33 protein-coding genes and 1 pseudogene are annotated in these 46,755 nt (G+C 71.1%); 21 read left to right on the top strand and 13 right to left on the bottom strand.

Annotated elements, in window-relative coordinates; all coding sequences use genetic code 11:
• Positions 1–855: 855 nt before the first annotated feature.
• Both ACZ7KF_RS18490 and ACZ7KF_RS18485 read left to right on the top strand, forming a co-directional pair.
• Positions 856–2,835 (top strand): annotated as a pseudogene (locus ACZ7KF_RS18490) (hypothetical protein); the annotation flags it as partial.
• A gap of 195 nt (positions 2,836–3,030) precedes the next feature.
• A complete protein-coding gene (locus ACZ7KF_RS18485; RefSeq protein ID WP_471075564.1) occupies positions 3,031–3,978 on the top strand; it encodes a bifunctional riboflavin kinase/FAD synthetase in 948 nt (315 codons plus the stop codon).
• Between the two features lie 80 nt (positions 3,979–4,058).
• On the opposite strand, the gene ACZ7KF_RS18480 is transcribed toward ACZ7KF_RS18485, so the two are convergent.
• The 3 genes from ACZ7KF_RS18480 to eccE all read right to left on the bottom strand — a co-directional run bounded on the left by ACZ7KF_RS18480 (position 4,059) and on the right by eccE (position 10,473).
• The gene (locus tag ACZ7KF_RS18480) at positions 4,059–8,048 is read right to left on the bottom strand and encodes an SCO5717 family growth-regulating ATPase (protein ID WP_471075561.1); all 3,990 of its coding nucleotides are present in this window, start codon (positions 8,046–8,048) and stop codon (positions 4,059–4,061) included.
• A 302-nt stretch (positions 8,049–8,350) separates the two neighbouring features.
• Positions 8,351–9,115: a hypothetical protein gene (locus ACZ7KF_RS18475; protein ID WP_471076311.1), complete on the bottom strand. Its 765-nt coding sequence runs from the start codon at positions 9,113–9,115 to the stop codon at positions 8,351–8,353.
• 20 nt (positions 9,116–9,135) lie between these two features.
• On the bottom strand, positions 9,136–10,473 hold the full coding sequence (eccE, locus tag ACZ7KF_RS18470; RefSeq protein WP_471075558.1) for a type VII secretion protein EccE: 1,338 nt from the start codon (positions 10,471–10,473) through the stop codon (positions 9,136–9,138).
• A gap of 197 nt (positions 10,474–10,670) precedes the next feature.
• Here eccE and eccB point away from each other — a divergent pair, with 197 nt between their 5' ends.
• The gene (eccB, locus tag ACZ7KF_RS18465; protein WP_471075556.1) at positions 10,671–12,200 is read left to right on the top strand and encodes a type VII secretion protein EccB; all 1,530 of its coding nucleotides are present in this window, start codon (positions 10,671–10,673) and stop codon (positions 12,198–12,200) included.
• A gap of 11 nt (positions 12,201–12,211) precedes the next feature.
• On the top strand, positions 12,212–13,474 hold the full coding sequence (gene mycP, locus ACZ7KF_RS18460) for a type VII secretion-associated serine protease mycosin (RefSeq protein WP_471075554.1): 1,263 nt from the start codon (positions 12,212–12,214) through the stop codon (positions 13,472–13,474).
• 96 nt (positions 13,475–13,570) lie between these two features.
• On the opposite strand, the gene ACZ7KF_RS18455 is transcribed toward mycP, so the two are convergent.
• The 4 genes from ACZ7KF_RS18455 to ACZ7KF_RS18440 all read right to left on the bottom strand — a co-directional run bounded on the left by ACZ7KF_RS18455 (position 13,571) and on the right by ACZ7KF_RS18440 (position 17,646).
• Positions 13,571–14,218, bottom strand: a complete 648-nt coding sequence (locus ACZ7KF_RS18455; protein WP_471075551.1) for a hypothetical protein — start codon at positions 14,216–14,218, stop codon at positions 13,571–13,573.
• Positions 14,205–14,723 (bottom strand): hypothetical protein, encoded by a 519-nt coding sequence (locus ACZ7KF_RS18450; protein ID WP_471075549.1) that lies wholly within the window; start codon positions 14,721–14,723, stop codon positions 14,205–14,207. Before ACZ7KF_RS18450 ends, ACZ7KF_RS18455 begins: the two co-directional genes overlap by 14 nt.
• Positions 14,724–14,761: 38 nt before the next feature.
• Positions 14,762–17,056 (bottom strand): hypothetical protein, encoded by a 2,295-nt coding sequence (locus ACZ7KF_RS18445; protein WP_471075546.1) that lies wholly within the window; start codon positions 17,054–17,056, stop codon positions 14,762–14,764.
• 68 nt (positions 17,057–17,124) lie between these two features.
• On the bottom strand, positions 17,125–17,646 hold the full coding sequence (locus tag ACZ7KF_RS18440) for a hypothetical protein (RefSeq protein ID WP_471075543.1): 522 nt from the start codon (positions 17,644–17,646) through the stop codon (positions 17,125–17,127).
• Between the two features lie 508 nt (positions 17,647–18,154).
• Here ACZ7KF_RS18440 and ACZ7KF_RS18435 point away from each other — a divergent pair.
• From ACZ7KF_RS18435 to ACZ7KF_RS18400, 8 genes are all read left to right on the top strand, one after another.
• Positions 18,155–18,622 carry a hypothetical protein gene (locus tag ACZ7KF_RS18435; RefSeq protein WP_471075540.1) on the top strand — a complete coding sequence of 156 codons (468 nt, stop codon included), beginning with the start codon at positions 18,155–18,157 and terminating at the stop codon, positions 18,620–18,622.
• Positions 18,615–20,444: a WXG100 family type VII secretion target gene (locus tag ACZ7KF_RS18430; protein ID WP_471075537.1), complete on the top strand. Its 1,830-nt coding sequence runs from the start codon at positions 18,615–18,617 to the stop codon at positions 20,442–20,444. Before ACZ7KF_RS18435 ends, ACZ7KF_RS18430 begins: the two co-directional genes overlap by 8 nt.
• 201 nt (positions 20,445–20,645) lie before the next feature.
• On the top strand, positions 20,646–21,764 hold the full coding sequence (locus ACZ7KF_RS18425) for a S8 family serine peptidase (protein WP_471075534.1): 1,119 nt from the start codon (positions 20,646–20,648) through the stop codon (positions 21,762–21,764).
• Between the two features lie 118 nt (positions 21,765–21,882).
• Positions 21,883–22,224, top strand: a complete 342-nt coding sequence (locus ACZ7KF_RS18420; protein WP_225823241.1) for a WXG100 family type VII secretion target — start codon at positions 21,883–21,885, stop codon at positions 22,222–22,224.
• A gap of 39 nt (positions 22,225–22,263) precedes the next feature.
• Entirely contained in the window at positions 22,264–22,566 is a 303-nt protein-coding gene (locus ACZ7KF_RS18415) for a WXG100 family type VII secretion target (protein ID WP_225823242.1), read from the top strand.
• 109 nt (positions 22,567–22,675) lie between these two features.
• Positions 22,676–23,608 carry a protein kinase family protein gene (locus tag ACZ7KF_RS18410; protein WP_471075529.1) on the top strand — a complete coding sequence of 311 codons (933 nt, stop codon included), beginning with the start codon at positions 22,676–22,678 and terminating at the stop codon, positions 23,606–23,608.
• An 8-nt stretch (positions 23,609–23,616) separates the two neighbouring features.
• Entirely contained in the window at positions 23,617–25,833 is a 2,217-nt protein-coding gene (locus ACZ7KF_RS18405) for a protein kinase domain-containing protein (protein WP_471075526.1), read from the top strand.
• Between the two features lie 79 nt (positions 25,834–25,912).
• Positions 25,913–28,039, top strand: coding sequence for a protein kinase domain-containing protein (locus ACZ7KF_RS18400; RefSeq protein ID WP_471075524.1), 2,127 nt, complete (start codon positions 25,913–25,915; stop codon positions 28,037–28,039).
• A gap of 112 nt (positions 28,040–28,151) precedes the next feature.
• Here the strand turns inward: ACZ7KF_RS18400 and ACZ7KF_RS18395 are convergent, their stop codons facing one another.
• The 3 genes from ACZ7KF_RS18395 to eccCa form a co-directional block, all read right to left on the bottom strand.
• Positions 28,152–28,832, bottom strand: a complete 681-nt coding sequence (locus tag ACZ7KF_RS18395; RefSeq protein ID WP_471075521.1) for a hypothetical protein — start codon at positions 28,830–28,832, stop codon at positions 28,152–28,154.
• Between the two features lie 105 nt (positions 28,833–28,937).
• Positions 28,938–29,192: a hypothetical protein gene (locus ACZ7KF_RS18390; protein ID WP_471075518.1), complete on the bottom strand. Its 255-nt coding sequence runs from the start codon at positions 29,190–29,192 to the stop codon at positions 28,938–28,940.
• A 428-nt stretch (positions 29,193–29,620) separates the two neighbouring features.
• Positions 29,621–33,586 carry a type VII secretion protein EccCa gene (eccCa, locus tag ACZ7KF_RS18385; protein WP_471075516.1) on the bottom strand — a complete coding sequence of 1,322 codons (3,966 nt, stop codon included), beginning with the start codon at positions 33,584–33,586 and terminating at the stop codon, positions 29,621–29,623.
• Between the two features lie 300 nt (positions 33,587–33,886).
• Here eccCa and eccD point away from each other — a divergent pair, with 300 nt between their 5' ends.
• Complete coding sequence (gene eccD, locus ACZ7KF_RS18380) at positions 33,887–35,386, top strand: type VII secretion integral membrane protein EccD (RefSeq protein ID WP_471076308.1); 1,500 nt, start codon at positions 33,887–33,889, stop codon at positions 35,384–35,386.
• 114 nt (positions 35,387–35,500) lie between these two features.
• On the opposite strand, the gene ACZ7KF_RS18375 is transcribed toward eccD, so the two are convergent.
• Positions 35,501–35,794, bottom strand: coding sequence for a DUF397 domain-containing protein (locus tag ACZ7KF_RS18375; protein WP_225829300.1), 294 nt, complete (start codon positions 35,792–35,794; stop codon positions 35,501–35,503).
• A gap of 274 nt (positions 35,795–36,068) precedes the next feature.
• On the opposite strand from ACZ7KF_RS18375, the gene rpsO reads away from it, so the two are divergent.
• The 5 genes from rpsO (at position 36,069) to ACZ7KF_RS18350 (ending at position 41,538) form a co-directional block, all read left to right on the top strand.
• The gene (gene rpsO, locus ACZ7KF_RS18370) at positions 36,069–36,356 is read left to right on the top strand and encodes a 30S ribosomal protein S15 (RefSeq protein ID WP_208034749.1); all 288 of its coding nucleotides are present in this window, start codon (positions 36,069–36,071) and stop codon (positions 36,354–36,356) included.
• Positions 36,357–36,699: 343 nt separating this feature from the next.
• Positions 36,700–38,919 carry a polyribonucleotide nucleotidyltransferase gene (locus ACZ7KF_RS18365; RefSeq protein ID WP_471075511.1) on the top strand — a complete coding sequence of 740 codons (2,220 nt, stop codon included), beginning with the start codon at positions 36,700–36,702 and terminating at the stop codon, positions 38,917–38,919.
• Entirely contained in the window at positions 38,916–40,295 is a 1,380-nt protein-coding gene (locus ACZ7KF_RS18360; RefSeq protein ID WP_471075508.1) for a M16 family metallopeptidase, read from the top strand. The genes ACZ7KF_RS18365 and ACZ7KF_RS18360 overlap by 4 nt, the downstream gene beginning before the upstream one ends.
• Before the next feature lie 26 nt (positions 40,296–40,321).
• Positions 40,322–41,074: a 4-hydroxy-tetrahydrodipicolinate reductase gene (gene dapB / locus ACZ7KF_RS18355; protein WP_471075505.1), complete on the top strand. Its 753-nt coding sequence runs from the start codon at positions 40,322–40,324 to the stop codon at positions 41,072–41,074.
• A gap of 11 nt (positions 41,075–41,085) precedes the next feature.
• Positions 41,086–41,538 carry a hypothetical protein gene (locus ACZ7KF_RS18350; protein WP_471075502.1) on the top strand — a complete coding sequence of 151 codons (453 nt, stop codon included), beginning with the start codon at positions 41,086–41,088 and terminating at the stop codon, positions 41,536–41,538.
• A gap of 115 nt (positions 41,539–41,653) precedes the next feature.
• On the opposite strand, the gene ACZ7KF_RS18345 is transcribed toward ACZ7KF_RS18350, so the two are convergent.
• Entirely contained in the window at positions 41,654–42,208 is a 555-nt protein-coding gene (locus ACZ7KF_RS18345) for a hypothetical protein (protein ID WP_471075499.1), read from the bottom strand.
• A gap of 104 nt (positions 42,209–42,312) precedes the next feature.
• Positions 42,313–42,573: a hypothetical protein gene (locus ACZ7KF_RS18340; protein ID WP_471075496.1), complete on the bottom strand. Its 261-nt coding sequence runs from the start codon at positions 42,571–42,573 to the stop codon at positions 42,313–42,315.
• A gap of 194 nt (positions 42,574–42,767) precedes the next feature.
• On the opposite strand from ACZ7KF_RS18340, the gene thyX reads away from it, so the two are divergent.
• The 3 genes from thyX to ACZ7KF_RS18325 all read left to right on the top strand — a co-directional run bounded on the left by thyX (position 42,768) and on the right by ACZ7KF_RS18325 (position 46,451).
• On the top strand, positions 42,768–43,496 hold the full coding sequence (gene thyX / locus ACZ7KF_RS18335; protein WP_471075493.1) for an FAD-dependent thymidylate synthase: 729 nt from the start codon (positions 42,768–42,770) through the stop codon (positions 43,494–43,496).
• A 211-nt stretch (positions 43,497–43,707) separates the two neighbouring features.
• Positions 43,708–44,607 carry a 4-hydroxy-tetrahydrodipicolinate synthase gene (dapA, locus tag ACZ7KF_RS18330; protein WP_471075491.1) on the top strand — a complete coding sequence of 300 codons (900 nt, stop codon included), beginning with the start codon at positions 43,708–43,710 and terminating at the stop codon, positions 44,605–44,607.
• A 158-nt stretch (positions 44,608–44,765) separates the two neighbouring features.
• Entirely contained in the window at positions 44,766–46,451 is a 1,686-nt protein-coding gene (locus ACZ7KF_RS18325; RefSeq protein ID WP_471075488.1) for a ribonuclease J, read from the top strand.
• Positions 46,452–46,755 lie beyond the last annotated feature (304 nt).

The following is a 46,755-nucleotide window of genomic DNA, read 5'->3' as shown; positions in this document are numbered from 1 at the left end:
GTGACGGACGGGGGTGAGCCGTTCCGTGTCCCGGAGGACCTCGCGGTCCCCGGCCGGGCTGTGGCCGGCGGACGCGAGACGTTTCGGGCGTCGGACGGGCCGGTGTCCGTGGCCGGGGCCGGCGAGTTGTCACCAAGCCGGGCCGACCGCGCCGCCCCGGCCGGCGGGGCCTGTTCCCTCCCCTCCCCGGCCACCCCCGCGACCTCCCCGGCCACCCCCGCGACCTCCCCGGCCACCCCCGCGACCTCCCCGGCCGCCACCCCCGCGACCTCCTCGGCCGCCACCCTCGTGACCGCCCGGGCCACCCCGGCCGTCCCCTCGACCGCCCCGGCCGCCCCCGCGGCCGTCTCCGCAATCCCCGCGGCCGTCCCCGTGGCCCCCGCGACCGTGCCACTCATCCGCGCGGTCGGCTCGCCCCCCGTCCCCATCGCTCCGGTGGCCGATCACGCGCAGCCCGGCGACGCCCCCGCCGCCACCGGTGATCCGCTCACTCCCTCGGGCCGCCCTGGCGAAGCCCCCCGCACTACCGGCGAAGCCCCCCGCACCCCCGTCGATCCGCTTCCGCCCTGCCTGCGGCTCGGTGACTTCGGTGTCGAGGAGGGACGGCGGGCGCGGGAACGGCACGGGATTCCGGACGGCTTCCTCGTCGAACGGGACGCGCGGCATCCGCTCACCATCCGGTTGGCGTCCGAGGTCACGGCCGCGGTCCCGGAGGTCACGGCCGCCGGGCCCGTCGACCGGCACGACGTCTTCGCCGCCCACCTCGACCTGATGTGCCTGCGCGTGGCGGTCCGGCTCGCCGCCGCCGGCGGCCTGCGCGGTACGGCCGTACGACGGCTCGCGGCGCGGGTCGCCGGGCAGGTGCACGAGGCGGCCCGGCGCAGCCTCGGCCCGGGACAGGGGGAGCTGGACCGGGAGGCGTTCGAGGCGGTGTTCCCCTGGGGCCCCGCCCCCGCGCGGCTCGGCGGTGGCACCGGCTGGGCCTCCGCCGTCCTCGCCGAGGGCCTCCTCGTGCCGGCCGGCGGCGGCTACCGCTTCGCCCACGAGGAACTGGCCGACTGGATCCAGGGCATGCACCTGGATCTGGACGAGGCTCTCCGCGCCTTGGTGCACCGCTCCGCCGAGCCGCCCGACACCTGCCTCGTCCCGGTCCCGCACCACCGCGTCGGCCCCGTCGTACAGGCCCTGCTGCTCCTCGCCCGCCAGCACGGCCCCCGACAACTCGCCTTCAAGTTGCGGGAGTTGGCGGACGCCCTGGAACGCGACCCGGATTCCTGGTGGGCCGCCCGGCTGCTCGCCCGTACCCTGCTCCAGGTCCCGGACGCGACGCCGTACACCGAGGTGCTGCGGCTGCTCGCCGACCGGGTCGTCGCCTGGCGCCGGGACCGGCGGCCCGTACCGGCCGAGTTCGGTCCCGCCTTCTGGACCGACCTGCCCGTCCGTGACGCCGAGCGCCTCGACCTGCTGCGCCGGCTCGTGTTGGCGGACCCCGCGCCGCCGACGGCGGGAGAACGCTACCTGGACGCCGTCGCCGCACTGCTGGCCGCCGCCCCGGGCGTCGTACAGCCCCTCCTCACCTGCTGGTTCGCCGACGAGCGGCCGTTGCCCGCGACCCCGCACGCCACCGTGGCCACCGCCGCGCAGGCGCTGCTGCACACCCACCGGCACGGCGCCGTGGACGACCTCGCCGAAGTGCTGGTGGCCTGCGCGCACCAGCGCGCCGACGAACTGCTCACCGTGCTCGCCGAGGAGGAGCCGTCCGCCGTCTGCCGGGCGGTCGACCGCTGGGCGCACGACGAACGCCCCGCCCGGCGGGTGGCGGCGATGGCCTTCGGCCTCCGCGCGGCCCCGTACATCCGCTCGGACACGGACCGCGAACTGCTGCGCTACGCCGCTCTCGCCCTGCTCGCCCGCCCCGCCGACTGCACCCTGCACGGCGGCGCCCTGGCCCTGCTGGTGCACGACCCGCAGACCCGTGACCGGCATCTGCCCGCGGCCCTGCGCCACTTCACCGACGGCGACCCGCAGCTCCCGCCGAGCGCCCTGGTCCCGGCCCTGACCACGCACCCGGAACCGGTCCTGGAGGCGTTCCGCGCCCGGCTGAGCGCCCCGGACGCCGGCGTCCCGGAGACCGGCGCGGCCCTGCGCACCCTCGCCGAGGTCACCACCCCGGCCCTCGCCCGCCGGGTCGCCGCGCTGGTCCAGGAGGTGGTCCGGCTGCGCCCGGACACCGCCGGACACGTCGCCGGTTACGTCGACCGCCGCCTGGACCAGGGCCCCACCGCCCGCCCGGTCCTGCTGCCCCTGGTCACGGGTCTGCTCGACGGCGGCCCGGAACCGGTGCGGGCGGCTCTCGCCACCGTCCTCGCCGCCCCCGGCACCCCCGCCTCCCGCCCGTTCCGCCGCGAGCTGCTGGAGCACCTGCTCGCCCGTGAGCAGGACCCGGCCGTCCTGGACGCCGTGCTGCACGCGGCGGCGCAGACGGAGGCGTCGGGGCGAGGGGCGGCCGGGAGGGACGGGGACGGCGACGAGGGCGGCGACAAGGGCGGCGACGAGGGCGGGGCCCGTCGGGAGGAGGCCCGCCGGGAGGAAGAGGTCCGCCGGGAGGAAGAGGTCCGCGGTCTCGTCCACCGCACCGGGCTGCTGCTGGTCCGCACGCCCGAGGGCGCCACCCGCTTCGACCGCGGACTGGTCGACCTCGGCCGCCATGTGCCCGGCTTCGCCGCCCGCATGGCCCGCTGGCTGAGCGACGACCCGGGTGACTGGGCCGCCGTGGTGGGCCCCAGCACCCGCCGCATGATCGAGAGCCTGGCGGGTGTCCGCGTACCGGCCTGAGCGGGGCCGGGCGTCACCCGCACCGGCCCTGAGCGGGGCCGGGACGCTCCCGCTAGCGGCCCGAGCGGCACCGAGGAACGTGCGCCCCGTCACAGCCCCCATGCCGATGCTGGCGCGGAGCACCCGGCATGGCACCCTTAGACCTGCACCACGAGGTCAAGGTAGACACGGACAAGGGTTCGAGGAGCGGTCACAGTGCAGCGCTGGCGTGGCTTGGAGGACATCCCCCAGGACTGGGGGCGCAGCGTCGTCACCATCGGTTCCTACGACGGCGTCCACCGAGGCCACCAGCTGATCATCAAGCACGCCGTGGACCGCGCCCGCGAACTGGGCGTCCCGGCCGTCGTGGTCACCTTCGACCCGCACCCCAGCGAGGTGGTCCGCCCCGGCAGCCACCCGCCGCTGCTCGCCCCGCACCACCGCCGCGCCGAGCTGATGGCCGAGCTGGGTGTCGACGCGGTCCTCATCCTGCCCTTCACCACCGAGTTCTCGAAGCTCTCGCCCGGCGATTTCGTGGTGAAGGTCCTGGTGGACAAGCTGCACGCCAAGGCGGTGGTGGAAGGCCCCAACTTCCGCTTCGGCCACAAGGCCGCCGGCAACGTCGAGTTCCTGGTCGAGCAGGGCAAGACCTACGACTTCGACGTCGAGATCGTCGACCTGTACGTCACCGGTGAGGCGGGCGGTGGCGAGCCGTTCTCGTCCACGCTGACCCGCCGCCTGGTCGCCGAGGGCGATGTCGCGGGCGCCCGGGAGATTCTCGGCCGCCCGCACCGGGTGGAGGGCGTCGTCGTCCGCGGTGCCCAGCGCGGCCGGGAGATGGGCTTCCCGACGGCCAACGTCGAGACGCTCCCGCACACCGCGATTCCCGCCGACGGCGTGTACGCCGGCTATCTGCACGCCCAGGGCGAGATCATGCCGGCTGCGATCTCCGTCGGCACGAACCCGCAGTTCGACGGCACCGAGCGCACGGTGGAGGCGTACGCCATCGACCGCGTCGGCCTCGATCTGTACGGCCTGCACGTCGCCGTCGACTTCCTCGCCTACGTGCGCGGCCAGGCGAAGTTCGAGTCGCTGGAGGCGCTGCTGGAGCAGATCGCCGCCGATGTGAAGCGCTGCCGGGAGATCGTGGCCGCGGAGGACTGACCGTTCCTCTCAGCCGTAGTTTTCAGCGCGAAGGGCGGCCGGTGCGATGAGCACCGGTCGCCCTTCCGCTTCTCGCTGTTCTACTGCTGGGGCGGATCCTGCGGGTCCTGCGGCTGCTGCTGCCCGTACAACTGCGGCTGCGGCTGGCCGGGCTGGGGCTGGCCGGGCTGCGGGTAGCCGGGCTGTGCCGGATACGGCTGCTGGCCCGGCTGGCCCGGCTGGCTCTGCTGCGGCGGGTACGGCTGCTGCGGCGGTGCGTACGGCTGGCCCTGGGTCTGCGGATACCCCTGACCGCCCTGTCCTGGAGCCTGCGGGTAACCCTGAGGCTGGGCCTGCGGGTACCCCGGACCCCCCTGACCCGGCACCTGCGGGTACGGCTGACCGGGGGCGTACGGCTGGCCCGGCATGGGCTGACCCGGCATGGGCTGACCGGGCATGGGCTGGCCCGGCATCGGCGGGGCGGCCACCGGCGGCGGGTTGCCGTCGCTCGTCCACAGGCCGTGCGCCTGCTGGTGGCGGGTGAAGTCCTCGGCGATCAACGCGGCGAGGTTGAAGTACGCCTCGCGCGTCTTCGGCCGCATCATGTCGAGATCGACCTCGGCACCGGCGGCCAGATGCTCGTCGAAGGGCACCACCACGACCCCGCGGGTCCGGGTCTCGAAGTGCGACACGATGTCCTCGACCTTGATCATCTTGCCCGTCTCGCGGACCCCGGAGATCACGGTGAGGGACCGGGAGACCAGGTCGGCGTACCCGTGCGCGGAGAGCCAGTCCAGCGTCGTGCTCGCGCTGCTCGCTCCGTCCACGGACGGCGTCGAGATGATGATGAGCTGGTCGGCCAGGTCGAGCACCCCGCGCATGGCGCTGTACAGCAGACCGGTGCCGGAGTCGGTCAGGATGACCGGGTACTGCCGGCCGAGGACGTCTATCGCCCGCCGGTAGTCCTCGTCGTTGAACGTGGTCGAGACGGCCGGGTCCACGTCGTTGGCGATGATCTCCAGCCCGGACGGCGCCTGGGAGGTGAACCGCCGGATGTCCATGTACGAGTTGAGGTACGGGATCGCCTGGACGAGGTCACGGATGGTGGCCCCGGTCTCCCGGCGCACCCGCCGCCCGAGCGTACCGGCGTCCGGGTTGGCGTCGATGGCGAGGATCTTGTCCTGCCGCTCGGTGGCGAGGGTCGAGCCGAGCGCGGTCGTCGTGGTCGTCTTGCCGACCCCGCCCTTGAGGCTGATGACCGCGATCCGGTAGCAGGAGAGCACCGGCGTACGGATCAGCTCCAGCTTGCGCTGCCGCTCGGCCTCCTCCTTCTTGCCACCGAGCTTGAACCGGCCGGCCGCCGCCGCGGGCCGCCCGCTCTTCGCCTTCTGCCGCTTGTTGTTGAGCAGCCGGTCCGAGGACAGTTCCACGGCGGCGGTGTAACCGAGCGGCGCGGCACCGGGGTTGACCGGCTGTCGCTGGTCGTGCTGCACCGGCTGCGGCCACGCGGCACCGGAGCGCGGGTCGACCGGGGCCTGCGCCGCCTCGGGGGCGTGGGCGGCCGGGTCGGGGTTCTGCGGCGGCTGGGGGAAGCCGTAACCGCTCGGCGGGGTGGGGGCGTTGGGGTGCGGCTGGGGTGCCGGGGGCTGCGGGAAGCCGTAACCGCCGGGCTGGGCCGGGGGAGTGGGCACGCCGGGCTGGGGGAAGCCGTAACCGCTCGGCGGGGTGGGGGCGTTGGGGTGCGGCTGGGGTGCCGGGGGCTGTGGGAAGCCGTAACCGCCGGGCTGGGCCGGGGGAGTGGGCACACCGGGCTGGGGGAAGCCGTAACCGCCGGGCGCAGTCGGGCCGTTGGGAGTCGGCTGCGGTCCTGCCACGGGCTGGCCGGGCTGACCGGGCTGGCCGGGCTGGCCGGGCTGGTTCGGCTGGTTCCACGCGGCGGGTGCGGGCTGCGGCGCCTGCGGCTGGAAAGGCGGCTGCTGGCCGGGCACGCCGACGGGGCCCTGGCCGGGCACGCCGACGGGGTCCTGGCCGGGCGTGCCGACGGGACCCTGGCCGGCCGGCGGCTGCGGCTGCTGGCCGGGCATCGGGCCGGGCTGCTGCGGGACCCCCTGCTGCTGCGCGGGCCACTGGGCCGCGGGAGCCGGTGCGGCGGGCTGGTACGAGGGCGGCAGCGGAGGCAGCCCGCCCTGCGGCGCGGCCGGCGGAGTCCAACCGGGCTGCGCGCCCTGAGGGGCCGGGGGAGCGGGCGGCACGGCGGCGTGCGGGGCACCGGGCCCAGCCTGCGGCGCGCCGGTGTGCTGGGCGCCGGGCTGCGGGAATCCGTGGCCGCCGGGCTGAGCGGCGGCGGGGTGAGCCGCCGCGGGCTGGGGTGCGCCGGTGTCCGAGGTGCCGGGCTGCCGGGTTCCCGGCTGGGGGAATCCGTGGCCGCCGGGGTGGGCCGCTCCGGGCTGGGGTGCGCCGGTGGGCTGGGCCGCTCCCGGCAGCGGCCCGCCGGGCTGTGGGGCACCCGTCTGCTGGAGATGCGGCTGCTGCTGGGCATTCGGCTGCGCGACATCCGTCTGCTGAGCGTCCGTGAGCGGTGCGGCGGCCTGCGGGGCGCCGTCGGCCGTGGCGCCCTCTGCCTCGGTGCTGTCGGTGGCGGTGCCGTCGGTCGGGGCGTCGTTCGCCGAAGCGTCCTGCTGAGGCGCGCTGCCGAGCGCGCCCGCCGCCACGGCATCCACCACGGCGTCCGAGGGCTCCGGGGCGTCGGACCGCGCGGAGTCCGCGGAGCCCTCCGAATCGTCCGTGTCGGGCCGCACGGCGTCGGGCCGCACGGCGTCGGCGGCGCCCTCCGTGGCGGCCTGTCCGGCGACACCTTCCTCCGGGGCCGTCTTCCCGGCGGTGGCCGACTCCTCGGTCGACTCCCCGGACCCCGGCACGATCGAGCCCTCGGCCCGGTCCGCCCGGCCGCTCTCCGCGCCCTGTCCCTCGTCCTCGTCGGACGCGACACCCGCCGACCCGGCGGCCTCCGCCACCGTGCCCTCCCGCGCCGCAGTCTCGCCGCGGGACTCCTCGGCGCCTTCGCCGTCGCCGGCACCATCGGAAGCACCGGCACCATCGGAAGCACCGGCGCCTTCCGCGCCGGCGGCGCCTTCCGCACCGACAGGGTCCTTCGCGCCGGCGAGGCCGACGGTCCCGGCGGAGTCTTCGGCACCGTCGGGGCCTTCAGCACCCGCGAAGCCGGCGGCACCGGCGGAGTCCTCCGCTCCGGCGGCGCCCACCACACCCTCCTCGTCCGTCGAAGCCGAGCCCTCCACGGGGCCCTCGCTCCCGGACCCGGCGGGGCTCCCCGCGGCCGCCGAGCGCTCGGCGATCTCCGCCATCTGGCGCTTCAGGGCGACGGCGGAGAACCGCATGGTCGCCCCGCTCTCCAGGTCCCCGTTGTCCGTCTCCGGCTCCACCGAGGCGGAGACGGCCGGCGCCTCATGCCGGGCCGGCTGCGGCTGCTGCGGCTCGAAACCCTCGGGCAGCCGCGGCATCGGGACGGGGCTGCCCACCGGCGGCGCGGGCTGCGCGGGCGCGGCGGGCGGGGCGTACGGCGCGCCCTCCGCGGGACCGGGCGGAGCCGGCGGCGCGGGCGGAGCCGGGGGAGCGTACGAGGTCCCCTGAGCCGGGGTGAACGACGCGCCCTGCGCCGGACCGTACGAGGCTCCCTGCGCCGGGCCGTACGGAGCCCCCTGCGCCGGGCCGTACGGGGTGCCCTGCGGCGGAGTGAACGGAGTGCCCTGCGGCGGCGTGCCCGTCGGCTGGGCGGCGGGCGGTGGTGTCGCGCCCGGCACCGGAGAACCCGTGGGGAACGGCATCCCGGAGGAGGCCGCGGCACCTGGAGCACCCGAGTCGCCGGCGGCGCCGGGGACGCCGGGGCCGCCGGTACCGGCGAAACCGCCCGCACCGCCCGGCCCTCCCGCCGTACCGGACGCGTTCTGCGTGTACCAGGCGGGGGGAGCGTAGTCGATGGTGAACTCGCCGGTGGTCTCGATGGCCTCCGCGTCGGGCTGGTCATCGCCGGGTGTGTCCCAGCCCCCGCGCATCCCGTCCCGATCGCTGCTCACAGTTCCTCCTGGTGTGGTCGAGCACCCTCATGCCGTGCCGGGGCGAGCATGTCGTGTCGTACCGAGTCGTCCATAGTCGTTCGGGGCAGTCCGATGCACCGGTCCTCCCCCCGGGACACCGACGCCCGGCCCACGGGTCCTGCCATCGCGCCCGCTCCCAGCCTAATCACCACGAGCCACACCTCGGCAGGCCCGCCCGCCTTCCGTACACGCCCACCGGGGAACCGCGCGCACGCGGACAGCGCGCGCGCCCCGCGCGGACGCCCACCACACCGCGAACAAAAGGGACGGGTAAGGGCAGTTCAGTCCATCCGGCGCGGTGTGCCCAGCAATCCCACCTCGGGATCGGTGGGTTGTGTCAGTACGTACTGCCGGTCACGGTCGGTGCACCACAGAGTGACGCCGTCGGGCAGCGCCGGCAGCGACTCCACCTCGGTCCGCGACAACCCCATCGTCCGCCCCAGTTCGGCCGCCTCGTCCGGCGAGACCCGCTGTATGCCGGCGAGCCGCGCCTGCCGCAGCAGCCGGGGTGCGACGGGACTCAGGTACGGCAGCAGCGTCAGCACCGACTGCCAGGGCCCGGACACGACCCGGCCGCGCGGGGGCCGCATACCGCAGTCACGGACCACCAGCACCGGCGTGCCGGCGGAGGCACCCTGCGGAGGCACCCGCCCCACCTCGTACACCGACAGCCCGTTCTGCCCGCCGCCCATGGCGTGCACCATCTGCATCCAGGCCTGCGGCCGGCCGGTCTCCACCGCCACCCGGGCGCCGGTGGCGGCCGAGCGCAGCGCCAGCACCTGCGCGGTCCACAGACCGCCGATCAGGACGACGTCGTACGGAGTGGGCCGGTTGATGCCCAGCACGGCCGGCTGCCCCTCGGCGTCGACACCGGCCACCACCCCGTCGTCCCCGATGGGCAGCGCGAGCGCGTCGAGCTGCTGCACCGACAGTCCGTGTCGGCCGTGCCGGGGTCCGATCAGACCCAGTCCGTGCCGCAGCCGCTCACCCGCCCGCCGCAGCCCGGACGGCGCCTGCGCCCCTTGCGCAGCCGTGTCCGGCGCCATGGCCGTCGTCGGGATCGTCGTCACCGCGCACCTCCGAGGGGCAGAGTGGCCAGCATGCCGGGAAGCTGCTCGCGGTCGAGGCGGGCCAGTCCGGCCCCGGACTGCCGGGCCGCGCCCTCCAGGGCGCGCCGCGCCGCGACGAGTTCGTCGTCGCTGCGCCCGGTCACCCGCAGATGCCCGCTGAGCGACACCTCCTGCCGCTCCCCGTGCGCGAGAGTCAGGCTGAAGGTGGTCGCCAGAGCCGGTATCGCGGTGACCCGGGCGACGAACTGCGGCAGGGACTCGGCCCGGCCGCCGCCCAGCTGGGGCCAGCGCCGCACCCAGTACGTCGTGTGCCGCCGGTTGTCGCAGCGCCAGCTGCGGCCGGACTCCTCCGTGCGCCGCTCCCGCGTTTCGCTGCGCCCCGCCTCCGCGGTGACCAGCGGGTTGGCGCAGGCCGAGGTGGCGAGGGCGGCGACCAGCTCCTCCTCGTCCAGCACCCGCGCCCGGAACCCGGCGCCGGTCAGCCGGCTCGCCAGATGGTCCGCGGCCCGTACGACGCACTTCTGCGCACCCGTCAGGCCGCCACCGCGCGCGGCCACGGCGGCCGTGCACAGCTCGGGGTCGAGTTTCAGCGCGATCCAGGTGATGCGCACCGCCGGGGCGCCGGTCTGCTCCTGCAACGGAAGGTAGTTGGCGACGGCCACGGACTGCTGGGGCAGATGCAGCGCGGGCGCCGGCTGCGTGTGCAGCACGATCTGCGCCGACTCCAGGCGTATCCCGTCCACCTCCAGCGCGTCCCGCACCAGCCCCAGCGGCAGCGGCTGGCGGCTCCGCTCGGCCCGCAGCGCGGTCGCGTCGGCCTCCACCTGGAGCACGGCCGTGACGAACGTCCCGTCACCGACGATGCCGACCGGGCGCCGGTCACGGGCGCCGTACGAATACGTGCGCAGGGCCGGCTCGCACTCCACCGCCGGGACCAGTCCGGGCTCCGTGCCCGGCGGTATCGGGGTGGTCGCGGCGCGCTTCTGCCGCGCCCGCAACTCCCGCGCGGTGGCGAGCCACTCGGGCAGCGACCGGCCCCGCCGCCGTACGAAGGCCAGCAGGACCAGCAGCAGCGCGACCACGCCGGCCGGCACCAGGACCGCCATGCCGACGGCCCAGCCGACGACCAGCACCGCAGCCGCCAGCTCCACCAGCACGAGCCGTTGCAAACGGAACGAGCCGGCCTGGCCGGGCCGTTGCCTGAGGCCGAGCGTGACCTGCTGGCGCTCCGCGCCGCGCTGGGCGGACGTCCCGCGCGGCGGCGTCCCGGACCCGGCCGCACGACCTCGTGCCGCCGACCGGCCGCGCGCTCGCGTCCGCGTTCCGGAAGCCATCACTCCATCCCCCCGATTTGCTCACAACTCGCTGGAACCAGGCCACTGAACAAGGCCCTTGAGGGCCCAGGTACCCTACCCGCTCCACGAGACCCGCTCCGTACCAGGCATAGTAGGGGCCGGGTCCGACAACGGAGGGCGGGGGAGCACGGTCCCCCGGCGCGCTCCGGGTGAGACACGGGGAGAAACGGGCACAGATGGCATCTCGGCGGGATCAACTCAACGCCTACACCTTCGCGAAGCGCCGCATGCTCGCGTCGTTCGTGCAGTCGTCACCGGATGCCTCCGACGAGGGGGCGCCCCGGCCGTTGCGGGCCATCGTGCCCAGCGCGATCGTCGCCGCGGTCGTGCTGGCCGCCTTCGGTGCCTGGGGCATGTTCAAGCCGACGGCCCCCCAGGGCTGGGACAAGCCCGGACAGAAGGTGATCATCGCCAGCAAGTCCACCACCCGGTACGTCGTGCTGGAGACGAAGCACAAGGTCCAGCTGCATCCGGTCCTCAACATGGCGTCGGCCAAGCTCGTCCTCGACACCCAGAGCGACGTCGACGTCGTCACCGTCGACGAGTCGATCCTCGACAACGGCAAGATCCCGCACGGCGTCACCATCGGCATCCCCTACGCCCCCGACCGGCTGCCCTCCCGCGAGGAGGCCGGCGCGGCCAAGGAGTGGGCCGTCTGCGAGCGCCCGAGCGGCAGCGGCAGCTCCATCCAGAAGGCCGCGTTCGTCCTCGCCGAGCGGGACCGGAGCAAACTCAAGGGCGCCAAGGAGAAGCTGCACGGCGGCGAACTCCTCTACGTCGCCACCCCGGACAAGAAGCAGTACGTGGTCGACGCAGGCGGCCGGGCGTACCCGGTCGACGCCTCCGACAAGCTGCTGCTGCAGACCATCGTGGGCGCGGACCGCACCCCGCAGCGGGTGACCCGGGAGTGGATCGACACCCTGCACCCCGGCGACCCGATCAGCTTCCCGCAGGTCACCGGCGTCCCGGGCGCCGCCGCGCACGCCCCCGGGCAGTTGGACGATCAGGCCAACCACGTCGGCATGGTGCTCAGGGCACCGGTCAACGGCCAGGAGCAGTACTTCGTGGTCCTGCCCGGCCGGGTCGCCCCCGTCTCCGACTTCGTCGCCCAGCTCCTGCTGACCAGCGAGAACCTCGTGAAACTCGGCCAGGCCGGACACCACCTGGAGGTCAGCGCGGGCGCCATCGTCCGGGGCGAGCCGTTCGCCGCCGAGCACAAGTGGCCCACCGAGAAGCCCAGCGCGGTCAACGACCCCGCCCCGGCCGACGGCAGCCGCAACACCGTCTGCAACGTCCTGAACCACGTCGACCCCGACGACGGCCGGACGACCCTCAGCACCTGGGCCGGCACCGACTTCCCCGCGGTGCTGCCCACCGGCTCCTCCAGCGCGTACGTCACGGCCGGCTCCGGCCAGCTCTACCGCCAGTACCAGGGCACGGAGACCACGGTCGGCGGCGTGTTCCTGGTCACCGACACCGGCCTGCGCTACGCCCTGCAGTCCAACGACGACAGCGCCACCGACGACAAGGGCATCGGCATGTCGGCCAAGAAGCGCAAGGCGCTCCAGCAGGAGGCGAAGCTGGCGCAGACCCGCCTCGGCTACGCCGACCTCAACCCCGCCCCGATCCCCGCGCCCTGGTCGAAGTTCCTGCCCACCGGCCCCCGCCTGTCGACCGCGGCCGCCCGCCAGCCGCAGGGCTCCTGAGGGGTACGACGATGCTCCTGAGGGATACGACGACGCCCGGGTTCCGCGCCCGCACGACCGTGGCGACGACGGTCCTGGTCACGGCCGCCACCCTGGTGGCGGCACCGGCGGCCACGGCCGACCCGGACTCCGGCCAGTGCACGTTCGCCAAGACCAACCACAAGTACACGGGGACGCCCTGGGCGCTCCAGCGCGTCAACCTCGACGAGCTGTGGAGCGAGTCCAAGGGCAGGAACGTCCGGGTCGCCGTCATCGACACGGGCGTCGACACCGCCAACCCGCAGCTCACCAAAGCCGTCGACGCCTCCCTGGGCGCCAACTTCCTGCCCGCCAAGGACAAGAAGGGCGAGCCCATCGAACGCGGGAACGCCAAGGGCACGACCGACACGGTCGGCCACGGCACACGCGTGGCGGGCATCATCGCGGCCCGCCCCATGAAGGGCACGGGCTTCGTCGGCCTCGCCCCCGAGGCCACCATCATCCCGATCAAGCAGAACGACGCGGAAGGCCACGGCACGGCCCTCACGCTCGCCCGGGCCATCCGGCACGCGATCAGGCAGAAGGCCGCTGTCATCAACATCTCCCAGGACACGACCGACGCCGCGAAACCGGACGAGGACCTCGAGCGGGCGGTCGCCGAGGCACTGGCGGCCAAGATCGTCGTGGTCGCCTCCGCGGGCAACGACGGCCTGGGCGGCGAGTCGAAGAAGACGTACCCCGCGTCCTACCCCGGCGTCCTCGCCGTGGGCGCCTCGGACCGCAACAACGAACGCGCGGCCTTCTCCCAGTCGGGCGACTTCGTCGGCGTCGCGGCCCCCGGCGTCGACATGATCTCCACCGTCCCCAAGGGTGGCCACTGCCCGGACAACGGCACCAGCTTCTCCGCCCCGTACGTGGCCGGAGTCGCCGCCCTGATCAAGGCCAAGCACCCCGACTGGACCCCCCGGGAGGTGGTGGCCCAGATCGAGCAGACCGCGGAACGCTCCATCGCGGGCAGCGACCGGCTGGTCGGCTGGGGCGTGGTGGACCCGGTCCGCGCCCTCACGGAGGACGATCACCCGATCGAGTCCCCCCACTCCGACGCGGGCCTCACCCACGCGGAGGCTCCCACCCCCGCCAGACTCACCCTCGGCGAGACCCCCCAGGAACGTACGGCCCGCATCGCGACGTACGTCGCGGTCGGCGTGGCTGTCCTGGTGGCGGGCCTGGGCGGCGGAGCGGTGGCACTGCGCGACGCCCGGCGCCGGCGCCGGGCCCTGGAGAGCCGCACCTGAGGCCCAGGACGGTCCCGGGATAACGCACGGAACGCCGGCGGGAAACCCGCCGGCGTTCTGCCTGCACCCTGCAACGCGCCCGCTCAGCCGCCTCGTTCAGCTCGCGGACGCCTTCATCCCCGCCGACGGCTTCCCGCCCGCCTCCGCCTGCTCGGCCCGCTTCGCGAAAACGTCGGCGAACCCGGTGAGAAGGGAATCCGCCATCTCGACGTGCGCACCCGATTCGGCCATGGACAGCATGAGGACGCTGCCCACCCGCACCAGGATCATCCGTCCCCTGGACCCTTCCACCGCCGACGAACTCAGCCCGGCCACGGCCGCGCGCTGATCGCCGAGTCGCTCGACCGGCATGGCCTTGTGCTCCGGCACCCGCTGCCTCCACGCCTTCCAGACGGTTTTGAACGCGGACCGGGCCGCGGCCTCGTCGTCGTACGTCTGGACGGTGAAGTAGAGGTTCGGTGCCTTCTGCCGGTGCAGGCCCGAAGCGCCGAAGAAGCGGACCCGAGCGCAGGAGTCCCGTGTCCCCGCCTCGTAGCACCGGGCGAGTCCCCTCCCCTTCGCCGTCTTCAGCGGCAGGACGACCGGCTCGATCGTGGTGTCCCATCCCGGGGCGGAGGCGGCGTCCGGCAGCACCGCCTCGGCCTGACGGGCGGTGAGGGAGGCGGGCTCCCCGGAGCCGCCACCGCATCCACTCAGCAGCGCAAGGGAAACCGCGGCAGCCAGGACCGCCTCACGCGCATTCATCGGACTTCCCGACGGTTCGGGTGAACGCGGCCGCCAGCTTCTTCATGGCGGCGGTGTCACCGAGATCCGGATCGCTGACCTGCACCGAGGTGTACAGCACCTGCTTGGCGTGGTCGGGGTTCGCGCAGCCTTCGACCAGCACGACGGCACCGGTCCCGCTGTAGAAGCCGCCGTCGGGGGACAACGCGGCCTTCCTCAACTGCGGGTTGCCGGACGCGACCAGCGTGCTGGACACGTCCTTCTCCCACCACTCCAGGTTCAGCGTCAACGCCCAGTGGCCGTCGACGTCCGCGCGGCAGTTCTTCCTGGACGGTACGGGACGCGTCTCCCCGACCTTGATCTTCTTGCCGGAGGGGAGGAACGGTGAGGTCAGCCCGGGGTCCAGCGAGACGCCGCAGAACGCCCTGGGGACGTCGTACTCCTTCTCCGCGTCAGACCCCGAGCAGCCCGCGACCAGGCCCATCACCGCGAGGGCGGCGGTGGCCGCCCATGCTCGCCGAGCCATCGAATACCCAACCTCCTTGGACCGGACCGATGCGGACATCAGATGTCCGTGACGAGTTCGGCGCCGACCCGCTCCATGTAGTCGCCGCCTTCCAGGAAGCCCTGCGAGGAGGACTGCTCCGCCCAGGTGGAGACGTCGCCACCGAGGTGGTACTGCTTCGCCGCGTTGTAGGCAGCCGCACTCGTGTACTTCATGTTGGCCTGGTTGCCGTTCTCCCAGTCCTTGCCGATCTTGGCACCGGCATCGTCCTTCGCGCTGCCTTCGGCGTCCTTGAACAGCTCCTCCAGCATCATGCTGGTCGCGGTTCCGGCCGCGCCACCGACGCCGGCTCCCACCGCCGGGGAGGCGATGAAGGAGGTTCCGACACCCACACCGGTGCCGACCGTTCCGGACAGGAAGTTCTTCCACTGGGCCACCGAGTGGTCGAAGTCCTTGTCCTTGAGGTCGGCCGGGCCCGCGACCGCTTCGTTGCGCCCCATCGCCAGGGTTCCCGACACCTGGCCGGAGTGGCGAGCGATGTCGCGAACGGTGAGCTCCATGTCGTGATCGGGCCGCAGATTCTCCGGCAGGTCCGGATTCAGGTGGTACTCCAGGAGCTTGCCCATGTAGTTCTTCTGGCCCACCTCGACGGCTGCGTAGCCATGAGGGTCCTGGCCGACCGCGAAGAGGAACCGCGAGACGTCGCTGTGGCTCACGTCGGCGGCCGAGCCCTGGACGGGGTACAGCTTCTGGAGACGCTCCCATGCCGCTTGGCCGGCCGCGTCGTTCTCGCCCGGGTGCCGGTCCACATCGGTGGTGGCACGGTCGATGTCCGGAAGATACTCGGAGGCGATCTGCCCCATGCTGTCCGACATGTAACTGTGCTTCGTGATGCGCTCGTTGTCGTCCGAGATCGACGACACGATGCTCTCGAACAGCTTGGCCTGCCCCGGAGTGTGCGCGGGCGTGTCGTCGGTGGGCAGCTCACCCGCGGGATGCCCGGTGGCGGCGGCCTCCAGCGCCGATGCGAGGTTGTTGTGGCCGTCCGTGCTCTCACCCTGGCTGAGGTCGCTGTTGCTCTCGTGCGGCCAGTGGCGGTCCTCGAAGAGGTACTTGAAGTTGGAGACGGCCTCCTTGTGGTCGCCGTCCTTCGGGATGAAGTCGTCGTTGAAGAAGTCGGTCGCGGCGCCGGGGTTGTTGGAGAGGCCCTTGAGATAGCCCGAGAGGGGATCGAAGCCGGAGTCGCCCGCCATGTGGTTGAGGTACGGGTCGAAGCCGAGCCGCTGCCAGGCCGTGTGCTTGCCGTCGTGCGTGAACTTCCGCTCGGTCTCCATGAGGCCCTTGCCGTACTGCTTCATGAAGTCGTCGTCGTAGTCACCGACCCGCATGAGGTTGCTCATGACCTGGAAGCCGAGCACGTTGCCGCGCTTGCCCTGCACGGGCTGGTCGCCGATCTCGACCATGTGGCGCTTCCACTCGGTCATGTCGGCGGTGTCGCTCCGGCTGGCGGTGGCGAGGGTGAGGCCGAGATTCTTCTGCAACTCGCCGAGCTGCTCGCGCCGTTCGTGCGTCAGGTCGGGCGTCACCATGGGATCGCTCACGTTGGCCCAGAAGGACAGGGTCTTCTCCGGCCCGAGGTCCTTGGCGAACCGCTCCGAGAACAGCGGATCGTCGTGGTACTTCTTCAGCCCCTCGTTGAGCCGGTCGAAGTCCTTCACCGACAGGTCGTCGGGGTCCTTCTTGGCGAGCTTGGCCAGCTCGTCGGCCTCCTTGACGGCATCCGCCGCCGTGTCGCGGTCCTTGTAGCTGGCGTCGGAGAAACCCATCCGGGTCTGGTCGACGATCGCCAGGAGGACGTCCTTGGCCGTGTTGTCGCTCTCGGTGGCCTTGCTCAGGATGCCCTCGATCTCGTCGCGGAGGTCGTCGACGTCCTTCTGGTTGGTCGTGCTCGTCTTGCCGCTGGGGTCGGAGCTCCAGTCGGGCCGCGTGTTGCCCATGACGGTGAACTTGCCCTGGCCCGCGTCGACGACGGTCAGGTTCTTCTTCTGCCCGCGCGACACCGCGTCCGTCAGCTGCTGGTGGAACGACTTCAGCTCGTCCCGGGTGTCACGCAGGATGTTGTGGATGGTGGTCGCCTGCGTGTGGGCGTCGCCGAACTCGCCGGCCGTCTTGCCGATGAACTGCTTGGACACCTGGGCGTTCACGCCGGCCCAGTCGGCCTTGACGGCAGCCTTGTGCAGGTCGTCCTCGGCGTCCTTCTTCAGGTCCACGAGGTGCTTCACGAGCGTCGACCAGTCGGTGACAGCGTCGTCGAGGAGCTTGAAGTTGGCGTGGTAAAGGGCGTTGAAGTCCATGGGTGGTCGTCCCCGGGGGTAGCGGTGCCGATGGTGTGATCGTCTGCGTCGTCGACAGCCCGGCGCCGCTACTCCTTCTTCTTGCCCTTGCCCTTGCCGTCGTCCCCGTAGTCGTTCTTCTTGCCCGGCGCCCCGACCCGTTCGTCGAACCCGTCGTCCAGTGCGTCGATACTGCTCATCTGGCGCTGGATGTAGTGCTCGTCGTTCGCGTGGACGGCCTTGGTGGTCTGCATGTGGTTCGCGATCTGGGCGCAGGCGTCCATCAGGGACTTCAACTGCTCCTCCCAGCGGTTCGAGACATGCTGGAGCCCCGCGCCGAGGGCGAAGCCCTGCTTGGAGAGGTCGCCGGCCGCGGAGTCGCTGCTCGGGGTCGCCACACGGGCCTTGTCCCAGAGCTGGTCGTAGAGGTGATGGGCGGCGCCGCCTATCTTCTCCAGGTCCTTGTGGCCGACCTTCAGGTCACCGGTCTTGCTCGGCAGGGCAGAGGAGCCGTACGAGCCCCCACCCGGGTCGACATGGTTGAGCTGCATATGTGCCGACTGCCCCTGGGCAGCATCCGCTTTGAGCTGCTCCCATTCGTCCCATGCCATGGAAGGGCCCCTTCCCCCGTGGTTAGTCCGGTGCCAAATCAAACTAGCAATCGGTGTCGAGGAAAATTTGCGCCATGTCTGCCATGTGCGATGTGTCGGGCGTGAAAATTCGGCGGAGGCGGGCGCGCCGACCGCCCGACGAGGCCATGCCGGCCGTCTGACGCGGGGGCCGGCCCCGAACTGTTCGGCAACCCTTGACCGACTCTGCCAGGGTGAGGTTTTGTGGTCGCAAAGTTCTCCCGCAGGATGCCCCCGGAGTTCCGCCCGTCACACGCATGTGAAGCTTCTGCGGAGATGCCTCCACCCATCTGTCGTCTATGACCGCCTTGTCGGTCTCGGGCAGTCGTGGCTCGGTCACTTCGGGACACCATCGCAACTGAACCGTCGCGAAGTTCAGTTGGCCGCGATTTACACAGTGACTACAGTGGTCGCCGATAGATCGAGGACACGGCTCCGTGCCGCCCGGTCTGTCCAGCTGTATCAACGGGGAAACGGGGAAGGGGTCGCGGTGAGCGGCGGTAGCGGCTCGGGCATGAGGCGCGGCATCGATGCGCTGGGCAAGTTCAAGAAGAAGGTCGACGACGCGCTGAGCGCCTTCGAAGGCGCTCCCGGTGGTCCGTCCAGGATCGCGGAGCACACGCTCAGCGCCAACTCGTTCAGCGGCTCGAACATACCCTTCAACGAGGCGATCGAGCTGCACGGCAGGTACGAGCAGGTACACGAGCGCCTCACTTCGCTGTCGAAGAACCTCGGCCTGCAGATCGAAGCTCTGACGCTTGCGGCGCATGCGGCCGATGTCACGTACGACGGTACGGAGGACGAGGTGCACCGCCGGTTCTGGGAGATCCGCTCGCACCTCGACGAGGAGCACCACAAGGCGACGCAGCCGAAGGACAAGCACGTCGAGAAGAAGCCCGCCAAGGCTGGGGAGCACGCCGGCGACGACAATTCCGCGGGGGCTGGTTCCATTGACTGACAACTGGCAGCAGAAGCCGGAGTACAAGACCGACGTCGAGCAGGCCAACCGTCAGGTCGGCATGGTCAACCAGATCAGTCGCCTGCGGCAGGGGTTTCGGGGGACACCCATAGGGGCGGCCCTGTCCGCGGGCAGGACCGACTTCGAGGACCACGATCTCAACGCGATGATCGACCTGGTCCACCACGCCAACCCCGAGCACCTGGAAACCACCAGCAAGGCCCTGTGGGACGCCCGTACGGCCATCCACGACGCGGCGACGGACCTGGAGACCAACCTCAAGGGCGTCGACTGGGAGGGCGAGGGCGCGTCCCAGTTCCACTCGTGGACCGACGGCCTCATCGACTGGACCAAGGGACTCGCGACCTTCGCCGATGTCGCCGCCACCGAGATCTCCGCTGCCGCCACGGGGCTGGCTTCCGTGCGCAGTTCCATGCCTGAACGGGACCCTCGTCCCGCGGCTGAACAGAAGCGCCCCCACGAGCTTCCCAAGGCCAAGCAGGTCGACGGCGACCCCGACTACGCCGCCGCGCTCAAGGTCGAGAAGAACCGGCAAGAGGCGATCAACCAGGTGAACCGGTTGGCGTCGTTCTACTCGGTGTCCGCGATGGCGCTGGGTATGGCGATGGAAACGGATCCCAAGCCGTATACGCCTATTCCGGATGTGGGGGTGCCGAGGCCGTCGTCGCATCGGGAGCGCATTGTCGGTGGCTCAGGATCGAATGCGTCGGCGGTGATGCACGGAGGCGTGTCGGACAGCTATGCGAGTTCGGCAGCGAGCCACCATGGGGCGGTCACCTCGAACGGTACGGGCGTCGACGGACACGTACCGCCACCGCCCCTCAAGGAAGTGCCCCAGCCCAGCCCGCCTTCCGGTCACGATGTCGGCACGGAGATCAACACCACGACCACCCTGCCTTCGCCGGTGCCCGCGGCACCGCCCAGCTCTCCGACACCCACTCTGCCGACTACAAGTGGCGGCGGGCAGTCGCTTCCGTTCCCCCCGGGGCCGATGGCCCCTCCGGTCACGCCGACCTCCGGTCGTACCCCCGGCTACGGGCCGACCGGCCGGCCCCCCGTGACCGCGCAGGGACGCACCGGTCCTTCCGGTACCGGAAACGGCCGAGGGCCACAGGGGCCCGCGGGCCAGCAGGGGCGTACGGTCTCCGGTGGTCGCGTCCCGCAGGGGCCGGTGGGGCAGGCAGGACGTTCCGTCCCCGGCGGTCGAGCGCCGCAGGGCCCGATGGGACAGGCCGCCCGTGCCATGGGACGCGCGACCCCGGCGGGCCAGCCGGGTGCGCGGGGGCCCGTTCAGTCCGGTCGCTCACCTGTGGGGCGCCCTGTCACCGGCGGAACCCCACGTCCCACCAACACGCCTGGCGGACGGACCGGGGCAACCGGTCCCACCACCCCGGCGCGCAACGGTGTCGTGGGCGGCAAGCCCGTCACGGGCCGTACGCCCGGGGGGACGGCCAGTCCTCGTGTCCCGCGCGGTACGGTCGTCGGCGCCGAGGAACCGGTCACTTCCACGTCGTCGAAGGGCGTGGTCGGTCAGCGCGGAGTCGTTGGTGCGCCTACGGCGAAGGCGGAACCCGGCGCGGGCCAGTCGATCCTGCGCTCGGCCAGTAACCCCCAAGGCGTCATCGGCACACCCCGCAACACTGCCAAGAACTCTGAGTCCGGCGGCGCGGCACTCGGTCGTGGTGCGCTCGGTAGCCGGCAGGGCCCGGGTAGTGAGTCCCCTCGCACGGGTGGGACCGCTGAGAAGGAACAGCACCGCCCGTCGCAGCAGCGGCGTGATGTGCCCCAGACGAGCGACTGAACACGAGCGAGGACGTACACAGGCATGAAGTCAGGGACCGGCCGACGCGGCTTGAGGACTGCCCTCCTGACGAGGCGCAACGCGAGACGGGTGTCTGCTGTGTGCTCGGTACTAGGCACGCTGGTCATCGCGTCGGCCGGAGTGGCTCCCACGGCCACCGCGGCCTCGGGTGCTCAGTCCAAGCAGTGGTATTTGGACGCGATGGGCGCCGACGAGATATGGAAGTACAGCACCGGTAAAGGGGTGAAGGTCGCTGTCATCGACACGGGGGTGAACCCGGAGACCCCATCGCTCAAGGGGCAGGTGCTTGTCGACGAGGTACCCAAAGCCGCGAAATACCACGTCACGCAGGACTTCAACGGTCATGGCACGACGATGGCTGAGCTCATCGCCGGTACCGGGGCTGGTGGTGGTATCAAGGGCCTTGCCCCCGGAGCGAAGATCATCCCGATTCGTGTGGGACTCGACGCCTTGAAGGATGAGAACGAGCGGGCCAAATCCCTCACCTCGGAGAAGGCCATCAGGGCTGCCGCCGACAGCGACGCCAAGATCATCAATATGTCTTACGGCAGCCCTTATTACAGCTCGGAAGAGGAAGAGGCCCTCAAGTACGCCGCTTCTAAGGGGAAGTTGTTGTTCGCCTCCACCGGCAATAGCGGTGACGCGGGCAACAAGCCTGACTATCCGGCCAAGGACCCCTATGCCGTTGGCGTGGCGGCCATCGACAAAACCGGTACGGTCGGCAAGTTCTCCACCTACGGGAACTATGTGGACCTTTCGGCACCTGGTCTCAACTTCCCGGGTTGGTGCGACAACACCTTCACCAAGTACTGCACCACGGAGGGTACGAGCAACGCTTCCGCCATCGCCTCGGCCTCCGCAGCCCTGGTCTGGTCCGCTCACCCCGACTGGACGGCCAACCAGGTCCTGCGTTCCTTCATCGACACCGCCGGTCGGACCTGGGCCAAGGACAAGCCCAGCAAGTACCTCGGCTACGGCATCATCCGTCCGCGCCGAGTGCTGATCGACAAGGACATCGACCCGGGCCCGGCCAACAGGGACCCCCTGGCCGCCGAGAACGGAACGGACCCGGACGAGGACATCACGGCCACCGAAGGATCCTCGGCCGCGCCCTCCTCCGGTGCGTCGACGAAGCCGACCAAGGAGGCCGGCTCCGCCAGCGGTCCCACCTCCGCCGCCGCCAAGGACACCGACTCCGGCAGCGGCAGCCAGACCTGGGTGATCATCGGCGTCGTGGCCGCCGTACTAGTCATCGGAGGCGCCGGTTTCGCCGTGCTGCGTGCACGCCGTAACGCCTGAGCGGTCTCCCGCATACCTGCTCTCTCACCGAGCGAGCAGAAGCCCGCTTGCCATCAGTGCCGACGCCTGACTCATGGCTCGGCACCGGCAAGGTCAATTCAGAACGAAAGGCATGGAAATGGCGTCAGGGCGTCAGAAGGTCAGCGACGGCGACATTGTTGCCCTTGAAAAGGAGCTCGCGCACCGTTTCGAGGGGATCAAGGGCCAGCTCCGGGATCTGCAGAGCATCATCGACAGCCTCGAAGGTCACTGGAAGGGCATCGGTGCCGGCGCGTTCAACGCCAAGCAGACCGAGATCAACGAACGCATGGTCCGGATCGGCAACATCCTCGCCAAGTTCATCGAGGCCATGAGCAGCACCCGGAAGATCAAGGACAGCACCGAGGACGAGGTCCGCTCGCAGGTGCAGAGCATCGACGTGAACTACGGCGGCTCGCACTCCGCGCTGTCCAGCTACTGATCCCGGCCAGGCCACAACTTCTCAGCAACGGAGGTATTCATGAGCTCCCAGAACCTTGGCGACCTCGAAGTCTCGTACCACAACCTCGACCACACGGCCACCCAGCTGGCCGACCACGCGCGTCGGCTCGAGGAGAGCCTCGAGGCCATCAAGCAGAAGGTCGCCGGTGTGGCCGACATGTGGGAGGGCGAGGCCCACACCACCTACACCGAGCAGCAGACGGCCTGGGACCGTGAGGCCAACGGCATCCACGAGGCCCTCGTCGCCATCGGCAAGGTCGTGCACGCGGCCGGCGGTGACTACCAGGGCGGCGACCGGAAGGCCGCCGGCTACTTCATGTAAGCCGGCCGGACCGACCGGCACGTCACGGCAGCGGGGTGGGCACGCACGGGAGGTGCCCACCCTCTGTCGTGCCGGGCGGCCGCAGAAGAGCGAAGAAGCAGGACAGGGAATGCATGCCACAGAGGGCGCCACGGGCGCGGCCACCGGGGGAGAAGCGGGCAGAGCCGCCTCGGCGCGGCGACGGGTCGGCCCGTACACCCTGATCGCCGCCCTGGACGAGCCCCGTACCAAGGTGCCCGTCCCCGAGCGCCGGTACATCGCCCGCAGCGCCGACGGCGGGCACACCGTCCTGCTCTCCCTGCCGCGCTCCGGTGGCGATCCCTCGCGCTTCCTCGCCGAAGCCGAAGATTCCCGCTACCTCCTCGGCCCCTGCGCCGCCCCGGCCACGGCCGTCGCCGGCCCCGGCGAACCCGCCTGGAGCGCCCGCCCCTACCTGCCCGTCCTCCCGCTGCCGACGGCCCTCGCCGTACACGGCGGCCCGCTGCCCGAGCGGACGGTACGCGCGCTCGGCGTGGCCCTCGCCGAGACTCTGGCCATCCTGCACGGGCAGGGCCTGACCTTCGCGGGCGTGTCCCCGGCGGCCGTCCTGCTCGCCGCCGACGGCCCCCGCCTCTCCTGCTTCGGCGCCGTACGGGCCGCCGCCCCGGACGGCACGCCCCGTTCCGGGCTGCCGGGCCTGGAAGCGGGCAGCCTGCCCCCGGAACAGGCGTCCGGCGGGCGTCCGCGCCCCCTGGGGGACGTGTACGCCCTCGGCGCGACCCTCGCGTACGCCGCCACGGGCCACACGACCCCGGAGCGGGAGGAACTCCCGGCCGCGTTCCGTACCGTCATCGGCCGGTGCCTCACCCGCGACCCCGGCGCCCGCCCTCAACTGGCCGAGCTGATCGAAGCGCTGGCCGGCGAGACGTCCCCGGCCCCCGGCACCCTCCTCACCCCCGGCTGGCTCCCCGGCCGCGTGATCGCGGCCCTCGCGCACCAGTCGGCGGCCGTTCTCACGGCGGAGGTCCCCGTCGAAGCCGTACCCGTACCCCAGCCGAACTGACGACAGCCATGCCTTCCCCTCTCACCCACGACGATCCCCAGGCCATCGGCCCCTACCTCCCCGTCGCCCGCCTCGGCAGCGGCGGCATGGGCACCGTCTACCTGGCCCGCACCGCGGGCGGCCGTACCGTCGCCCTGAAGACCATGCACGCCCGCATCGCCTCCGACCCGGCCTTCCGCACCCGGTTCCGGCTGGAGACCGACGCGGCACGGGTCGTGGGGGAGCGGTACGGCGCCGGGGTCGTCGACGCGGACGTACGAGCCGAGACACCGTGGCTGGCCACCGAGTACGTGCTCGGGCCGCCCCTGGACGACGCCGTCGCGCTGTGCGGCCCGCTGCCCGAACGCACCGTACGGGCGCTCGGTGCCGCGCTGTGCGGGGCGCTGGGCCAGCTGCACGCCTCCGACGTCGTCCATCGCGACCTGAAGCCCTCCAACATCCTCGTCACCGCCTACGGTCCGAAGGTCATCGACTTCGGCATCGCCCGCGCGGCCGGCGACGACCGCCTCACCCGGATCGGGGCCGCGGTCGGCACCCCCGCCTTCATGTCGCCGGAGCAGGCGAGCGGGCAGGAGCACTCGGCGGCGGGGGACGTGTTCGCACTCGCCGGCCTGCTCGTCTTCGCCGCCACCGGCCACCCGCCGTTCGGCCACGGCCAGGCGGCCGACCTGCTCTACCGGGTGCAGTACACCGACCCCGACCTGACCGGAGTACCCGAGAACCTGGTCCCCGTCCTCGCCCAGTGCCTGGACAAGAACCCCTTCCGGCGACCGACCCCTCGTGCACTGGGCGCGGAACTCCACGACGGGTCGGGGGAGTTCGCCGATCACCTGCCCGACGCGCTCCTCGCGGACATCGCACGCAGGGCCACGGAGGTCTGGCAGCTCACGCCGCAGCGACTGCCGGCCCCGCCCGAAGAGGCGGAGACGGCGGTGCGGACCGCCCCCGCACGCTTCTCCCGGCGGCGGCTGCTGATCACCGGTGGAGCCGCGGCTCTGGCCGTCGCGGGCACCGGGGCCGCAGCCTGGGCATGGAGCGAGCGGGGCGGATCGGGACCCGCACCGCGACCCTCGGCGGGGCCCGGCAGCAGTCAGCTGCCGAGGAAGAAGCACGACTCCGTCTGGCAGATCCAGGTCGCCGATCCGCCTGACGACACCGTCCCGGCGCAGCTCCATGTCGTCGAGAACCTGGTGACTCTCGTGGCGGGCAAGGGCCTGGGCGGCATCGTCGCCGAGACCGGGCACATCCAGTTCGCCTCGGACCAGATGGAGAACACCTGGCAGGTGTGCACCGACGGCAGACGCCTCATCAGGCTGGTGCAGGCGGAGGGCTCCGGGAACAACGCCGGCAAGCCAGGCGGGTTCCCGTTGTTGCTCGCTTCCGTGAACCTGCTCACCGGCAAGGCGGGGGAGCCCTTCGCGGAGTTCACCGACCTCAACGGCGTCCTCCCCGAGAACCAACTGGTGTGCACCGCGGACGGCGTCGCCTATGTGGCGGCTGGCCGCGGCGAGTACTCCGACGAGGGCTTCCTCGCCTCGCAGTCCTGGTACCTGTTCGCCGTCGACATCTCCTCGGGCAAGCGACTGTGGAAGACCCCGCTGCCCCCACGGCGCCCGGGTTCGGGGCGGCTCTACTTCCTCAGTGCCACGGTCGTCGGACGACGGCTCGTGTCCCTGCAGGAGGCGAACGACGGCTCCGTGCAGGCCGTCGCGCGCGACACCCGTACGGGAGCCGTCCGATGGGACCGGCCGCTCGACGGGGTCGGACCGGACCGCGTGCGCCACCCACTGGCCGTCGACGAGGACCACCTGTATGTGGGTACCGGGCGTCTGCGCGCCCTGCGGCTCACTGACGGCAAGGTCGCCTGGGACACCAGGTCGGGGCGCCCGGGAGCCGTGTACGGCCCTCCCGTGGTGAAGGAGGATTTCGTGTACGCGGCCCAGAAGGGGCATGGGCTCGTCGGCTTGTCCGGTACCGGTGGCGCGGTCATGTGGGAGGAACGGGGCGACCAGGGGACCAAGGCGGACGTCACGGCCCCGCCGGTGATCGGCCCCCACTACATGTACAACAAGCGCGGATCGGAACTGTGGGCCATCGCCTGGGACTCCACCGGCGCCCCGGTCCGGTCCTTCAGGACGACGGGTGACCGGTTCATCGCACACGAGGCGTCCGAACAGATCATTGCGCTGGGCGGCAAGTTCCTCGCGGCCTTCCCCCTCCAGTGAGTCACCCGATGCGGCACGAGAGCCGGCGGAGAGAAGAGAACCGGTGGAGAGCGGTGGAGAGAAGGGAAAGGGATCCGCGATGAGACCCCTCGGGACCGGTGACCCGGTCCGGCTCGGCCCGTACCGCCTGCTCGGCGTGCTGGGCGAGGGCGGCATGGGAAAGGTGTACGTCGGCCAGGACCACGCGGGTACGGTCGCCGCGGTGAAGGTCCTCCGCCCGGAACTGGCCCACGACACCCACCTCGCCCAGCGCTTCGTGCGGGAGGCACTGGCGGCACAGGCGGTTCGCAGCCCCGGCGTGGCGGCGGTGCTGGGCGCCCGGACCGAGGGCGGCCGGCCGTGGATCGCCACCGAGTTCCTCGCCGGGCCGACCCTGGACCAGATCATCGACGGGTACGGCCCGCTGGACGACGCGAGTCTGCGTGCCCTGGCCGCCTCCGTGGCCCGTACCCTGCGTGACATCCACGCCTCCGGCTTCGTCCACCGTGACCTCAAGCCACCGAACATCGTGCTCACCTCGGCCGGCCCGAAGATCATCGACTTCGGCATCGCTCGCCCCGAGCACGGCTTGACCCTCACCACCACGGGGCAGATCCCCGTCACGCCCGGGTACGGCGCCCCCGAGCAGGTGCTGGGGCACCGGGTCACCCCGGCCGCCGATGTCTTCTCCCTCGGCGCTGTCCTCGTCTACGCCGCCACCGGTCACCGGGCGTTCGAGGGCACGCACGTGGGCGCCGTCCAGTACGAGGTCGTCCACGGGGAGCCGCGCTGGCAGGGGCTGTCAGCCGAGCAGCACGCCCTGATCGCGCCCTGTCTGGCGAAGGACGCGGCGGGACGGCCCAGCCCCGAGCAGATCACCGCCGCGTTCGTCCCGCCCAAGAAGGCGGGTGCGGTGTGGAAGCGCGGGCCCGTCGCGGAGGCGATCAAGGAGCGGGAGCGTGAGATACGGAATCTCAGCGCACCGCTGCTGCCCACGGCGGAGACGGGAACAGGACCGAGTCGGCGGCGCCTTCTCACCGGGTTCGCGGCCGGCGGGGCCGTACTCGCGGCGGGCGGCACCGGGACGGGCTGGTGGCTGCTGCGGGGCGGCAAGAGCGAGCGCCGACGAGAGGATCCGTTCAGTTACCCGCCCGCCGTGAAGACACCGGCCGAACGTCTCCTCTCCGCCGACCAGGGCGACTACATCGTCGGAGGTTCACCGAAGGCGCTGTGGGAAGCGGACGGCGTGACGAGTCCCGAGTCGCCGGCGCCGCTGCCGGTCCGGGACGTCGTCATCGTCGGCCACCCCGACCGCGGTGTGGTGGCTCTCGGCGTCGTCGACGGCAAGCGCCGTTGGAGCGCTCCGACGATGCGGATGACGTGCCGCTATCTCTCGTTGTCCGATCGGCTGGTCGTCGCCGCCGACGAGCACGGCACGCTGCACACCTTCGTCCCCACCAGCGGGGAGCCCAAGTGGACGGCGCGTGCGGACGCCGAGACTCTGCTGACCGTGGACGCGGAAGCGATCTACCTCCTGACGAAGGACCACCGGCTGCGTGCCGTGAGCCGCTCGGACGCCCGTATCCGCTGGACGGCACAGCTACCCGCGGACTTCCGCAAGACGCTCCTGCCCAGACCGGTGGCCCACCGGGGGCGGCTTGTGATCACCACCTCCACCGGGCACGCCATGGCCGTCGACACGGAGAACGGCCGCACGGAATGGACGGCTCGCGATCTGACGAAGGAAAGGTCCCTTTTCCCGGCCGCCTGGAACGGCGTCGTCGTCCTGAACGGCAAGACACTCGTCGCGCGCAGAATCTCCGACGGAAAACGCCTGTGGTCGTATACGGAGAACGCCTACTACGACCACAGTAAAAAGGAATGGGGCCGGCCCAGCATCTACGGCGATGTGCTGTACTCGATCGGCTGCGACACCCAGGGTTACGGCTACCCCAAGGCATTCGATGTCCGGACGGGCAAGAAGCAGTGGGAGGCCGGGGTGGCGGTGACCGGCAACGATCATCCCGTCCTTCGGCAGGGCCACGGTGTCTGGTTCCTGGACCCGGAGCCCGCAGCCACGGTCACGACCACGGGAACCGAGGACGACGCACGGGAGGCCTGGTCGTACCAACTTACCGACAGAGAGGACGCCACAGCGTTCACCGCCGCCGGGAACCGCGTCTTCGTGGCGAGCGGAAACTCTGTGCACGCGCTTCCAGTGTTCTGAGGGAAAGATGGGTAGACGCGTGCATCGCCGCACTCCGTGGGTGACCGACCTGCCGACGGACCCGGAAGAACGCGCGTGAATCAAGGGTGCCGGGTTATCACGTGCGGCAAGATCAATGCTCCGGAACCGTATCGGGCAGGGCCGCTTCCGGAGCGCAGCCAGCCTCCCGGGCCAACTTCCTGGAGGCAGAGTTGAGGATCACCATGCGATCCTTGTCGACAGTGGCGCCGCGCAACTGGCTGGCAACAGCGAACAGCTCTGCCTTCACATACTTCGTGTCGCCGATGTACGGTTTTTCGGATGCTGCTCCGGTGGGGCACCGGAAGAACAGGTCGGCTCCGTCGCGGCCCACTTGCGCATAAAGCCCCAGAGGGTATCTGATCTTGCCGTCCGAGCTTTCCCCGGCAGATTTCGAAGGGTACAGCCGAGCGGCAGAAAAACGGATCTCCATGATCGGCTGTCCGGAGTCGTCACCGGTCCTGTACACCCAGCAAGCGCCGCGCTCACGGTACTCGTCGTGCAGATGCGTGATCGCGTCCCGCACGGAAAAGGCGCCTGCCTTGCCCGCTTCGTCGGCACTGGCGGACTCGTCGAACCGGTCCGTACCGGACAGACGCTGCAGAGCCTTGCCCGCCGAGGCGTCGAGTGCGCCGTCGCATACCTCGCTCGCACGCACCCCCGAGGATTTGGCCTGCTCCCCACCAGAGTTACCGCTGCATCCCCCCACAAGGATGACCGCAACCGCGAACGAGAAAGCCGTTCTGCGTGTACCGCGCGCTGTGATTCGTTGCATCTGACGTCCCCGCTCAGTCCTTGTACGGAGGCCGGCCACGGTAGTCGTTCGCGTCTTCGTGGCGAGCGCCGGTTCCCTGCCGGCCCTCCCGGTGTTCTGACCGCTCTACACGGCCGACGGCATCCTGAACGTCCCGGTGATACCCGTGCCCGGCTTGCACTTCGGCATGCGGGAGAGCGCGCGGCTGGAGTCGTGCAGGGTGCGGAGGTAGTCCTCACGCGCAGTGGCAAGCGGCTCGGTCACCCTGTACCAGGTGCTCACCTCTGCGCGTACCAGTTGAGTGGTCCCGTCGAATTTCGCGCTGGAGCAATCGAAATGGAAGAAACCAGCCCTGATGCTGATGCGGGCCACCTTCCCCATACGGTATGCCTTGAACCCGGAGTCGCTCCTGTGTCCGCTTGCTTGCGGAGTGCGACGTGCAGTTCGTGCGCCTCGTGCCCGACGGCACCGAGATCGTCCTGGTGGACGACCAGACGCCGGTCACTACGGCCCGCACCGCCGCTGTCGGCGAGTTGGTCCAGCTCTGTGTGGGGTGTTTCTCCCTCGGCTGCCGTGCGCTTGAGGTTTTCCCACTCGTCCCAGGCCATCGACGCTCCCCGTGTGCCGACTGCGAATATGGCCGTGCGGTACGTGACGCTAACGGCGAGCGAGCGGCTGCCGCAAGGTATTCCGGTGAAGTCGGCCATAACCGGCTGCTTGGCCGAATTTCCGTAAGACGCCGAATCCGGCGGCCGAATGGCCGCCGGATTCGGGAGGTGTTCCGACTGGTGCCGCTGCTTCGGAGTACCTCAGTACTCCACATCCACCAACCCCGTCTGAACCAACGGCTTTCCCCGCTTGCGGGACACGAAGACGCCCCGCCCCGCCGGCATCGGGCGCGGGCGGACTCCGCCGAGGACGTCGCCCTCGGCCGGGTCGCCGGCCATGATGAGGCCCTGGGCGCCGAGTTCCTTCATGCGCTGCATGAACGGCTCGTAGGAGGCGCGGCCCGCGCCCGCCGAGGAGCGGGCGATGATGAAGCGGACGCCGACGTCGCGGGCGAACGGCAGCATCTCCGTCAGTCCGCTGAGCGGGTTGCCGCTGGACGTGGAGACCAGGTCGTAGTCGTCGATGACGACGAAGACCTGCGGGCCCCGCCACCAGCTCCGGTCCCGCAGCTGCTGTGCCGTGACGTCGGCGGTCGGTGTGCGGCGCTGCATCAGGTCGGCCAGGGCCGCCATGTGGTGGTCCATCTGGCTCGACATCGGGATGTACTCCGCCAGATGCGACGGCGGCGTGATGTCCAGCAGCGAGCGGCGGTTGTCCACCACGAAGAACTTCGCCTCGTCACCGCCGTACCGCAGCGTCAACTGTTTGATCAGCAGCCGCAGCAGGTTGGACTTGCCGGACTCGCTCTCGCCGAAGACGAGGAAGAACGGGTCCTGCTCGAAGTCGACGAACACCGGCTCCAGGTTCTCCTCGTCCAGCGCGAAGGCGATCCCCCGCTGCCGGAAGCGGTCGCCCGGCGGCAGCTCGCCCGCCTCCAGCTGGCGGGGCAGCAGCCGCACCTTGGGGGCGCCCGGCGCCTGCCAGTGGCGCCCGACCTCGGTGGTGAGCGCGGCCGTGGCCTCGGCCAGGTCCGTGTCGGAGGTGAGCCCGTCGATGCGCGGCACGGCCGCCATGTAGTGCAGCTTCTGCGGGGAGAGACCGCGTCCGGGGACGCCCGCGGGGACGTTCACCGCCACCTTGCGGTCGATCTCCGAGTCCATCACGTCGCCCAGCCGCAGCTCCAGGCGGTTCATCAGGTGGTCCTTGAGGTTCGCCCGGACCTCCATCGAGCGGGAGGCCGTGAGGACCAGGTGGATGCCGTAGCCGAGGCCACGCGCGGCGATGTCCAGGACCGCCGGCTCCAGGGCCTCGTAGTCGGTGCGGAAGTTGCCCCAGCCGTCGATGACCAGGAACACGTCGCCCCAGGGCTGGTCGGTGACCGAGATCTCGCCGCGGGCGCGCCGGGTGCGGAAGTCGGCGATCGAGGCGATGCCGGCCGTACGGAAGTACTCCTCACGGCGGGTCAGGACGCCGTACACCTCGGAGACCGTACGCCGGACGCGCTCCGGGTCCAGGCGGGAGGCGATGCCACCGACGTGCGGCAGCCCGTCCACCGCCGCCATACCGCCACCACCGAAGTCCAGGCCGTAGAACTGCACCTCGTGCGGGGTGTGCGTCAGCGCGAAGGAGCAGATCAGCGTGCGCAGGAGCGTGGACTTGCCGGACTGGGGGCCGCCGATGATCTGCATGTGGCCCGCCGCGCCCGAGAAGTCGAGCATCAGACGGTCGCGGCGCTGCTCGTACGGCTTGTCGACCAGACCGGCCGGGACGACCAGGCGGCCCGCGCCCTCGTAGTTGGGCTGGGTCAGGCCGCGGCCCTGCACCGCCGCCAGGCCCGGCAGCAGCGCGTCCAGCGACGGGGGGCTCTCCAGCGGCGGCAGCCACACCTGGTGGGCCGCTGGCCCCTGCGCCTCCAGGCGCCGCACGATCACGTCGAGGACGGTGTCGGCGAGCGCCTCGTCCACCTCGGGCTCGGACGGGGTGCGCTGCTGCGGGATCGCGGTGTACTGCACCGGCACCTCGGCGGCCGTGAACAGCACCGGCCGGCGGTCCACCGGCAGCTGGCCGCCGGGCAGGGCGGCGCGCTGCGAACCCACGCGGTACACGCCGGAGACGTACGCCGCCTTGAACCGGACCATCTCGTCCGTGCCGAACTTCAGGAAGCCGGAACCGGGGACGTTCGGGAGTTCGTAGGCGTCGGGGACGCCGAGCGCGGCCCGGGACTCGGCCGCGGAGAAGGTGCGCAGACCGATCCGGTAGGAGAGGTAGGTCTCCAGGCCGCGCAGCCGGCCCTCCTCCAGGCGCTGCGAGGCCAGCAGCAGATGCACGCCCAGCGAACGGCCGATACGGCCGATCTGCACGAACATCTCGATGAAGTCGGGCTTGGCGGTCAGCAGCTCGCTGAACTCGTCGATGACCAGCACGAGAGAGGGGATGGGCTGCAGCGGGGCGCCCGCCGCGCGCGCCTTCTCGTAGTCGTGGATGTTGGCGTAGTTGCCCGCGTCGCGCAGCAGCTCCTGGCGGCGGTTGAGTTCGCCGCGGATCGAGTCGCCCATGCGGTCGACCAGTGTCAGGTCGTCCGCGAGGTTGGTGATGACGGCCGCCACGTGCGGCATCTGCGCCATGCCGGCGAAGGTCGCACCGCCCTTGAAGTCCGCGAGGACGAAGTTCAGGGTCTCCGAGGAGTGGGTGACCGCGAGGCCCAGCACCAGGGTGCGCAGCAGCTCCGACTTGCCGGAACCGGTCGCGCCGACGCACAGGCCGTGCGGGCCCATGCCCTCCTGCGCGGCCTCCTTCAGGTCCAGCATCACGGGCCGGCCGTCCTCGCCGAGACCGATCGGCACCCGCAGCCGTTCCGCGAGCGCGCGCGGGCGCCAGGTCCGCTTGGTGTCCACGGACGCCGCGTCGCCGAGACCCAGGAGGTCGGTGAACTCCAGGTTGGCCAGCAGGGGTTCGTCGTCGTCGCCGCCGGACGCCATGCGCAGCGGCGCCAGCTGCCGCGCCAGGGCCTCGGCGGACTCGTAGGAGAGGGCGTCCGGGCCGCCCTCGTACACCTCGCCGTGCCCGGACTCCAGCCGCAGCAGGCCGGGCTGTACGACGATGGACAGGTCGCCGCCCGCCGTCGTGAGGTCGCCGGCGACCACTTCGAGCAGCGTGACGCCCTGCAGCCCCTCCGGGTTGGCGAGCACCGAGTCCGGCAGCAGGGACAGGTCGTCCAGCACCAGCACGATGTGCGGCTCGTCCAGCAGCGGCGCCGCGCCGGGATGGAAGCGGGGCCGGCCGGTCAGCCGGCTCGCCAGCAGGTCCTCCAGCTCGCGCGGGTCGGTGCCGATCAGCCGGCGCGCACCCGCGCCGTCCACCGCGCCGGGCGCCTGCACATGCGGCAGCCACTTCGCCCAGTCCCAGTGCGGCAGCGCCTCCCGGCCCGCGGCCACCGCGATGACCAGGTCCTGCGGGGAGTGCAGCGAGGCCAGCGAACCGACCAGCGCGCGGGCGGAGGCCCGTACGGACTGCGGTTCACCGCTGACCGTGACGTGGTAGAAAGCGCGCAGCGACACCGCCATCGGCAGGTCGCCGACGGTGTTGTGCGCGGCGAGGAAGCGCTGCATCGCGCCCGCGGTCAGCGGCTCCAGCTGCTCGACCGGGCCGGTCTCCGGAGCGATGAGCGGGGTGGCCAGCGGCTGCGGGCCGAGGCCGATGCGGACGTGCGCGAAGTCCTCGTCGCCGGGCCGGCGTTCCCAGACCCGGCTGCCCTCGGCGACGAGCGCCCAGAGCTGCTCGGGGGAGGGGTGCAGGTAGTACTGCGCGTCCCGCTGCGTCCTGGCCGCTGCCACGGCGGACTTGCGCGTCTGCGACAGATAGCTGAGGTAGTCGCGGCGCATGTCGGCCAACTGGCCCTGGGAGCCGCGACGGAAGCGGACCACCATCGCGATGGACATCGCCACCGTCGAGGCGATCATGATCATGCCCATGATCTTCATGAACGGCTGGCCGTTCGTGAAGAAGAAGACCACCGAGCCGCCCATGCCCAGCGTGGGCAGGAGCTGCATCAGCACGCTCTCCTGATGCCCCCGCGGCAATTCGGGCGGTGGCTGGACAGCGACCTCTTCCGTGGGCACTTCGGACGGTAGCGCCCTAGGAGGGCGCTTCACGACAATCTGGCTCACCGCTCACCAATTCCCTTGCCCGACCCAGGCTTTCCGCCCGCCGCCCCGTGTCCGGCGAGCGCAGGCCGCCGCGTGATCCTACTGAGTTCACCCGGCACGGGTGAGCGGTAGGGTGCCGGATGTTCGCGTGAGCACACGCCGAGCAGGCCGGGCAGACCGGGGCAAACCCCTCAATGAAGAGGCGGGAAGGCCCCGGAACACCACCGCACGGCACCCGGGTCACCGAGCACCGGGCAAACCGGCACGGGACCTTCACGACATAGACGCACCACCACCACTGAGGGGGAGCAGCAGGTGAGCATGACGGCCGCCGCCACCGGCGGACCCGGGACGGGAGCCCCTTCCGGATCCGGCACCGGACTCGGCTTCTGCCGGGTCACCATCGTCGCGCCGGACAGCCGTATCGACGTGGCACTGCCCGACGACGTCCCCGTCGCCGACCTCTATCCGGAGATCCTCCGGCTGTCCCAGCAGAGCCCCGCGGCCGGCGCCCCGGTCGGCTACCACCTCGTCCGCACCGACGGCACCGTGCTGGACAGCGCCCGCTCCTTCTCCGCCCAGCGCATTCTCGACGGCGAACTCCTCACCCTGCGCCCGTTCGCGGAGTCCCTGCCGCCGGCCGTCTTCGACGACGTCGCCGAGGCCGTGGCCTCCTCCGTCACCAAGCAGCACAAGCTGTGGAGCGGCGACCTGACCCGGGCCGCCGGCCTCGTCGGCGGCGGCGTGCTGCCCACGCTGCTCGCGTTCGTCGCCTGGACCTCCGACCCGCGCCACGACATGCACGGCCTGGCCGGCATCCTCGCCGCCGTCACCGGCGTCCTCCTGGTCGTGCTCTCCGCCGTCCGCGCCCGCGTCTACGACGACCGGGGCTCGGCCGTCGCCCTCGGTCTCGGCGCACTGCCCAACATCGGCGTCGCGGGCAGCGGTCTGCTACCCCTGAGCGACGGCGAGGGCATCGGCAGACTCCAGTTCCTGCTGGCGTGCGCGGCCGTCCTCGTCGCCGCACTGATCCTCGCCCTGTGCTCACCCCAGGGCGACGGCCCCTTCGTCGCCTTCGTGTTCGCCTCGGCGATCGCCCTGGTCGTCGTCTTCATCGCGACCCTCACGAACTGGGCCCCCAGGGAGATGGCCGGCCTGTGCGCGCCCGTCGCCGTCGGCGCCCTCGCCTTCCTGCCCGGCATGTCCATGCGCTTCGCACGGCTGCCGATCGGCTTCGAGAACCCCAGCAGCGGCACCCCCCGCTCCGCCTACGGCGCCGAGACCGCCGCCCAGGAGCCGGTGGACACCGAGCGCATCGAGGCACAGGCGCGGCGCGGCCACGAACTCCTCGTCGGCCTCGTCGGCGGCTGCGCCCTGCTCGCCGTCGGGGCCTCGGCCGTCCTGGGCTTCTCCGACGACATCTGGGCCCAGCTGCTCGCGTTCGCCACCGGCATCGCGATGCTCATGCGCGCCGGGCTCTTCCGCTACACCGCCCAGGTCGCCTCGGTGCTGGCCGCCGGTCTCGGCTCCCTGGTCCTGCTGGGCCTCGGCCTCGCCCTCAACCCGCCGCAGCACATCATGCGCGCGGCACTGGCCGGCGACCGTACCGACCTCGAGATCCGCACCATCTGGCTGATCGCGGTGATCGCCCTGGCCACGGCCCTGGTGACGGCCCTGGGCCTGATCCTGCCGCGCGGCGGACTGACCCCCTTCTGGGGCCGCTTCCTGGAGATCTGCGAGGGCTTCGTCCTGCTGACCCTCATCCCGCTCACCCTGGCCGTCTTCGACGTGTACGCGAAGGCGCGCGCCATGACCAGCTAGGGACCGGCGGACAGGCGTGACCGGCCGGGGGCCGGCCGACGGAAAAGGGGCGGCACGCACACGCGTGCCGCCCCTTTTCCGCATGCGCCGCTCACCGCGCCGCGCAGGTGCCGCTCACTGCACGTCGAGGCCCCCGTTGTGCGCCATCGGCTTCAGATCGAACTCCCCGTCCCGCGCCCCCAGCACGAACGCCCGCCACTCCGCCTCGGTGTAGCGCAGCACGGTGTCCGGGTCGAGCGAGGACCGCATCGCCACCGCCCCGCCGGGCAGATACGCGATCTCGACCCGCTCCTCGTGCTCCTCCGTGCCGGGCGCGCAGTGCCACTGCGCGCCCGAGATGTCGAGCGCGTACAGCTCGTCCCGCTCCCGCTCCTTGCGCGCCTTGATCTCCGCTTCCGTCTCCGCCATGGTGCAGCGACCCCTTCCCGAGGTAGGTACGGTCCCGGCGCTCACCCTAGTGGCGGAGACCGGCCCGCCAGGACGGTTCGGCGACCGGGCGTAAGGTCCCCGCCATCGGCTGGTACCCTGAGTGACGGCCGTTTGTGTACGCACCCCCGGAACCCGACTTCACGGTGTTCTGGAGGCCGCGCCCAGCGGATCCCCGCCTCCCGAGTAACGGAAGCTTCCCCGAGATGAAGACCGGGGGCACTCGGTGGCCACTCACAGACTATGAGGAGTACGCGTGTCGCTCGACGCCGCTACGAAGAAGCAGATCATCGCCGAGTTCGGTGCCAAGGAGGGTGACACCGGCTCCCCCGAGGTCCAGGTCGCTCTGCTCTCCCGTCGGATCTCCGACCTGACGGAGCACCTCAAGACCCACAAGCACGACCACCACTCCCGTCGTGGCCTGCTGATCCTGGTCGGTCAGCGCCGTCGCCTGCTGCAGTACCTGGCGAAGAAGGACATCCAGCGCTTCCGTGCGCTGGTCGACCGCCTCGGCATCCGCCGCGGTGCGGCGGGCGCCAAGTAGGACGCCGTGAGGGGAGCGGTTCCCGGGAGGACTCGGGGACCGCTCCCTTTGCCGTATGCGGGGCTCCGCCCCGCTCACGGAACCCTCCGCCGTACGTGCGGAAACGTGCGGAGTGTCACTCACGCTTTGTAGTGTGGTAGCACAACGCAATACGTACGACACAGAACGAGGAGAAGCGCACCTCGCCGCCGCCGGTCCTCGGTAGTGGCCCCCGGGGGGAAGCGAGCCCCGGGTGCTTCGATCGAAGACCGGCCCGCACCGCACGGAGCGCTTCTCCACCACCGTCCCCCTGCCACACGGGCAGCCAAGGGACAAAAGACGATATGTAACGGAGAAAACGCTAGTGGAGAACGAGACCCACTACGCCGAGGCCGTCATCGACAACGGACCCTTCGGCACCCGCACCATCCGCTTCGAGACGGGCCGCCTGGCCAAGCAGGCCGCCGGCTCCGCCGTGGCGTACCTGGACGACGACACCATGGTGCTGTCGGCGACCACCGCCTCCAAGAACCCCAAGGACCAGCTCGACTTCTTCCCCCTGACGGTGGACGTCGAGGAGCGGATGTACGCCGCCGGCAAGATCCCCGGCAGCTTCTTCCGCCGTGAGGGCCGGCCCTCCGAGGACGCGATCCTCACCTGCCGTCTGATCGACCGCCCGCTGCGCCCGTCCTTCAAGAAGGGCCTGCGCAACGAGATCCAGGTCGTCGCCACGATCATGGCCCTCAACCCCGACCACCTGTACGACGTCGTGGCGATCAACGCCGCGTCCGCGTCCACGCAGCTGGCCGGCCTGCCCTTCTCCGGCCCGATCGGCGGCGTCCGCGTCGCGCTGATCCGCGGCCAGTGGGTCGCGTTCCCGACGCACACCGAGCTCGAGGACGCCGTCTTCGACATGGTCGTCGCGGGCCGTGTCCTGGAGGACGGCGACGTCGCGATCATGATGGTCGAGGCCGAGGCCACCGAGGGGACCATCAAGCTGGTCGAGGGCGGCGCCGAGGCGCCGACCGAGGAGGTCGTGGCCGCCGGTCTCGACGCCGCCAAGCCCTTCATCAAGGTGCTCTGCCGCGCCCAGGCCGACCTCGCCGCCAAGGCCGCCAAGCCGACCGCCGAGTTCCCGATCTTCCTGGACTACCAGGACGACGTCCTGGAGGCCCTGGCCGCCGCGGTCAAGCCCGAGCTGGCCCAGGCGCTCACCATCGCCGGCAAGCAGGAGCGCGAGGCCGAGCTGGACCGCGTCAAGGGTCTGGCCGCCGAGAAGCTCCTCCCGGAGTTCGAGGGCCGCGAGAAGGAGATCTCCGCCGCGTACCGCTCCCTGACCAAGCAGCTCGTCCGCGAGCGCGTGATCAAGGAGAAGAAGCGCATCGACGGCCGCGGTGTCACCGACATCCGCACCCTGGCCGCCGAGGTCGAGGCCATCCCGCGCGTGCACGGCTCCGCGGTGTTCGAGCGTGGCGAGACCCAGATCCTGGGCGTCACCACCCTCAACATGCTCCGCATGGAGCAGCAGCTGGACACCCTCTCCCCGGTGACCCGCAAGCGCTACATGCACAACTACAACTTCCCGCCGTACTCCACCGGTGAGACCGGCCGCGTCGGCTCCCCGAAGCGCCGCGAGATCGGCCACGGCGCCCTCGCCGAGCGCGCCCTGGTCCCGGTCCTGCCGACGCGCGAGGAGTTCCCCTACGCGATCCGCCAGGTCTCCGAGGCGCTGAGCTCCAACGGCTCGACGTCCATGGGCTCGGTCTGCGCCTCCACCATGTCGCTGCTGAACGCCGGTGTGCCGCTGAAGGCCCCCGTCGCCGGTATCGCCATGGGCCTGATCTCCCAGGAGATCGACGGCGAGACGCACTACGTCACCCTCACCGACATCCTCGGTGCGGAGGACGCCTTCGGCGACATGGACTTCAAGGTCGCCGGCACCAAGGAGTTCGTCACCGCCCTCCAGCTCGACACCAAGCTGGACGGCATCCCCGCCTCCGTCCTGGCCGCCGCCCTCAAGCAGGCCCGTGACGCCCGCCTCCACATCCTCGACGTGATGATGGAAGCGATCGACACCCCGGACGAGATGTCCCCGAACGCCCCGCGGATCATCACCGTCAAGATCCCCGTGGACAAGATCGGTGAGGTCATCGGCCCCAAGGGCAAGATGATCAACCAGATCCAGGAGGACACCGGCGCCGAGATCACCATCGAGGACGACGGCACCATCTACATCGGTGCCGCCGACGGCCCCTCCGCCGAGGCCGCCCGCGCCACGATCAACGGCATCGCCAACCCGACGATGCCCGAGGTCGGCGAGCGGTACCTGGGTACGGTCGTCAAGACGACCACCTTCGGTGCGTTCGTCTCCCTGCTGCCCGGCAAGGACGGTCTGCTGCACATCTCGCAGATCCGCAAGCTGGCCGGCGGCAAGCGCGTGGAGAACGTCGAGGACGTCCTCGGCGTGGGCCAGAAGGTCCAGGTCGAGATCGCCGAGATCGACTCCCGCGGCAAGCTCTCCCTCGTCCCGGTGGTCGAGGGCGAAGAGGGCTCCGACGAGGCGAAGGACGACGCCGAGCAGTGACGTCCCGTAGCTCCAAGGTGACGGCCCGCTCCTCTTCGGAGGCGCGGGCCGTCGCCCGTACCCAAACCCTCATCAAGGGCACGGCCGGCATCGGCACGGTCCGCAAGACCACCCTCCCCGGCGGCCTGCGCATCGTCACCGAAACCCTGCCCTCGGTCCGCTCCGCGACCTTCGGCATCTGGGCGCACGTCGGCTCCCGCGACGAGACCCCGGCCCTGAACGGCGCCACGCACTACCTGGAGCACCTGCTCTTCAAGGGCACGCACAAGCGCAGCGCGCTGGACATCTCCTCCGCCCTCGACGCCGTCGGCGGCGAGATGAACGCGTTCACGGCCAAGGAGTACACGTGCTACTACGCGCGCGTGCTCGACACCGACCTGCCCCTCGCCATCGACGTCGTCTGCGACATGCTGACCGGCTCGCTGATCCTCGAAGAGGACGTCGACGTCGAGCGCGGCGCGATCCTCGAAGAGATCGCCATGACCGAGGACGACCCCGGCGACTGCGTGCACGACCTGTTCGCGCACACCATGTTCGGCGACAACGCCCTCGGCCGCCCGGTCCTCGGCACCGTCGACACGGTCAACGCCCTCACCGCCGACCGCATCCGCCGCTTCTACAAGAAGCACTACGACCCCACGCACCTCGTGGTCGCCTGCGCCGGCAACATCGACCACAACAAGGTCGTACGCCAGGTCCGCGCGGCCTTCGAGAAGGCGGGCGCCTTCAAGAACACGGACGCCCAGCCCATCGCCCCGCGCGACGGCAGCCGTACGATCCGCACCTCCGGCAAGGTCGAGCTGCTGTCCCGCAAGACCGAGCAGGCGCACGTCGTCCTCGGCATGCCCGGCCTCGCCCGCACCGACGACCGCCGCTGGGCCATGGGCGTGCTCAACACCGCCCTCGGCGGCGGCATGTCCTCCCGTCTCTTCCAGGAGGTCCGGGAGAAGCGGGGCCTCGCCTACAGCGTGTACTCGTACACCTCCGGCTTCGCCGACTGCGGCCTGTTCGGCGTCTACGCCGGCTGCCGGCCCAGCCAGGTGCACGACGTGCTGCGGATCTGCCGCGACGAACTCGACCACGTCGCGCAGAACGGCCTCTCCGACGACGAGATCGCCCGCGCCATCGGCCAGCTCCGGGGCTCCACGGTCCTGGGCCTGGAGGACACCGGCGCGCTGATGAACCGTATCGGCAAGAGCGAGCTGTGCTGGGGCGAGCAGATGTCCGTGGACGACATGCTCGCGGAGATAGCGGCGGTCACCCCGGACGAGGTCCGCGCGGTCGCCCGCGACATCCTGGGACAGCGTCCGTCTCTGTCGGTCATCGGCCCGCTCAAGGACAAGCAGGCCTCCCGGCTGCACGGCGCGGTCGCCTGAAACACCACCGGTTAGGAAGCAGGAACATGAGCAAGCTGCGCGTGGCGGTCCTCGGTGCCAAGGGCCGGATCGGGTCCGAGGCGGTCAAGGCGGTCGAGGCCGCCGAGGACATGGAACTGGTCGCCGCCCTCGGCCGGGGCGACAAGCTGGAGACCCTGGCGGAGACCGGCGCCCAGGTCGCCGTCGAGCTGACCACCCCGGCCTCGGTCATGGGCAACCTCGACTTCTGCGTGCGCCACGGCATCCACGCGGTCGTCGGGACGACGGGCTGGACCGAGGAGCGCCTCGCGCAGCTGACGGGCTGGCTCGCCCAGTCCCCGCGGACCGGCGTGCTCATCGCGCCGAACTTCTCCATCGGGGCCGTGCTGACGATGAAGTTCGCGCAGATCGCCGCGCCCTACTTCGAGTCGGTCGAGGTGGTCGAGCTGCACCACCCGAACAAGGTGGACGCGCCCTCCGGCACCGCCACCCGCACGGCCCAGCTCATCGCCGAGGCCCGCCGGGCGGCCGGCACCGCTCCCGCGCCGGACGCCACGGTCACGGCCCTGGACGGGGCACGCGGCGCCAGCGTCGACGGCGTCCCCGTCCACGCCGTCCGCCTGCGCGGCCTCCTGGCCCACCAGGAGGTCCTCCTCGGCGGCGAGGGCGAGACCCTCACCATCCGCCACGACTCCCTGCACCACAGCAGCTTCATGCCGGGCATCCTGCTGGGCGCCCGCCGCGTGGTGTCGACTCCGGGCCTGACGTTCGGCCTGGAGAACTTCCTGGACCTGAGCTGAGCCCACTCGTCATGCGCGCGAAGATCACCTACCTCGTCACGGCCGCCGTCCTGGTCTTCTACTTCGTCCTGGTCGGCAGCCGCGGCGTGATGCTCATCCAGTCCGGCACGGTCCTCACGGTCACCTTCGGCGTGGCCGTGCTGATCCTGCCCGTCATCGGCCTGTGGTTCCTGTGGAAGAACACCCAGTTCGTCCGCAGGGCCAACCAGCTCGCCGCCGAACTCGACGCCGAGGGCGGTCTGCCCGTCGACGAGCTGAAGCGCACCGAGGGCGGCCGCATCGACCGCGACTCGGCCGACGAGGTCTTCGCCCAGCGCAAGGCCGAGACGGAGGCGACCCCCGACGACTGGCGCTGCTGGTTCCGCCTGGCCGTCGCCTACCACGACGCCCGCGACACCCCCCGCGCCCGCAAGGCCATGCAGCACGCCATCGCCCTGCACGACGGCAGACCGGTCCAGGCGTGAGCCGGCCGCACCGCGAGGCCGCCCCGACCGGCTGAGACCGTCCGGGCGCGTGCGGAGACGCCGAAGGGGCCGGTCCGCGGCAGCGCGAGCCGGCCCCTTCGGGTTCGCTCCGGTATCAGCCGCGCCCGTTCTCCGCGGCCCAGGCCTCCAACGTGTCCGCGGCCCGGTCGAAAGCCACCGGCCGGCCCAGGAAGTCCAGGGTGTGCGTGGTCAGCAGCGGCGGAACGTCGTCGCCACGCCGGTCCTTGCTCACGAGGGTCAGCGCCTGTCCCTGCACGGTGCGCGGCAGCCCCAGCCAGCGCACCGGCTGCTGCACCGTCCGCACCGAGACGACCCGCGCCCACGGCACCGTCCGTGTCAGCAGGAAGCCGGTGCGGCGCAGCCCGTGCCTGCTCACCCACACCCCCATGCGCAGCAGCCGCAGCGCGCAGGCGACGATCAGCACGCCCGCGACGAGGACCGCCCCGGCGGTCGGCACCGAGCCGGTCAGCGCGGTGAGCACCGCGGCGAACAGGGTGAGCGAGGCGAGCAGCAGCCACAGCGCGGCCATGCCCACTCGCCAGGGCCCGGGCCGGTAGGGGCGCCGCCAGCGGTCCGGGTCGTCGTAGGGCAGCGCACTCTCGGCTGCCGTCTCGAAGGTGCGGTCGGCCGTCAGAAAGGGCAGGGGCACGGCTGGTCCTCACTCGGTCCTCGCGTGGGCTGTGCCCGGTGAGGCTATCCGGCCGTGATCCCGCTCACCAGCCTTGGGCGTCCGGAAGGGTCAGTGCCCCCCGCTCAGCGCCCCTGGGACGCCTGGGACTGCTGAGCCGGCGCATCGGACTGCGCGGAGAGCGCCGGCATGCCCACGAGCAGGGCGCCCACGAGCCCGGCGACGAGGGTGAGGCCCAGCAGCCAGCGCCCGGCCAGCTCACCGAAGGACGCCCGCCGACGGGGCGGGGGAGTGACATTGCTGCGGAACCTGTCCGCCTCGGCCACGAAGGCGAAGGGGACGGGTTCGCGGGGGGCACCTCCCGGCGGCAGCTGGGGGAGAAACATCGTGGTCGCGACTCCTCTCAGGGGACGAAGATCGAATGTGCACGCCTCACCGGTACAGACGATCGAGTGACACAAAAGGTGCCCATGTCCGAAAAATTCGTCGTGTGTTTTTTGGGCGAGGTGCGGTTCCGGCTGTCACGAGTGGCCCCGTAGGGTGGGCGTGAAACACAAGTGATGGAAGGACCCCCACCCCCGTGACCACCCGCGAGTCGCTCACGTTCCGCAGCGACGTCACCGTCGAGCTGGTGAAATCCGCCGCTTCGGACGCCGACGTCCTCTTCGCCGCCCGCGTCTCCACCGCCGGCGAGCAGTCCCTCGACGAGCTGAAGAAGGACCCCGAGCGCTCCAAGGGCCTGATCAACTACTTGATGCGCGACCGGCACGGCAGCCCGTTCGAGCACAACTCGATGACGTTCTTCATCAGCGCCCCGATCTTCGTCTTCCGCGAGTTCATGCGACACCGGGTCGGCTGGTCGTACAACGAGGAGTCCGGCCGCTACCGCGAGCTCGAGCCGGTCTTCTACGTCCCCGACACCTCCCGCAAGCTCGTCCAGCAGGGCCGCCCCGGCAAGTACGTCTTCGTCGAGGGGACGCCGGGGCAGCACGCCGCCGTCGGCGACACCCTCCGGGACTCCTACGAGCAGGCCTATACGGCCTACCAGAAGCTCCTCGCCGAGGGCGTCGCCCGCGAGGTCGCCCGAGCGGCCCTCCCGGTCGGCCTCTACTCCTCGATGTACGCCACCTGCAACGCGCGCTCCCTGATGCACTTCCTCGGCCTGCGCACCCAGCACGAGCTGGCCAAGGTGCCGTCCTTCCCGCAGCGGGAGATCGAGATGGTGGGCGAGAAGATGGAGGCGGAGTGGGCGAAGCTCATGCCGCTGACGTACGCCGCCTTCAATGCGAACGGGCGTGTGGCCCCGTAACGAAGCCTTGTTCCCCTCCCGGGAACGGATGTACTGATCAGCCTCGCGAAGTGTCCGTATTGCGGCATTTAGAGAAGTTCATCTAGCCTGATCAAACGGACCCGGCACTGCTTGAACCCCCGAGCAGGCAGTGCCGGGCTCCTTCTTTGTCCTGACTTTCCCGACACCCCAAGGGCACACCTCGTATCGAGCACCGAGTAGCGTGTTACCCATGGCTCCGACCTCGACTCCGCAGACCCCCTTCGGGCGGGTCCTCACCGCCATGGTCACGCCCTTCACGGCGGACGGCGCACTCGACCTCGACGGCGCGCAGCGGCTCGCCGCCCACCTGGTGGACGCAGGCAACGACGGCCTGATCGTCAACGGCACCACCGGCGAGTCCCCCACCACCAGTGACGCGGAGAAATCGGACCTCGTACGAGCCGTCCTGGAGGCCGTCGGCGACCGCGCCCACGTCGTCGCCGGCGTCGGAACCAACGACACCCACCACAGCGTCGAGCTGGCCCGCGAGGCCGAGCGCATCGGCGCCCACGGCCTCCTGGTCGTCACGCCGTACTACAACAAGCCCCCGCAGGAGGGCCTGTACCGGCACTTCACGACCGTCGCGGACGCCACCGGTCTCCCGGTCATGCTCTACGACATCCCCGGCCGCAGCGGCGTCCCGATCAGCACCGAGACCCTCGTCCGGCTCGCCGAGCACCCGCGGATCGTCGCCAACAAGGACGCCAAGGGCGACCTGGGCCGCGCCGGCTGGGCCATCGCACGGTCCGGCCTCGCCTGGTACTCCGGCGACGACATGCTGAACCTCCCGCTGCTCTCCGTGGGCGCGGTCGGCTTCGTCTCGGTCGTCGGCCACCTCGTCACCCCCGACCTGCGTGCCCTGGTGGACGCGTACGTCTCCGGGGACGTCGTCAAGGCCACCGAGATCCACCAGAAGCTGCTCCCGGTCTACACCGGCATGTTCCGCACCCAGGGCGTCATGACCACCAAGGCGGCACTCGCGCTTCAGGGCCTGCCCGCCGGGCCGCTGCGCCTGCCCATGGTCGAGTGCTCGCCCGAGGAGATCGCCCAGCTCAAGATCGATCTTGCTGCCGGCGGGGTACAGCTCTGACAACAGACTTGGCACGACCCGAGCTTCACAACTGAATCGAACAACAGCAGACGCGGGCCACCGGTGCCCGCACCCCACAACGACAACTGCTTCTGCACGAACGTCATGCGCGCCACGTGCCCGACCGGTACGTGGCGCGCGTGGTTGAGGAGAGTCTTTTGAGTCATCCGCATCCTGAACTCGGCCCGCCGCCGCCGCTCCCCGAGGGCGGCCTGCGGGTCACCCCGCTCGGTGGTCTCGGCGAGATCGGCCGAAACATGACGGTCTTCGAGTACGGCGGCCGTCTGCTGATCGTCGACTGCGGAGTGCTCTTCCCCGAGGAGGAGCAGCCCGGAATCGACCTGATCCTGCCGGACTTCTCGTCCATCCGGGACCGCCTCGACGACATCGAGGGCATCGTCCTCACCCATGGCCACGAGGACCACATCGGCGGCGTCCCCTTCCTGCTCCGCGAGAAGCCGGACATCCCGCTGATCGGCTCCAAGCTCACGCTGGCCCTGATCGAGGCCAAGCTCCAGGAGCACCGGATCCGCCCGTACACCCTGGAGGTGGCGGAGGGGAACCGCGAGCGCATCGGCCCCTTCGACTGCGAGTTCATCGCCGTCAACCACTCCATCCCGGACGCCCTGGCGGTCGCCATCCGCACCCCCGCGGGCATGGTCGTGCACACCGGCGACTTCAAGATGGACCAGCTTCCGCTGGACAACCGCCTCACCGACCTGCACGCCTTCGCGCGGCTGAGCGAAGAGGGCATCGACCTCCTCCTCACCGACTCCACGAACGCCGAGGTCCCGGGCTTCACCCCGCACGAGCGCGACATCTCCAACGTGCTGCGCCAGGTCTTCGCCAACGCCCGCAAGCGGATCATCGTGGCGAGCTTCGCCAGCCACGTCCACCGCATCCAGCAGATCCTGGACGCCGCGCACGAGTACGGCCGGCGGGTCGCCTTCGTCGGCCGCTCCATGGTCCGCAACATGGGCATCGCCCGTGACCTCGGCTACCTGAAGGTCCCGCCGGGCCTGGTGGTCGACGTCAAGACACTGGACGACCTGCCCGACCACGAGGTGGTCCTGGTCTGCACGGGCTCCCAGGGCGAGCCGATGGCGGCCCTGTCCCGCATGGCCAACCGCGATCACCAGATCCGCATCGTCGACGGCGACACGGTCATCCTCGCGTCCTCGCTGATCCCGGGGAACGAGAACGCGGTCTACCGCGTGATCAACGGTCTGACCCGCTGGGGCGCCAACGTCGTCCACAAGGGCAACGCCAAGGTGCATGTCTCCGGCCATGCCTCCGCGGGCGAGCTGCTGTACTTCTACAACATCTGCCGCCCGAGGAACCTGATGCCGGTCCACGGCGAATGGCGCCACCTGCGTGCCAACGCCGAGCTGGGTGCACTCACGGGAGTGCCGCACGACCGGATCGTCATCGCCGAGGACGGTGTGGTGGTCGACCTGGTCGAGGGCAAGGCCAAGATCTCCGGCAAGGTCCAGGCCGGTTACGTCTACGTCGACGGACTCTCGGTCGGCGACGTCGGCGAGCCGGCGCTGAAGGACCGCAAGATCCTCGGCGACGAGGGCATCATCTCGGTCTTCGTGGTCGTGGACTCCTCCACGGGCAAGATCACGGGCGGTCCGCACGTCCAGGCCCGCGGCTCCGGTATCGAGGATTCGGCGTTCGCCGACGTCCTCCCGAAGATCACGGAAGTCCTGGAGCGGTCCGCCCAGGACGGCGTCGTGGAGCCCCATCAGCTCCAGCAACTCGTCCGCCGGACCCTCGGCAAGTGGGTCTCGGACACCTATCGCCGCAGGCCGATGATCCTCCCGGTGGTCGTGGAGGTCTGACGCCCCGTCGATGCGGGCCAGGAGCGGGGCGCCTCGATTTGCATCGGGGCGCCCCGCTCCAGTACGTTTACGGCTCTGCCCGACCGGGAACCCCAGCACTTCACGCGCTGGACACGGATGCCCGGAGCGGGTGGGAAATCCGGCTCAGAACTTCTGATAAAGTCGGAGCCGCCGGAAAGGGAAACGCGGAAGCGGGAACCTGGAAAGCACCGAGGAAATCGGATCGAATGAAGATCTGATAGAGTCGGAAACACGAAGGGAAGCCCGGAGGAAAGCCCGAGAGGGTGAGTACAAAGGAAGCGAC

Source organism: Streptomyces sp. NPDC038200, from assembly GCF_055600785.1.
The sequence above is the reverse complement of the archived record's forward strand: the minus strand, read 5'-3'. Positions and strand labels throughout refer to the sequence as shown.

Bases quoted from the DNA above. Each gene is read 5' to 3' on its own strand.
- ACZ7KF_RS18475 (WP_471076311.1), bottom strand. From the start codon at position 9,115: ATGGCGCCGGACACGGCTGCGCAAGGGGCGCAGGCGCCGTCCGGGCTG.
- eccE (WP_471075558.1), bottom strand. From the start codon at position 10,473: ATGGCTTCCGGAACGCGGACGCGAGCGCGCGGCCGGTCGGCGGCACGA.
- eccB (WP_471075556.1), top strand. From the start codon at position 10,671: ATGGCATCTCGGCGGGATCAACTCAACGCCTACACCTTCGCGAAGCGC.
- mycP (WP_471075554.1), top strand. From the start codon at position 12,212: ATGCTCCTGAGGGATACGACGACGCCCGGGTTCCGCGCCCGCACGACC.
- ACZ7KF_RS18455 (WP_471075551.1), bottom strand. From the start codon at position 14,218: ATGAATGCGCGTGAGGCGGTCCTGGCTGCCGCGGTTTCCCTTGCGCTG.
- ACZ7KF_RS18450 (WP_471075549.1), bottom strand. From the start codon at position 14,723: ATGGCTCGGCGAGCATGGGCGGCCACCGCCGCCCTCGCGGTGATGGGC.
- ACZ7KF_RS18445 (WP_471075546.1), bottom strand. From the start codon at position 17,056: ATGGACTTCAACGCCCTTTACCACGCCAACTTCAAGCTCCTCGACGAC.
- ACZ7KF_RS18440 (WP_471075543.1), bottom strand. From the start codon at position 17,646: ATGGCATGGGACGAATGGGAGCAGCTCAAAGCGGATGCTGCCCAGGGG.
- ACZ7KF_RS18425 (WP_471075534.1), top strand. From the start codon at position 20,646: ATGGGCGCCGACGAGATATGGAAGTACAGCACCGGTAAAGGGGTGAAG.
- ACZ7KF_RS18420 (WP_225823241.1), top strand. From the start codon at position 21,883: ATGGCGTCAGGGCGTCAGAAGGTCAGCGACGGCGACATTGTTGCCCTT.
- ACZ7KF_RS18415 (WP_225823242.1), top strand. From the start codon at position 22,264: ATGAGCTCCCAGAACCTTGGCGACCTCGAAGTCTCGTACCACAACCTC.
- ACZ7KF_RS18410 (WP_471075529.1), top strand. From the start codon at position 22,676: ATGCATGCCACAGAGGGCGCCACGGGCGCGGCCACCGGGGGAGAAGCG.
- ACZ7KF_RS18405 (WP_471075526.1), top strand. From the start codon at position 23,617: ATGCCTTCCCCTCTCACCCACGACGATCCCCAGGCCATCGGCCCCTAC.
- ACZ7KF_RS18400 (WP_471075524.1), top strand. From the start codon at position 25,913: ATGAGACCCCTCGGGACCGGTGACCCGGTCCGGCTCGGCCCGTACCGC.
- ACZ7KF_RS18395 (WP_471075521.1), bottom strand. From the start codon at position 28,832: ATGCAACGAATCACAGCGCGCGGTACACGCAGAACGGCTTTCTCGTTC.
- ACZ7KF_RS18390 (WP_471075518.1), bottom strand. From the start codon at position 29,192: ATGGGGAAGGTGGCCCGCATCAGCATCAGGGCTGGTTTCTTCCATTTC.
- eccD (WP_471076308.1), top strand. From the start codon at position 33,887: ATGACGGCCGCCGCCACCGGCGGACCCGGGACGGGAGCCCCTTCCGGA.
- ACZ7KF_RS18375 (WP_225829300.1), bottom strand. From the start codon at position 35,794: ATGGCGGAGACGGAAGCGGAGATCAAGGCGCGCAAGGAGCGGGAGCGG.
- dapB (WP_471075505.1), top strand. From the start codon at position 40,322: ATGAGCAAGCTGCGCGTGGCGGTCCTCGGTGCCAAGGGCCGGATCGGG.
- ACZ7KF_RS18350 (WP_471075502.1), top strand. From the start codon at position 41,086: ATGCGCGCGAAGATCACCTACCTCGTCACGGCCGCCGTCCTGGTCTTC.
- ACZ7KF_RS18340 (WP_471075496.1), bottom strand. From the start codon at position 42,573: ATGTTTCTCCCCCAGCTGCCGCCGGGAGGTGCCCCCCGCGAACCCGTC.
- dapA (WP_471075491.1), top strand. From the start codon at position 43,708: ATGGCTCCGACCTCGACTCCGCAGACCCCCTTCGGGCGGGTCCTCACC.